Genomic DNA, 57,671 nt, shown 5'->3' with positions numbered 1-57,671 from the left:
CTCGTTTTGATACTGCTCCCTTAATATCATTAATAACATTTTGAGCTTGTTTTAATTCCCCCAGCATCTCGAAATGAACTCCTATAATTTCCCGAAGTCTTAAATTATCCAAACTACCTAACACGAGCTCAAATTCAAAATCAGTATAAGCCTTGTAACCTTCCTTCTTACCAATACTTGGATCAATTACTGCTCTTCGTATATGTTCAACTACTCCCTTATTATCATAAGACAGTCTCATATATAGATTTTCAAACTTTAATATGCCTCTAGCTTCATTTTTAATCTTATCAAAAGAATTCACATAATCAATATTCATAGCTTGAAGATATACCTTATTAGGAATAGCGCTACCAAATACCTGTTTTAATTCCCTTAAGTAGAAGCTCTTTTGCACATCCAACCTATCTTTCAATTGCCGAATTGATTCGTCTCTATCGACACTCTCAATAACTTTTAAAGCCTCGTCTCGAGCTTTAACATTTTTTAAATGAACTGCTATAATTTTCTTAAGCCTTGAATCACCCAAGCTAACTAGCAAGTTGTAAAACTCAGAATCAGCATACGTCCTGTCAATTGAGTGTCCTACTATACCCGGATCAGTTACTACGCTTCGTATATGCTCAACTGCTGACCTTTCTTCATCCTGCAGCTTGAATGTGGACAAAAGATTATTAAGTTTAATATTATCTTTTGCATTAAATCCAAGTCCATCTTCTTTTTGGGATTTGAAATTACAACTTATCAAAGTACAGCTTATTATTAATAATAATATCAATAATGCACAATATCCCCTTACCTTTACCATTAAATGTCTCCTTTTTTAAGTTAAACTTAATACATTATTGTATTATAACATAATAATATTGGTATAATATCACTACTTATTAATTTTAATTTACGATATCTAATTAAACGCATTGATTAATATATTGCTATTACTCCTAAATTAAAAGCCTTAAATATTTAAATTTAAGGCTTAATATTATTCTTAAACACTACGTATAGGCTTATTATCATAAGGCAAGCCTGCTATAACACTTCACCCTTTATTAAGTCTCTAACTTCCTCTTGCAGCAAAGAGAGATCATCTAAATAAGGATTACCATATGTATCCATAATAATTTGACGATACACATCATCAGCAGAACCCTTGAATAAATCTTTTAATTTCGATGGATAGAAATCTTTGTAACCAGTATTAAGGTCATTTGTCAATCGTTGCTTTTCTCCCTCTTCCTTAACATTCTTAATCATTGCTTCAAGTTCTGCAATTGCTTGATGGGTATTTAAATGAAATTCAATAATTTTTTTTACCCTATCAAAAGCTAATTGACCCAACAAGAGATTAAACTCATAATCGTCAAGCATATCACCATAATCATCACTATCAACATCATTATTAGTTACTACACTTCGTATATATTCAATTACTCTAAGCTCATCTGCAGAAAGCTTCCCTGCGTATAAATCCTCAAACTCTTTAAAACCTGCAGCTTTGTCCCTAAGACTATCAAAACCAACAGAACCACCTTTATATGTAAAACTCTCATAAAACTCATAAGGCTGTTCATACGACCAGAATACCGATCTTATCCAAGATACATGATGATTATCGTACTTATTAATCTCATCTAAGAGTTCTTGTTTATATTCTTCTTTAGAAATAGTCTCAATAACTTTTAATGCTTGATCCCGTTCTATTAAATTATTTAAGTGAGCTTTTATGATTTCCTTAACCTCAGAAGTATCTAAACTACTTAACAAGTAATAAAATTTACCCTCGGCTTTGGTAATATACGCTTGATCACTTGGATTCTCAAAAACAATTGAATTGTGCATATGCTCAATTGCTTTTTTATCTTCACCAGAAAGACCTGCTAAGAGATTTTCAAGATCTAAAACACCTTTACTACTCTTTTTAATCTCAGTAAAAGTATACAAAAAGTCCCTGGAAAAAAATTTAACGTTAAGAGAGATAGAATTGGGAAACGCATAATGGAATAAATTTTTTAAATCCTTTATATATTTTAGCCTTTTAGGCTCAAACTCATCTTGCAAGTTCTGTTTTGCTATCTCGTTCTTAACGCCCTTAATATTTGCAATAACCTCTGTTTGTACTGCAAGAACCACATTAATATCGCCTAGCACTTGTTTTAGCTTAACAACATCAAAGCCATTTATCAAATTATAAAATCCATCATCAGTATATGTCCTGTTAAATACTGATCCTGCTGCAGGATCAGTTAATACGCTTCGTATATGATTAACTACTGACCTTTCTTCATCCTGCAACTTGAATGTACTTAAAAGCTCATCAAGCTTAACTTCTATGCTCTTATCCGCAACTACCTTAGAAGCACCATCCACATCTTCCTTTACTGCTTCTCCGGAATCTGCTTTTACTTGTTCTCCAACTGCTGGTGCTGCGTCCACGGGAGCTGCCGCACCCAAAGGAACTGCCGCGCCTACAGGGATTGCTGCACCCACAGGTGTTTTAAACACAAATCCCTTATTAATCGGTTTATTTCCAGTAAAGTCCACTTTAAATGGTTTGCCTTTAATCAAATGAGTCCCAAGCAGGTCATCTTCTTTTGATTTTAAATTACAACTTATTATCAGCAATAATAATAGTAATAACAAATTATGATGTCTCATCTTTACCACTAAATATCTCCTTTTTAAAATTAATCTATAATTTAATCTATTATTATAGAAAATCTATTACTAATCTATTACTAATTAATATTAGTATAATACCACAATATATTCCCCTATAATAAACATTGCTATTTACATAACACTTTACATAACATATCAATATCAACTTTAAGCCCCAGATGTTTAATCTAGGGCTTAACTTTTAAATATTTTCTTAAGGATTAACTGTGATACTAACCCCCGATACTAGCTGCTTCGTTTGCTTTAATGCGGGAAGCTTTTTCTTGAACGGGAATAAAAAAGTTAGAATTATCAATTTTTATAACTGAGTCATAAGCATTCACAGGAGAAACTATATTAAATAGCATTTTTTTAAAAATTCTATACTCTTTCTTTGCAATACTAAACTCATGATTCAAATCTTTCCTTGATTCCTCATTATTGATAGAATCAATAACCGCTTGAATTCTATCTTGCAATGTAAGAATCTTTTGAAGATCTACTGCCATTTCTTGAACCTGAGTATAATTCAAACCACCTAATAAAAGCTTCAACTCATTATCACTATACGTTTGTAAAGGTGCATTCCCTGGATAGGCCTCAATCCCAGGATCAGTTAATATATCGCGTAAATACTTAATTACTGCCCGTTCATCATCAGACAGCCTTGCCGATATTTCTTCATAATTTATAAAGGTCCTAGCCTTCATTGTAATCTTTATAAAACCACTCACTCCTTCACTATTATTATCCATAATCTTATCATCAAAAGCATAAGGACTGCCCCGACCTAGTGCTTTTCGTAGATAATACATAGAACTATTATTCCAAGCACCAAGTTCACGTCTCAATTTTTGTTTTAATTCATCGTCATTAATACCCTCAATAGTGTCTTCAGCTTCTTTTTGCACTCTAAAAAATTCATTTAAATTAACTTCTATAACTTTTCTAAACTGATCAACACCCAAAACTCCTAACACAAAATAAAACTCAAAATCATTATAATCATAATCATAAATTCCATCACTAACATCAGAACTAATTATCATATTTCGCATAGACTCAATTACAATCTTATCATCACCAGACAGGCCTGCGTACAGCACTTCACCATCTATAATGCCTCTAATATCATTTAACATCACATTAAGCTCTTGTAAATAATCATTATGCATAATTCTATTATATATAATATCAGCACTATCCACTCTAGCAAAGCAATCTCTTAAACTGGACGGATATGAATCTTTGTAGTTATCATTAAAATCTCTTAAAATTTGTTGTTTTGATCTCTCTCTCTTAATATTCTTAACCATTAAGTTAATATCTGCAATTGCTTGCTGCGTATTTAAATGAAATTCAATAATTTTTTTTACCCTATCAAAAGCTAATCTACCCAACAAGAGATTAAACCTAGCATCGTCAAGAACATCACCATAACTATAAACAATATTATTAGTTACTACACTTCGTATATATTCAATTACTACAAGCTCATCTGCAGAAAGCTTCCCTGCGTATAAATCCTCAAACTCTTTAAAACTCTCAGCTTCCTCTTTTATGTCATCAAAATCATATTCATCCTCAGCACATATAGCTTTTTGATACACATCATTAGGGGTAAATTTACTGAATGCCGATTTTACCCAAGATGGATAAGAATTACTCTCCTTATTAAACCAATCTTGCAACTCATTCTTTTTTTCCTCTTTATTAATATTTTCAATAGCTACTTGAGCCTCTCTTTGTACCCTTAGAACCTTTGATTGAACCTTCATAATTTTTGTAACCTTAGTAGCATCTAATGTCTTTAACAAATCATAAAATTCAAAATCGGTATACGTTTTAGCGCCCGGAATGTCAGGATTAGTTACTATGCTTCGTATATAATTAACTGCTGGTCTTTCTTCATCCTGCAACTTGAATGTACTTAAAAGCTCATCAAGCTTAACTTCTATGCTCTTATCCGCAACTACAGGTGTTTTAAATACAACTCCCTTATCAATCGATTTATTTCCAGTAAAGTGCGCTCTAAATGGTTTGCCTTTTTTAATCAAATGCGCCCCAAGCAGGCCATCTTCTTTTGATTTTAAATTACAACTTATTATCAGCAATAATGGAAAGAGCAATAACAAGTTATAATATTTTACCTTTACCACTAAATATCTCCTTTTTAAAATTAATCTATAATTTAATCTATTATTATAGAAAATCTATTACTAATCTATTACTAATTAATAATATCATAATACCGCAATATACTGCCCTATAATAAACATTTCTATTTACATAACATATCAATATTTATTGGTATGTTATGTATAAATAAAAAGCCTTAGATTAATTATTACCTAAGGCTTAACCAATATTCTTAATTACTGCTTTTAATTGCTTATCTTAACACTACTTTTAAAGATTAATCCTAAGGATTACTCTTAGCATCAGCTTCATTTTTAATGTTTAAAAAATGATCCGTATAAATACTCTTTCTAATTCCGCTATTATACACAGCATCAAGAGTAGATTCATTAAAGATCTTTTTTATTTCCAATAAATACCTAGAATTGAAATTGGTCAACTTTTCTGATAAGTCCTTTTTTTCTCTCGCGTTTTTAACACCCTTAATAGCTTCTAAAGCCTCGTCTAGAATTTGCGAAGTCTCTGAGCGAGTCTCCATAATTTCCTCAACCTTATCCTTACCCAAATTACCTAACAATGTATAAAACTCAGTATTAGTATAAGTCTTGTAACCTTCAGCAAGGCCAATATCAGGATCAATTACTACTTTTCGCATATTCTCAATTACTTCATAATAATTAGGCATCGATCCATATACCTCTTTACCCTTTAGAGCGCTTTCGGCATCAGCTTTAAGCTTAATAAAATCAAATTCATTGGCTTCCATAAACCCAGCATACTGCTGCTCAGCACTATACAAATCATTACAGAATAAGTCTTTTACATACAGTTGATACTTATCCTCGATATCATAAAAATCATCATCAAGTTCTAGTGTTGCCACAGTCGCATCAAATCCTAGTCCTACTATAAGTGTATATGCTTTTAAAGACCCAATAACATTTAAAGCTGCAGGCATTTCTTCTTTAATCCGCTTTGAATGAACTTGTATCATTTCCCTCAACTTAATATCCTTTAAAACATCTCTTAACCAGAGAAAAGAGCGATCAAATTCAGTATGACTATGCGTTATGCTGGTCATTGGGTCTCCTATATTTGGATTGGTTGCCACATCTCGTATATAATCAATTCCTTCTTGCTCATCAGCAGAAAAACTTGCATATAGCCTTTCAAACTCCATAACGCCTTCAGCACTAGCTTTAATATTAGGAAACTGCCCCGAATAATTGCTATTTATAGCTTTATCATGCACAGAATCAGGAGTAGTTCCATTAAATACCCGTCTCAGTTCACTTAAGTAGAAGTCCTCCTCTGATTTTAACCAATCTTGCAATTCTTGCAATTCTCGTTTTAATGTTGCTCCATTAAGATTATCAATTGCTAGCTGGGCTTCCTTTCGTTCTTTAAAGGGACCTAAATAAGCTGCTATAATTCCTTTAAGCCTAGCATCACCCAAGTTAACTAACAAGTTGTAAAACTCAAGATCAGTATAAGTCTTGTCACCTGAAGTTCCTACATCCGAATCAGTTACTGCACTGCGTATATACTTAACTAATTCCACCTCTTCACCCTGTAGCTTAAATGTGCTTAAAAGCTGATCAAATTTAACATCTATGGTCTCTTGCTTATCATCCCTTTTAGCCCTTGACAAATCTTTATCTACAGTTGCCACGCTAACAGAAGCACCTCCAGCTGCACCTTCTTTCGACTTCAAATTGCAGCTTATTACTAGCAGTATTAATATAAACAATAAATTATAATACCTGCTCTTCTTCATTAAATATCTCCTTCTAAATTAGAATTAATTCATATTAAAATTAATCTATAATCCAATCTATTATCATATCAAACCTATTATTGCATTATGGCAATAATACAATAATACTACCATATTATCACTAATTATTACTTCTAATTATTAAAATCCTTAAATTAAATTTTTAAATCAAAAGCCTTAGACATCTAATCTAAGGCTTAACTAATATTCTTAATTACTGCTTTTAATCGCTTCTCTTAACACTACTTTTAAAGATTAGTCCTAAGGATTACGCCTAGCATCAGCTTCATTTTTAATGTTTACAAAACTAACAATATAATCAAGACTATTTACAGCCTGATTATAAATCAGATCCGGAGTAGGGCCACTAAATACCAATTTTAAACGAGATGGATAGCCGTCCTCTAACACATTTAACCGATTTAGCAAGTCTTGTCTTGCTTGACTGTCTTTAACACGATTAATAACATGTAAAGCTTCATTCTTTGCAGTAACATTATTGGCATGCAATCTTATAAGCTCCTTAACCCTAGCAATACCTAACTTACTCAATAGCTCATAAAACTCAATCCTATTCTTATAAGTCTTATATCCATGACCCCTACCAATCTTAGGATTAGTTACTATCTTTATCATATAATTAACCACTAATCTCTCTTTTGCAACCAGTTCTAGGTATAGTTCTCCAACCTCTGTAACGCCTTTTGCATCGTCTCTAATCTCAATAAAATAACCCTCAGACTCACCATTATAATCCATCAGATTATCATAAACATTCTTAACATGATAGTCACTAAACGCATTCTTTAAAACCAAATTATATGCTCTCACCCTCAATCTAAACCTATCTGAAAGTTCCCCCTTCATTTTCCCTTCTCTAACAACTGCAAGGGCTGCTTTAGCCTCTTTTAGCCTTTCCAAGGTCCTGAAATGAACTCCTATTATCATCTTAATCTTAAAACCACCTAAACCATACAAAAGATTATAAAACTCATTACTATTATACGTTCTATAATCCTGATCAAAATCAACACTAGGATCCATTGCTACACTTCGCATATACATGACTACTTCCCTTTCTTCATTATGTAGCCTAAATTTATCTAAAAGCTTATTAAGCTTAATATCAGCTACAATTAATTTAGGATCGTCCTTTCTTCCAAATCCTAAATCACAACCTATTATTAGCAACAATAACAATATTAATACTAATAACAAATTATTACTATATCTTGTCTTCATCATAAATATCTCCTTCTAAGTTAAAAATTAATCCATTATCATACCTAACCTACCATTATAAAATTAATCATTGTCTTAACAATTATATTATCATATAAAATCCATAATTATCATATAATAATATTATTATATGATAATATATCAATCATTTATTTACTTTAATTTACAATACTTAAGTTAAAGACATTAATTATTTCTAATTATTAAAAGCCTTAGATTTAAATTTAGATTTAAATATCTAAGGCTTTTACTTTACTTAAAACTTACTGCTCTTGAAGAGATTGCTCTTAAGGATTGCCCTGCTCAGCTGCTATAATGTCTAGAGCATCATTCTTAATCTTAGTAAACTCAGCAGCAGAATTGGTATTGCTATTGGCATTGCTATCTATAGCTTTATTATATATCTGATCAAAAGAAAATGGACTAAATATCCGTTTTAATTCCGAGGAATAGCCATACTTTTGCACACCCAACCTACCTTTCAATGCAAGTCTTAATCCCTCTTTCTTAATATCTTTAATAACCGCTTCAGCTTCATATAACGCTTTAACATGTACAATATGAAATCCTATAATTTCCTTCAATCTAGCATCATTCAGGTTGTTCTTAAATAAACTATAAAAACTATCATTAGAATACGTTGAATAACCGTACCCACGAGCAATATTAGAATTAGTTAATGCGCTTCGCATATACCAAACTACTCTACTCTCATCATCAGACAGACTGGCACATAGTTCTTCAAGCTCACTAATTTGTCTAATAGAGGCTTTAACAGTAGCAAACTTATTCAAATTCCTCATATCTATAGCTTTATTATATACCTCACCAGGGGTAGATTCATTAAATACCTGTTTTAGCTCTCTTAAATAAAAGCTCTCCTCCGCTTCTAACCCATATTTTAATTGCTGTTTTAATGCATCTTCCTTAACACCTTCAATATCTGTTTCAACTGTTTTTTTTGCTTTATATATGTCTAAATAAACTTTTATAATTTCCCTAAGCCTAACATCGCCCAAGCCAACTAACAAATCATAAAACTCAGAATCAGAATACGTCCTGTCACCTGAGAGCCCTGCATTAGAATCAGTTACTACTCCTTGTATATACCTAAATGCTTTCCTCTCTTCACTCTGCAACCTGAATGTATCCAAAAGATTATTAATTTTAGCTTTTATACCCTCAACTGCTGTCTTTACTCTAATCGGATTTCCTCCAGATGCAATACCATCTTGGGCATCTGATTTACAACTTATTACTAGCAATAATAGAAACATTAATACCATCAAAGAATTATAATATTTTATTTGCACTATAAATACCTCCTTTTTTAAGTTTAAATAAATTTAAATAAATCTATTATTATACAGAATTCATTAATCCAAACCCATTAGTATGGACCTACTATTTGCATAATAATTATTTGTTGATTTTAATTTACGATACTTAAATAAATATATTGCCACTACTTCTTTATTTAAAAGTCTTAAATTTAAACACCCAAAGCTTAATTTGACTGTTCTTAAAACTTACTGCTCTTGAAGAGATCCCTCTTAAGGCTTGTCTAGCTGCTTACATGCCTAGAGCATCATTCTTAATGGCTATAAAACGATTTGAACTATCATTCTTTGTAGCTGCTTTATACACTTGATCAGCAGCAGAACTATTGAAGAACTCCTTAAGCTGAATCAAATAGAACTGTTTTTCCGATAAAAATTTATGTTTAAGTTCTTCTTTTAATTGATCTTTCTTAACACTCTCAACAGCTCTTAAAGCTTTTTCTTGCATTTCTAAAACCACTTGCATATTTTCTATAATTTTCCTAAGCCTAGAAGAACCCAACTTACCTAACATTTCATAAAATCCAACATCAGAATACGTCTTGTAACCTTTATCACGACCAATACCTGGATCAGTTAATGCATTTTGCAAATACTCAACTGCTTTTTGATCATCATCAGAAAGACCTGCATATAGATTTTCATATTCCATAAATCGTGTAGCTCGCTTTTGAATCATCAAAACCTTACCCATATGCCAATTACCATGTATAACATCATCATGTATATATTCAACAGGATATTGATTGAATGCTCTCTTTATACTCAATTTAAAGATAGCCTCGTAATTATTACAAGCAAGTTCCAATTCGTCTCTTGCGGGTTTTAAATTAATACCCTTAATAACGCCTCTAACATCTACTAGTTCTCTAAAGCGCACCTTAAGCTTTTCTATCATTTCTTTAACCCTAAAAGGACCCAACGTACCTAATATAGAGTAAAACCTAACATTAGAATGCGTCTTATACCCTTCAGTACTACCAATATCAGAATTAGTTACTACACTTCGTACAAACTCAATTACTTTTAATTCTTCCTCAGAGAGCTCTTTATTTTGAGCTTCAATTTCTATAAGTTTCAAAGCTTTAAGTCCAAGATAATCAAAATTATCCGCCCATTCTTTCATACTGTCATTCTTAAGGCTTATCATTGAACTAATCTTATTAGGCTCATAACTTTGAAATGCATCTTTTAGATAAAACTTATATTGCTCACTGAAATCATCAAACTCACCCTTAAAGCTTTGTCTTACTTCTGCTATAGCAATCTTATCAATAGCAGTCCCAACTTCTTTTTGTAATTTCAAAGACTTTAAATGAAACTCTATAATTTCCTTAAGTCTAAGCTCGCCTAAATCAACTAATATAGAATAAAACTCATCATTAGTATAAGTCTTAAAACCAGACTTCTTACCAATAGAATAATTAGTTAATACACTTTGTATATACTTAATTCCTTCTTTTATCTCATCGCTTTGTAGCTTAAATGTGCCTAAAAGCTTATCAAGTTTAACTTCTACGTTCTCCTCTGCATCAACCCCAACATCAACTTCAGAAGTACTTCTAACATTACGCTTTTTAGATTTTGGCAAATCTTCACCCACACGTGCTCCAAGCGCAGGTTTTTTAAACTGGCCCTTTCCAATCAAACTTCCCCCAGATGAGCTTCTTCCATATGAACTATTACTAAATGAGTCACGTCCATATGAACTGCTGCTAAAGGAGCTTCTTCCATATGAACTACTACTAAATGAGTCACGTCCATATGAACTGCTACTAAAAGAACTTCCTCCATATGGACTACTGCTTCCATATGAACTACTGCTAAAGGAGTCACGTCCATATGAACTACTGCTAAAGGAACTTCTTCTGGGTGAGCTTTTTCCAAGTAAACTCCCTCCAGATAAATTATCTTTAAGTAAGCTATCTTCCTTGGATTTCAAATTACAACTTATTACTAGCAATAATAATAGTAATAACAAATTATGATGTCTCATCTTTACCACTAAATATCTCCTTTTTAAAATCAACCTATTATCTATTTGATCTATTAATTACATAATACCATATTATTACACAATGCTTATAAAAGCCTTAGACTTAAACCCAAGGCTTAAACTTATTATTCTTCAGACTTACTGCTCTTAGAAGGATCACTCTATTAATTACTCTGTTGATTTTCTATTCTGCGCTGACATTCCTTCGAAAATAACATCACACGATCTAAGAAATCATCCCCTGTAATTGCTTTATAAATCTCATCAACAGTAGACTTATTGAAACACTCTTTAACCTTCAAGAGATAATGAATATTCCTTTCCAAGAGAACCTTACGATGCAATTCTACTTTTAATTGCCCTTCCTTAGCAGTTGCAATCAATCTTAAGATTATGTTTAACATGTCCAAAAATTCGCTAATGTTTTCTATCATTTCTCTAACCTTAGCAGGGCCCAACTTACCTAATACTTCACGAAACTCAAGCTCAGTATAAGTCCTGTAACCTTCACTCTTACCAATATCAGAATTAGTTGCTGCTTTTTGTAGATACTTAATTATAAAGCCCTCTTTACCAATAAGCTTTGCATATGTATTCTCATAATCTATAAAGTATAAAATTCGATTTTTAATCTTAGCAAACTCAGTATCATACCAACTACTATCCATAATCTCATCATACACCTCTGTAGCAGTAGAATTATTGAATACTCTCTTTATATCCAATTCAAAAAGCCCCCTGTAATTATTACAAGTTTCTCTCAATTTGTATCCTACTAAGCCTAAACGCATACTCTCAATAACTTCCTTAAGGGCCTCTAAGTCTGCTACAGAACCCATCTTAAACCTTTCTATCATCTCTTTAACCCTAAAAGGACCCAACTCACCTAATACTTCACGAAACTCAAGCTCAGTATAAGTCCTGTAACCTTCATCCCTGCCAATATCAGAATTAGTTACTATCCTTTGTACATCATTAATAACTTCATTCTCTCTCTCAGACAACTCTGAACGTAAAAATTCAATAGCTATAAAATTCATAGCTTTAAGTTTAATATCATTAAATCTATTCATACAGTCTTTCATATTCTCATTCTTAAGACTTATCATCAAATTAATCTTGTCAGGATCAGACTCTTGAAATGCAGCTTTTAGATACAATTTATATTGCTCATCGCAACCATAAAGCTCAGCTTTCACGTTTCGTCTTACTTCTGCTGTAGCAATCCCATCAATAACATTCCCAACTTCTTCTAGTAATTCCAAAAACTCTAAATGCAATTTAATAATTTCCTTCAGCCTAAGTTCGCCTAAATCAATTAATATGGAGTAAAATTCAAGCTCAGTATATGTCTTGTAACCTTTAGCATTGTCAATATCAGGATCAGTTACTGCACTTCGTATATACTGAATTACAAATCCCTCTTCGCCTGGAAGCTCTGAATATAGCTTGTAATAATCCATAAAGTGTATAGCTTGTCCTTTAATCTTAGCAAACTCAGTATCATACCAATTGCTATCCATAATCTCATCATACACCTCTGTAGCAGTAGGATAATTGAATACTCTCTTTACATCCAATTCAAAAAGCCCCCTGTAATCATTACAAGCACGTCTCAATTCGTCTCTTAATGAACTTAAACTAACTCTATCAATAACTTCTATAACCTCATCAATTCCTACTTCAGAACCTATCTTAAACCTTTCTATCATTTCTCTAACTCTAGAAGGACCCAACTCACTTAACATGAAGTAAAACTCCACATCAATATATGTCTTGTAACCTTCAGCACTACCAATATCAGAATTAGTTACTATCCTTTGTACATCATTAATAACTTCATTCTCTCTCTCAGACAACTCTGCGCGTAGAGATTCAATAGCTATAAAATTCATAGCTTTAAGTTTAATATCATTAAAATTATTCATACAGTCTTTCATATTCTCATTTTTAAGACTTATCATTAAATTAATCTTGTCAGGATCAGACTCTTGAAATGCAGCTTTTAGGCACAATTTATATTGCTCATTGCAATCATAAAACTCATCCCTCAAGTTTAGAATTACTTCCTCTGTAGCAATCCTATTAATAGAATCCACGACTTCTTTTAGTAATTCCAAAAACTTTAAATGAAATTCTATAATTTCCTTAAGTCTAAGTTCGCCTAAATCAATTAATATGGAGTAAAATTCAAACCTAGTATATGTCTTGTAACCTTCAGCACTACCAATATCAGGATCAGTTACTATGCTTTGTATACTATCAATTCCTTCTCTTATCTTGCCACTTTGTGGTCCAAATGTGCCTAAAAGCTTATTAAGCTTAACTTCTATGTTCTCCTCTGCATCAGCAGCAGCTCTAGGAGTACCTCTCATATCACTTTTTTGATCCTTACTCAAATTCAGACTTAAATGCTCTTCAAACACAGGCATTTCAAGCCTTTCGAAACCCTCATCTACATGTCCTCCAAGCGCAAGTTTTTCAAGTTTTTCCAAACCCTCACCTACAGGTCCTTCAAACACAAGTTTTTCAAGTTTTTCCAAACCCTCACCTACAGGTCCTTCAAACACAGGACTTTTAACCTTTAAGAAATCTGTACCTACAGGACCTCCAGGTACAGAGCTTGCAACTTTTGGAGAATCTACACCTACAGGTCTTTTAAACCCAGAATTTCGAAACAAACCCTTTCCAATCAAGCTTCCTCCAGGTGAGTTACTTCCAAGAAAACTCCCTTTAAACAGGCTGTATTTAAGAATTTTATCTTCCTCAGGTTTCAAACTACAACTTATCACTAGCAATAATAACAACAAACTGTAATGTTTTTCCCCCACCACTAAATATCTCCTTTTAAGTTAAAAATTAATTAAAATTAAATCTATTATCATATCAATTACTTAACATCATATTATCACACAATGATCATTTATTGATTTTAAACCAAAAATAAATCCTCTATTGCTTATCACATATTGTTTATCGCAAAACATTAAAACACCATAACAATATTAATTGATGTATATCTTACATTATTATATGCTATTAACTAACTGTAATTAACCCTTAAGATTAAAGAGAATATTTTGAAAACTAATTTAAATATTAATTTATCATTAATAGATATTTAACTGCCAAAATTATAAAAAAACAAGGCTATCAACACAACAAAAAAAACAATAAATAACACTCAAATAACTGCAAGAATTTCGTTCTCGTAATTTAATCTAATAAAAAAATTTGACAAAAATAAGCGCTCTAAAAGACCCACAGGCAATTTATGCAAAAATTAAAATAAAAAGTTTAAACTACAAACCCTAGACTTTCACAATATATTTTGATAGTATTAATTTATACTAAGTATCAAAATATATTTGATACAATTTCAAGATAAAGGATAAAAGATGAAAAAATATGTATTTCTATTATTACTATTAATGACAATGCTTTCGTGCCAGTCTGTAGATGAAGATACTGAGACAGATAATAAGTATGGAGATGGGTATAAGAGCGAACACAAATGGTAAAATTTGTACAGGAAAGCAAAAATAAAGTTAAAATTACATAAAAATATAATTTACAAGCTTTAACAACTCTCAAGAAAAAAGAGATTATATTAATCCTTTTTAAAGTGAGTGTTGTCTTTAAAAGCTTACACATCAATATGCGCCATCAGTTATTTACTGGTGGCCTATATTTTCTTTACAAAATTAATATTAAAAATAGTGCTTAGATTGCAACTAATAATTTGCAAATGTCCAATACCTTGCAAATTATTACACAAAAATATCAAGTAACTAACCCATATTTATCTGTCATTTAATCAGATAAAATGAATACTTAAAATAAACATATTATTCCCTTAAAGATTTTATGCCGCAAATACCCACGAATGTTAAAAAATTTAAACAATAAGCCCTTATACAAAGATAAGACCTTAGGTTCAACAAATGAAAACCCTTGGTATTATTTTATATATTTATCTTATTTGTAAGTAAGAATTAAAAACCCATAAAATTAACAACTTATAATACAAAATTTTTAAATTTTAACGTGCATAATACCTGAAAATTTAAATTATTAAAAAACTATTGAATTTTTATACTTTTATTATTGCAGATCATTAATTAAAAATGTATAATACAAATACATAATAGAAATACGACTGTAAGGTTGAAGTATCGTAAAGTGTATAAAACAATATTATCTTCATTTATTCTCTTAAGGTTCCCATGTGGTGCTTTTGTAAAAAAAGGGTACCACGGGGAATCTGAATTTAAAAACATAATAAAAGCTAAGGCTGGGTCTATATTGAAAGAAAAATAACTTCATATCTAAAAAATAACCTACTTTAAATTAAAAAATTTAAAGTAATAAAAATGGAATTTTATTTAAAAAATCAACGAATCTCATTTTTATATTCTTCTCACCTTGGAGACTCTTTAATTTTAAAGAGTCTCTTTTTTAAAGAAAAAATAATTTATATGCAGCACAAACCAATTTACTCTTTACAAATTGTCTTATTCCAAACATCATATTTTAAGAAAATACCCAGTAAATGCCTTAAATAAGTACTTTGATTAATTTACTTAAGAAAAATCAAACTAAAGTCAAACTAATTTAATAATAAAAATTATATTATAATAATTTAATAATAAAGTATTGATTTTAAATCAACTTTGAGTTAGAATAGTATTCAGACAAGTAAATATTTCCAAACTACAAGGAACTATGATATTAAATTCGATGTTTAACATCGAATTTTTTAATTTAACTTTAAATCTAATCCTTAGTTCTAGATCAAATCTAAAAATATATTATTTTAAATATTTAGCAAAAAATATATTATTTTTTGCTAAATATGCTATAATTAATTTCTAAGGCAATTAAAAATGGATATTAAAATAGATAATCAATTTAATATAATTTTTGATAACGATTTAAAAATAGTAGATGGACTTGATGAACAAAAACAAAGATTATTTTTATATCTAAAAACACCCGTTGGTAGTCTTCATAACAAAAACTATGGACTTAACTTTAAGTTTTTCCTAAAACTCTTAAAGATGCAAAAAACAAATGATATTAAAACTTTTTTTGCAAACAATTTAAAAACCCTCAATATTGACATCTTAAATATCAAAACAAGACAAGAAAATAAAAAAATAATATTACAATTTTTTCTAGCCGGAGATACTCTAAGTATGGAATACAATTTATGAAAATACTATTTGACAAAGAAATTGGAATCCTTACAAAATCAATAGAAGAGATACAAAATGCAAAGAAAGAAATACTTAAAAAAGAATATAATCTTTCAATAAAAGATGACTCGATATTTGACATAATAAATTACCCAAGCTCTGCAATCGATATGGAAATAATTAAAGTTTTAAATGAACTATTTACAACACTTAAAGAAGGGGGAACATACTTTCAAAATTTACAAAAATCTCTAAGCATACCCAAAAGTTCAACTTACGATGCAATAAAACAAGCACTTCTAGAAATTCCACATGTAAAGTATGCAAATATCATAAGTTCAGCAGGAACAATTGAAATTTACATAATATTCACGCCTGAGTACAGTGAAACTGGAATCATTGATGAGGAAACACGAATAAATATTTGGCAAGCAATATACTATACAGCTCCAAGTGGCACAGCCTTCCAAGGGCAAATAAAACTTGAGTTTCTAAACAAAAACCAGCAAAAAAAGACATACAGATTTAGCTTAGGAATCAATAAATATGCATATTTAAAAGTATTATACAAAACCGAAACAGAAGCAATACATAAAGAAATAGATGGACAAATACGAGAAATTTACAGAAAAATTATTAAAGATAAATATAAAGACATGGGAATCTCGTTCAGGTATCAAGATTTTTTAAGTCCTGTAAGCTTAATTAAAGGAATTAAAAGCATACGAGTTGGCATTTTCATAAAAGAGAACTTAAATACTAAAATAACACAAATTAAAGAATCTGAATTTATGTTCAATACCGATGTTGAGATTAAAGAAAATGAACTGATCTCTTTTAATGAAAACTTAAGACTTATAATTGACAGAGAATAGGGCAATGGAAACAATACCAAAATTTCTACAAAATACACAGATTGCAAAAATCATACAAAGCGAACTTATCTTCAAAAAACAGCTACTAGGGGAGCTTAATGAACTACTAGAAAATTTTGATACAATCAATGTAGAAGAAAGTATCAATTCAAGACACATTGCATTGATGATGCTATCATTATTTAATGCATTTCATTTAAAAAAAGGACTTAAAAAAGATCTAATCAATTCACTTAAAGCATTAATATTTGCACTAAAATCAATAGGAACAGATGAAAGTTTTCATTTGCTCTTTAAGGCATTCTCACACGCAAGAGTTGAGGTAACAGTTAATCCGAACATACCTGGAGAGATTATTATTAAATTACTTGATAATATTAGGTCACCAATTAAATTTAAAATAGCTGGCAAAATTAATGGAAAATTAAAAATTATTATAGTTAAACACAAAGGAAAACTTAAAAAACTTGCATCTAACTATATTCCAAAGGACTTTAAAAATTCAATTTATGGATTTATTAAATCCCTAATTCCTGCTGGCAGAACCATTAAAATTTTTGACACTTACAATAAAGAAATAAAATAAATTTAGATTATTTTAAATAAGGAGATTATATGGACCATGAAGATGAAGGCGCTGAAGAAAGCATACAAATAAAAGATTTTAACAGAAAAATTAAAGTCAATGAGAATGACCTAATTCCCATTGACGATATTGTGGAGGAAACTTACGCAATTACATATAAAAACTTACTTGAACAAATTAAAAAAGATACATTCTACGAAGGACTTGAATATTTCAAAAAAGTCATAAGAGACATAATATCTAGAGAACTGCTTGAATATGAATCTCACATAGAAAAAATGTATTTAAAGATAATCTGTAAGCTAATAGGGCTTAAAACAGAACCAAGCAGTATTGATTTTAGTGCTCTATTTAACAAAATCAAGGAAACACTAATTCAAAATTTAAATCAGTCTGGACATAATGTGAAATTGAACAAGATATCAGTCTACAATCCAAACAAACGAGATTTCGAATTAGTTGAATTTCAAACCCTTATTGACAATTTAAAAGAAGTTTTTGCAGAAAGCACTACACTAGAAGAACTCAAAGAATATGCAAGAATAACTTTTGCCAGAATAGATGATTTTCAAAGAGTAAACAATTCTTTAAGTCAAATCTATGTAAAAAAGAATGAACTGCACAAAGAATTAAACCTTGCAATGAACTTTATCAGACCACGGACTGAACAAGATTTGAACTTAGAATTCATTGCATTTTACCCAAATACGAACTCATTATATAGATTAACATCGCACAAGTACTTAAAAGGAATTCCTTATGGCTTTCAACATTGGGGAGCAAAAGCAACAACTGATGTTTATTACTCTTATCATGAATTTAGCAACAAGATGTTAAGGATAGACATTAGGAGTGACAAAGTAGAATTAAGATTCCCAAGAAACCTTAAAGAACAATGCATTTACCTTAATATATTTCTTAATATCACAAGTATGACAAATACCAATGATATAATGACAAAAAAACTTAATGCCAGGTTTTCAGAAAATAGCGATGCATCACAATATGCAAGCTTATTTTTCTACAGCGGAAAGCAACACAATATAACAATGCCAATTCTTGCAGGATGGTATCAAGTAAAACACGCCATATACAACGATGATGAAAATCAAGATATCCCACATCTTCTTAAAATATAGTTTTTGTATATTTAATTTTTGCTAAATTTATGTTAATATGTAAATATAACAAAATTAAACAGTTTATCTCTCAAATACAAAATAACACATCTAATATACATTTAAAATGGAGGACAATATGAATACGCTATTTAACTTCCTATCAAATATTGCCGAGACAAAACTTATAATCATTGGGGGCATTGCATTACTTACATTAATCCCCCTAGCATTACTCTTGAAACCTGTAATAATTGATGTAATTCAAATAATTAAACGTTTACTTGACAAAGGAAACAAAAAATAAAATTTAAGGAATAAATTATGTTAAACAAAAACAATACCAACTTGGGAATAATCTTTCTTCAAAACTTAATGGAATTTTTTGGGTACAGTGACACCTCTGACGATGAAATTTTTGAAATAGGAATAAAAAAAGCCATTGATATTTACAAATACATGAATACTCTTTACTTGACTTCAATGCAAAAAATGGAAGTTAAAGAATGCAAACAAATAGTCATTGAACTTGAAACCATACTTAACAAAATTCATAATCTTATTAACGCAATTAACGCTGATGCTGATCCTGCATTAATTGAAGAATTACGCCTTGAACGCAATACCCTCATGGAAACCAAAACCAAATTACTCAAAGAAGAATTAGAAGTAAGGGGCAAAAAGGGGGGGAAAAGATGAAGACAAAATTAACTCTAGGTCTAATTACTCTATTGCAATTCATCATACTAAATTGTACTTCCATAGCTTCACTACCAGAAGAACCTGAGGCCCCTATTGAGCCTACACTTAAGAACTTAAGCATATATGAAGCAAAGCTTGCAAGTTATGCATTGTATCTAGAAACATTTTTAGTTAGAACTAAGCAAAAATTCAAAGATTCAAGCTTTCCAACCTTTACACTACTAGATTCCAATGTTCTAAGAGAAGAGCACACACTAGAGGCAGTTAAAGACAATATAGGACACCTAAAACATTACATAAATAATACAAAACCAATAGCTATTTCTGTATACAAAAAATATAGTAAATTAAAAAAGTAAATTTAAAAAACATCACCATTTACTCTTTCATAAAAAAGTCCCAAATAGGGACTTTTTATTTTAATACCTTCAAATAAAACCATATTTCAAGGCAAATTTTAACAAAACAAAGAATATTGAAAAAAACATTAAAGATTTAAAAGAATTAACACGACTTGCCCTTTAACAAGGCTCGTCCATTTCCAATTAATTTTAAATAAAAATTACTAGTACTTATTTTCTCTTAATACAAGTGTTTACTTTTATGATATAGCAAAAACATAAGTTTGTAAAGCACTTTTCAGAGAAAACAAACACAATAAAAAAATAAATCAATATTTAACCTTATAAAAAATAAATTTAATTTATTTTCATATTTGCTAAAACAAGTATTTACTTTTAAGATAAATTGTATTATTAATTAACTTAAGACTTATAAATACTTATATTAGGAGTAAACAATGGAAATCAAAAGTATAAAGGGCAAAACCAATAGATATCAATACAACTTAATTGTACTTATATCAACACTTAATTTCATGAATTTCAAACTAAAGCGATACACACAAAAGAACATTTTATATTTTTTCAATGGCAACTTAAAGAGGAACAATCAAAAGATAGTCAAGATCAAAACACTACAGAATTATTTATACGCACTTGAGAAAAAGTTTAAACTCACACTCAACTATTGCAAACACCTAGGCAAGCAATGCGGCAGTGAAATTTATTATACGCTACAATATTCAAAGAAGGAATGTCATGCCAAGATAAACTCACATTTCAAGCATCTTAAGGAAGAGAAGACAAACAAGTTTCAAGAAAGGGTAAGGATTTACGAAAAAGAAAATGGGAGTCCAAAATGGGAGTGTATTAATAGTATTAATAATAATAAAAAAGAAGAAGAGATATTAGTCAAATACATAAGCAAATGCCACTTCAAGACTGATCTACCCTTCATTTTATTAGATCTAGAAATAGACAGGACATTAAAGATAGAACTTATAAAGGAAATAAAAAGGCATGAGAAGTACATAAAATCACTCTCAGCTGAAGATCTAGCTTTAATTAAGGACCAGCTTAAAAGTGGGCAAGTAGGATGCATTGAGGGCTTTTTAAAGCAGAAGGGATACTTAAATGGAACTGTTCAGTCTAAGAGCAGCAAACAGGCACTTAAAGTAAAGAAACTTAAGGAAGTTTTAAGTCAAAGGGAATTAGAACTTAAGGAGCAAAATTATGATGAAGAGGCATTAAGAGAGGAGTTTAGTAGAATATATGAAGCTTATAAAGAGAAGCCTCATTTCATAATAGAACAAGACAAATATGAAGACCTAGATCGTCTAATAAGGAAAATAAAAAGCAACATCAAGACTTACCGAAAACAAGAAAGCGGAGGAGATGATATAAAAAACAATATTTTTAGTATATTATTAGAACAGTTAAGGCACAGAGTAGATATTAGCATATTGGTACCTGCCTTAAAGAAATTCATTAATACTAAGGATGAATTAAAGTATAGCAAAGTGGTTGATAATACATACTATTACGAATTGCTTAAGATTATAAAGTAATAAATTATTAATTATACCAAGGAAAAGGAAGGATGGTGGCTTTACTAGAATTATTGAAGCAGAAGAAAAAAGAAATAGATCCCAAGAACCAAAGGAAGGGAAAGAGTAATATTTTCTCTAAAGTAGAAGAGATTAATAAACGCAAAATATATCATACTAAGATATTTAACGACTTTTACACATTTGGAATAAGTAAGAATGAGCCAACTAAGTTTTTCATATCGCTTAGAGGGATTTTCAACATAGAAGATATAAGCATGTTTCATTTATTTTCAATAAGAGATAATGATGATTTTTTGGGTATTTATTATGGGATTAAGAAATTAGACAAGGCATTTTTAGTAAAAAATTTTAATAAGAGGGAGACTTATACTTTAAGGAAGTGTGAGTACATAGAATTTAGATTTAAGAAGGGCGGGGTTTTTTGTTATTTAAGTGGCCTGCATAATTTATTAAAAAAAGATAAGGTTGGAAGTTCCTACTATCAGACTTTACTGAGCATACTCCTAGAATTAGAGAGGGAACTTTATGCATTTTATGGGAAAAAATTACCGGAAGGGGGTATTATTCCAAAATGGATACAAAAGAGACAAAAGTAATTACAGTGGCATCAATTAAGGGTGGGGTAGGTAAGAGCACCACGAGTCTAATATTTGCGACGCTTTTATCGCAATCTTTTAAGGTATTAATTATAGATATTGACACACAAGCATCAACCACCAGTTATTATTTTAATATCATAAAGGAACAGGGAATAGATTTATTTAATCGGAATATATATGAAGTTTTAATATCAAATCTGCATATTGATAGTTCTGTTGTAAACATTAATAGTAATTTAGATTTAATACCAAGTTATTTAACTTTGCACAAATTTAATTCAGAGTCTATTCCTTATAAAGAATTTAGGTTAAAGGAACAATTAAAGTTATTGGGGTTTGAGTATGATTACATAATACTTGATACTAATCCTAGCTTAGATTTTACTTTAACTAATGCTTTAGTATGTAGCAGTTACATCATTGTGCCAATTACGGCAGAGAAATGGGCAGTTGAGAGTTTAGATTTATTTAATTTTTTCATAGAAAAGTTATCTATAAAGGCTCCTATTTATTTACTTAATACTAAGTTTAAAAAGAATAATACGCATAAAGAATTATTAAATATTTTAAAGGAAAATGACAATTTTTTAGGTACAATATCTGAAAGGGAAGATTTAAATAGAAAAATAGCTAGGAACGATGTTTTTGATTTAAGTAAAGATTATATAAGGGAGTATCAAAGTACGCTTTTAACTTTAATGAGTAAGATAGGCATTATGGCTTAAGCTTAAATAATAATTTACGTACACTTAGTGTACGTAAAAGGTAAAGGAGGGTTAGAAATGGGAATAGAGGTTAATAAGAGGAATTTAGCCAAGGAACTTTCACCTGAAGAACAGATATCTATTCACTATAATAAGCTTAAGGAGAGATTAAAAATTAATTTTCAAAAAGAAATCTTTTGTAAAATTGAGGCAATGAAGGTATTAAAAGAGATTAAGGATAATGAATATTACAAGCTTGACAATTATGCTAGTTTTGACGATTTTGCTAAAGATTATCGGCTTGCAAGGACTCAGACTTATAAGTATTTAAAGATAGCTACTGCTATTGAGGAAGGGATTGTGGAGGAGAAGTACGTCATTAACAATGGGATTAATGGGACCATGTTTTTATTAAGGAATAAAGAAGGTGTTCATATAAAGAAGTCGAAACAAAATCCGTTAAAGCCTTTGAGATTTCAGCTTAAATGTTCCGATGCATATGCATTTTATAAGCAAAATTCTAAACTTACAAGCTTTCTTTTAGAGAAAATTTTCTCAGAGGAAAAGGAATTTTTAGCAAAAATAAAAAGTCAATTCGAGTCTTCAAAGAGGGGGAAAAAATAGGATAATAGATTTGTGATGTTGGATTTATTTCTAAGAATTTTTTGAAAATAAGCTCATAATGTAGATAGGCCAAAGATCTTAGAAATAAACCTAACATGGAGAGAGTAAAAGCTTTAATATTTTTGTTTAATTTTCAAGCATTTATGTAAAAATGTTTTGGTTTTTGGTTTTTTTGTAGGTAAGTGGAATTTAAAATGAACAAAGAAACGTTAGAGTAATCAATTTTTTTAAATGTTTTTGGTATTTTTTTTGTTTTTTTAAAAAAAAATTTCAAAAAAACTTTGAAAAATATTTGCAAAATGTTTGAAATTGTTATATATTATAGTTAGTACAGATTGACATGCAATGTGTCACTCTTAATATAAGGACCTGTTACCTTAAAGGGTTTATTAGGGACTTTGAGGCCAGAGTTCCTAATAAACCCTTTAGTTTTTGAGCAGTAAGTAATAATATTTTTTCATAAATTCTCTTTATTGGGGCAATAAGCCCCTGGTCCTAAGAGTATAAAAATAGGAATTTGGAATATTTTGTTGATTTTGGGTTTTAGTGCAAAGCAAAACTTTATGTTTTTAAAAATAGCATAAATTTAAAATCAATTTTATTTCTTTATACTTTATGAAAGTTTGGATTGACATTACTCTAGTAATATTTTGGTATTACATTTTTGTATGACACTTCTTAAGTAATAGATTTTAGGGGCAATCCTTGTAGGATTGATAAGTTTTATTATTTTTTATTGCTAGTTAATTTAATTTAATCTATGTTTTATGTTAAAATTACAATTAATATTATATTATTTATTAATTTGAAGGTGATGCTTAACTTGAATTTATTTTTAATAATACTTTTCTCCTTTTTGTAGATATTGGATTACGTCCAATATCTATTTTATGTGTATTTGTTTTTTTATATGTAATAGATTTGCCAGGCAGTCAAGTTTTTGCGTTAATATTTTAGGCTTTTATTGAATTTGAAGTGATTTTGAAATGATTAAATCTTGTTTTTTTGTAAAAACTCGTTTACAATTTATTTAAATGGCATTTAAAAATAGGGAAGCAAAATATAATATTCTATTTAAATCAAATTTAAGTACAGCTGATATTGCAAATATTTTGGATGTTAGTGAATCTACTGTTTTAAAAGTCAAACTTAATATTTTAGGCGAGCTTGCAAGTAATCTGGGTAGCACTGATACTACGTCTAGGTCTTCTAGTGATGTTGATTTGGGTGAGCTTGCTAGAGATGCAACTTGTGAGGCTTATAGGCTTGAAGAGGAACGTGATAGCTTTTATAAGTCATTTTATAAAATTGCAAATTCTTACATAAATTCTCATTTTAAATACAAAGAACTTATTTTTAGGTCTGATTTTAAAAAGTTAATTGATGTTAATAGTGAAATTTTAAATTTAGAAAAGGAAATAAGTAATAGTGATGATGAGAGTTTATGTAAGAAACTTAGATTTGATTTAAAGCACAAGATTTATAAGAAGAATTTCATATCTAAAAAACTCATTTTAAATGATATGAGGGAAGATTATGAGTGTTTGATTAAACTTAAAGAAATTTTTAAGTTTAAGGGCTTAAAGTTGGGGTAATCTTGGAGTTAAATGATTTATCAGTTGCAATTAAATTGCAGAAAAGATTTAAACAAAAATTTAATATTGATATTGCCACATTTTTACAAAAAAAATTAAAGGAAATTGATTTTAAATCGTTTGAAGAGAAGTATTTAACCCTTAAACAGAGGGAAGTACTCTTGGATTTAAATAATAATTTTTGCTCTAAAATAATCTTTAATGGTGGAATATCTAGTGGTAAGACATTCTTAGCATCATATTTACTTATTAAGTTTTTGATTCAAAATAAAGATTATTACCACAAAGATACTAACAATTTTATTGTGGGAAGTTCCATTGGTGCATTGCTTACCAATACACTTAAACAGATAGAGAAGATATGTAATCTTTTAAATGTAGAGTATGTTTTAAAGATTTCTCGCAGTGTTTCATGCACCATTGCGGGCTTGACACTTAATATTTATGGTGGTAAGAATAGTGATGCTTTCTTTAGGATTAGGGGTAGTAATTCTGCTTTGGTGTATGTCAATGAGGCGACCTTAATGCATAAAGAGACTTTGCTTGAAATAATGAAAAGACTTAGACAAAAACCAGCCATTATTATTTTTGATACCAATCCTGATAATCCTGCACATTACTTTAAGAGTGATTATATTGATAAAAAAGATATATATAGGACATATAATTTTAGTATTTATGATAATCCTTTAAACTTGAAAGATTTTATTGAAACACAAGAGATGATTTACAATAATTTATCTGCTTATAAGGCCCGAGTACTCTTAGGAGAGTGGACTGCTAGTACTGATGCGTGCTTTAATGAGGTTATTCTTAATTGTGATTATACATTTAAAAGTCCAATTATGTATGTTGATCCTGCGTTTTCTGTTGGTATGGACAATACCGCAATTTGTGTGCTTGAGAGGGTGGGAGATAAGTATTATGCATATATTTATCAGGATAGAAAACCTATAAGTGATAATTCGATTCTTAATGCAATTTGTGTGCTTGCAGAGAACTTTAATATCAATACACTTTATGTTGAGGATCGAGATAATACCGATGGACATGGATTTTTAACAAAAATTATGATATCTCTCCGGCAAAGCATGAATCATTATTTTAAAATATCAGCGGTTAAACCTTTAAGCAATAAGTTTGTGCGAATATGTACTCTAATACCCTTATTTAATGCCCGTAAGATAGAGTTTTTAAAGATTATGGATAAAAAGGTTATTAATGATATTTATAGCTATAGTGGTGCTTTTAAAGGCAAAGATGACGCTCTTGATGCTTTGAGTGCTTGTTATTTACTCTTAAGTCTTGAATATAAAGATAAACATAAGCATTTTGCTACGAGCAGATATATTTAACTTGCATAGATTATTAAGTAGAAGTTTAAATTCAAAGCCACAGCCTTAAAACTGCAGCTTACGTAATTCTTCAAGTCTATTATAATGGAAGAATCATTATAAACATGACTTTTTTAAAAATATAGTTCAATTTTTAGAAATATACACATATTTTTTAAAAATTGTGTGAAATTGAGCATTTATTTTTGAACTGTTTGATTTTTTATTTATATTTTTTATTTATGTGCTATATGTTATGTGCAATATGTTTCCTCCAAAAATGCTTTAAATAATTTTTAACAGATTTTAATTTATCTTTGTTATTTCTGTTGTTTATTAGGTGCGACACTAAACTTATGGGAAATAGCAAGTTTATTATTGTGTTGGTGCTTGCATTATTACTGGTACTAAGGTTAAAGATTTTGATTAAATATTCATCTTTGTTTAGTTCTTCTATGTATTGTTCCGCAAACTGTTGAATTTCTTGTGCAATATTTTGCTTATCTATAGCTAAGGTCTGGTTTTGTTTTATGCCTTTGCTAAAGGATTCTTTAATAAATATTCGTCTTTGATTATCAAGTGCAATAATTTGTTTTTTTGAGTGTTGAACAATTCTCTCTTGTTCTTCTTGCGCAAGTTTTTCGACTTTTTCTTTTACTTGTTTTGCAATTGTTTTGATAAATTGTTTGGCTTGTTCTTGATCTTGATCCTTATTGATTTCATAATATATTTTTTCTAAACTTGCATTTTCAGAGAGTTGTTCAAGTTTAAGCTCCGATTTGTTTAAGGTTTTATTATTGTCTGCTACAAAATTAGTTAATAAAAATATTATGATTGTAAGCTTTATTTTTTTCATAATTTTCCCTAATTTAAAAATATTGCCCTTTATTAAAAAAGTATAATTTTTATTTGTGATTAAATTAACCTTAATTTAGAAATAATTTATAATTACCTTAATTTTTTTAGGAATTTAGTAATATCCATTTACTTTGGAAAAGTATGACTTAAAGTAAGTGGGTATTACTATAATGAGATTACTTATAAATACTTGAAATTTATTTTATAAATACTTGAAATTTATTATTGATGGTTTAAAATGTGCTGTGGTGTACATGGCTTAGTATATCGTATGTGTTTGTATGTGATACTTATCACAATAATTATTGTGTTGTTTATTATATGAGGGGAGGAGTTTAATGGTTAGAGTAATTATTGTTGTCTTGGCAGTTGTATTATTTATTCCATTATTTGTTTATAGTCAGGATTACTTTCCAAGTTTGGAAGGTATGTGGGAAAGTAAAAATCCATATTTACAAAATGTTAAGGAAGAGAAGGCAGATGTTTTTAAGGATGAATTTGATGATATAACATTGAATAATATAACTTTATCAAAAGTAAATGATGATATTTTTTCCAACCAGAAAAATAAAGTGCCAAAAGGTATAATTGAACAATTTAAACTTCCATCTGTTACATTTGATAAGGCAAAATTGGCAAGTCCTTTTAATAATTTGGATATAAATTTAAGTTTTATTAGAGCAAATCTATCTTATGATGTTAAAGATGGACAGATAGAGTCTGGTAGTCAGCGTAATCAAGTTGTGGAAAAGGTACTAGATGCAAAGTTAAGGAGTATAAGTCTTTTAGTGACAAAACCTGTTAAGAAGATCTTAGGAACGGATTATTTTCCTGAAATTTTACATGAGATGAAAAAAAGAGGATTTAAACCCAGGCATTTATTGATGGTGCTTTTAGGATTTAGAACTGAGGCTGGTGAAGAGATTAATGTAGAGATGAATTTTGATCATTTAAGTATTGTGGAGCAAGCTTTAGAGCAAAAAGATAAAGTTATTGATATTAGTGATAAGACCGCATATGCAGTAAAACTAAATTTTCCTGTTAAATCTGAAAACCATGATAGATTATTATTACCAGGGGAAGTTAAGTATGATAGTTCAACTTCTAAAATAATATTTAGGAGTGAGGGTGAGCTGAATTTTAGTCAAAATGCTTCAATTATGATGCAGAAGCTTGAAATTGTTAAGATCTCTTTAGGTTATGTTGATATGCTAAGGAATTTGATGACTGTAAATCAGTTAAGAGATTTCCTTGATGAGAATACGGATGCTATTTTATGATGCAAATAGTAGTTTAAGAATATGTGTGCCAGGCAAAGATTTAAGTTTACACTTTTTTGTACTTAGCTTTAAGGTATTACTAATTTTCTTTTAAGATATTACTAATTTTAAGTTGAAATGATAAAGATATAAAACAAAATGCACTCTTTAAGAAGTGCATTTTTATTAATCTGTCTGAAGTCTGTATGACGACAGTTTTGTCGATTGCAAAGTTTAAAATAACTTACAATTCCTAAAAGGGTTTATCCTTCTAGAGCATCTGTAAATTTTTTAAGAACATGATTGTAACTACCGACTTGTGCTGCATCGCCATCTGTAAATCCTATAGCTTTAATTACTGCTATAAATTCTTTGTCAATCTCAGCAACATTGGCACCTGCATTTTTTTTAGCAGCTTCAAGTGCTTGTTTAGCAGCTAATGCTTTTGAGAATTTATCTAGATCAGCACCAGTAGCTGTAAATGCAGCATCTAACTTGGCGTCTTGATAAACTTTACCTGCTGTTGCTGGAGGTATAATAGCCTTAATGTCCTCAAAATTTCTGGCAACTACCGTTAGTTTTGCGGGGTCTTTAATAACTTTGATGTAGGCATTGCCTTCTCCTGTTCCAAGCTTTGTTGGATCTACTTTGGAGTCTTGACCACAGCTTAATAAAGCAAATAATGCTACGATAGCACCTAAAATAATTTTTTTCATTAAACATTCTCCTTTTTACCGTATTATTTAACACGATAAGATAATTTGTTTTATAGTTATACTATCATTTTTACTTGAGAAGTACAAGAGTGTTACATGTTAATAAAGGGTATTAATAAAGAATTTTTTTAATTAAAGGTTTAATAGTGTTTCGTATGCAATTTGTGAAAGGTGTTCTAAATTTTTATACTTTTCTTAAGTTTTTTAAGTAAGATACAAGTAAAGAGGAAGTATTATGAAGAGACGTTGAAGGGGTTTGGAGTGGTATTTGCCATAAAATTATAGCTACTTCAAGGCCATAGCAGCCGCAGTTCACATTCTGTGAAGGTGCATTAATTGGACATTTTATTTAAAAAGAATCGGTTTTGGAAGTTATAATTAATTATTTTATTTAAAAAACTTGATTTATTTAGATATTGGTGTATGTTTATTATTAACAATAAATAAGGCAAGCAATACATGCTTGATTAAAGTGTTGGGGGATGTGGATTTATTTAGCTATTTTAGCTTTGTTGCTGTTTCCTTCTTTCACATATTGTGAACAAAAAACCTAAGTACTAAAGAAGGTGGTGGCTTGAGTTATAATATTGGCAGTTTAAGCAAACTTAATGCTTAAACTGCACCAATTTAAATACATATTTTGTTTAGCTGTTTTTATTTGTTATCTGTATTTATTTTAATTTTGATTTAATTTTGATGGTTGGGTGGTAGATTATTAGGATATATGTTATTTTTAAGATATTGTTGCAAAAGCACTTGAATTGTTTAATTATACATAAGTAATTAAGTGGCAGCTTTGCTTAATGCTAAGCTAGCGTTGTTATGATACAAGATCCTACACTATAGTCTATAAAGCTATGGTGTAGAATCTTTATTTTTATGTTTTTAATATTAATTAACACTAATTTTAACATCAAAGTTTAAAATTAGGCGCAGTCTTTGTAATATCAGGGTGTCGGTTTAATATGTCTTGTATTAACTTAACCAGATAGCTGGTATCAAGTAATATATGATACTCCTTAATGGTATTGCTTGCCTTATACTTAACCTTGATTTTGGCTTTTATGTATTGAGCTTGTGTAAGTGCTGGTATTACTTCTTTATTGTTATATGGTATCCAAAATGGGTTTGCATGAAAATATCCAGATTCTCCTGAGGGTTCTGTTGTTGCTGGTTTATATATTCCCTCAATTCCTGGATATCTTCTTGTATTGAAATCTAAGTGAGGTGTATCTGTTAAATTGAAGCTTATAACTTCAAGATCCTCACCACCATTTTTAGTGGTCTCGAATAATACAATAGGCATAATTTTGGTGTTAAAATAGCCGTTCAGTTTAACAGGGGATATTGAATAAGAATATTTAAGCTTATTTTCAAGAGTACTCATAATCTTTCCGTCCAGCCCTTTAATACTTATAGCTTTGTTTTTAATCCATGTTGCATATTTTGTTGTAATAATTAATGAAATTTTTTTGGTGCCTTCTAGCATTACATATGGTTCTTGCGTATTTTGTTTTAAAGTGTTAGAGGGAGATTCAAATCCCTTAGGTTTTGTGTGATTGAATTTACTTAGGTAATTATTACGTTTAATGGTGCGTCGTTTGCTTTCATCTTGATTGTAATTTAAATTTTGAGCTCCTTTATTATTGCATTGCATGCAAAATATTGCAGTGGGTACTAATAATAAAATCTTCATATCCATAAAATATTTCTCCTTAAACTTATCCATGAATTGCTCCATGCTGTTTTTCCTTAAGTTTATCCTTAAGTAACTTAGGGATAATTATTTATTAAATTTATTATATTCTTACATGGATTTCTATTATCGCATAAGTTTAGAACTTTATCATCTTGATTAAGTATCATATACATAATGTATATTAACATGTATTTGTCATTACAAGTAATTTGGTTCTTAAGATTTGTTATTTTGTTGTTATTTGTAAGTATAAATATTGTAAAAGTTTGAATAATATTTTATAATAAGGCTTAAGAATTATGTTGTTAAATGTTATTTTAATATCAACATTTTTAATTTTTAGCTGTTCACGTTCATCCTCAGAAGAGATTGAGGTTTTGCATGATGTTAATCATGGGAATCTTAGCACTAAGATGATTTTAAGAAATGATGTAGGTTCGATTCATATGAGTTATCCTGATAGGGTTAATGAGGATAATGATGATTACAATAATGATTACCTTGTTTTGGATTTTAATATTTCAGCTAATAAGCCTCTTAATCTTTTAAAGGTTTCCTTTAATGGTATTGAAGTGGAGCATAAATATTTACGGTCGTCTGATAGCCGACAGTTGGAACTTGCTGATGAGCAGTATATTTTGCCTTTTGATGATGCAATTGGACTTACAGGATTTTGGATTTACCTAAAGCCTGAGCTTAATGAATATTTAAAACTTGTAGAATTTGCAAAAAATGAAGGTCTTAAATTTGATGTTGAGTGTGTTGAGCGCAAGAGTGGTGTTAAGAGAAATATTTCTTTTAGCTTCAGTGTAAATGGTGCGCAGAAATTTTTTGACCTTGTTGATAAATTTAAAGCTATTTGAAGTTTTTGCTTAATTTTTTTAGTAAATATGTTTGGTGGATAAATATATGAATAAGATTAGGGCACTTGCATTGAAGATATATATTTTTTTGCTTATATGTTTTTCTATATTTTTCATATTCTTTTTTGTTATATACTTGAAGGATAAGGTATTAAGTAACTTATTCTCGAAAGAGCGTTATAGTTCAACTCCGCATATTAATATGATAAGGCGGAGTACTTATTTTAAAGAATTTGATTCAAGCGGTATAAAGAGTATTTTCTTTAAAGCGTTGTATGTTAGTGTCGAATCTGAAGATTTTAAGGCTTTAAAGGATTCCGAGAGAGAAGAGCTTGTTGCTTCTCATCCATCTTTTACTCTACGTTTGGAAATAGTTGATAAAGGCCGCTTAATGAAGTTTAAAAATGTAATTTTTGATGGAGTTGATGCTAGGCTTTATAATTATAAAATAACTAAACCAGAGTTTAACTCATCAGATGTGCCATATTTTCAAATTGTTGGTACTAATGATTTGGATCGGAAGTATTTAAAAGAGTATTCAGTTAAAGTAGTTAATGATTTGACTATTACACTTAATGAAGCCCTATTTAGAGCTTTGCGCGAGCAAGTAGGATTTAAAATTACTTTAGTCTCTCATGATGATGTTGAATATAGTATTGAGACTGTTAATTTCTTGTCCGAAGAAAGGTATTTTGATATTTTACATTAAAATTTAAAATTTATTTAATTTATCGTTGTATATACGCCTTATTTTTATAATAAAAATTTTGAAATTTTATTTGAATTTAAAATTTATTGTTGTATATTTTTTTTGTTCATAATTTGAGTTTTAAAGGTCGATTATGAATAAGAATTTATAATTAGGAGGGGAAATAAGAGAATATTATGAAAAAGTTACATATTATTTTTATATTTTTCAGTGTATTTATGTTTAGTTGTGACCTTTATGAAGGTTTAATGGCAGATGCTCAGTTGGGAGATTTGCGAGATAAGCTTATGTCTTCAAAGCAAGTGTCTTCAAAGCAAGTGTCTTCTGAGCCAGGGGCAGAAGATTTAATTGTTTCTGGGCTTGCATCTATTCTTGAAGGCGTTGGCGATGTTGGTGTTAAGGTGTTAGAAGCTGTTGCTGATGCTGTTCAAGGCGCAGAAGCTTCTGAGGAAGATGAAGCTGAGCAAGTTGAAGAGCAAGAGCAAGCTCAGGAAGAAAAGAAAGCTGAGGAAGTTGTTGAAGAAGTAGTTGATAGTCAAAGAGTAGAAGTTGCTGGTGCTGGTACTGGATCAGAAATTACTACTGATTTGAAAGTTGAAACTGGTAGTACTGATTCTGTAGCTGTTAAGACTGAAAGTGAGACTTCTAGCCAAGTAGAGGCAACCCCAAATGTTGTTCCAGAAGTAAAGGCTCCAGAAACATCATCCCCAAAGGTTGCTAAAGTAACAGAAAGTGGTAGCAAGGGTAAAACTGTTAATGCTGCTCCAAAAAAGAATGTTAAGTCTGCTGCTCCAAAACCTTCAACTAAGAATAATCAAAGAAGAAATTCTGGCTGGTCATGGTCATGGTCATGGTTCTCTTCTATGGGAGAATGGTAGTAGGGAAGTTATTGCTTTTGATCTACGAAGCAGGAGGTGTGCTAAACCAGGGATATTGATCTAGAAATGCAGGTACAGAAGTGTATTGAGTTGATAGATATGCAAATCCTGGAGAGGAAAATACGTTTAATGTGTGTTTTAAAAATTTAGAATATCTTGAGTTTACTTTGTAAGTTAATGTCTTAATTGATAAACCCTAGAGTTTGTGAGAACTTTAGGGTATTTTTTGTTTATTTAATTTAAGTTTGTTTACTTGCTTTTATTTCCAATAGTTTTCAAGGTTTATGTCAGTAATGATAAAGATTTTTAGGGTATTTTTTTAAAAAAAACTTTGAAATTTTATTTGAATTTGAAATTTTATTTGAATTTAAAATTTATTGTTGTATATTTTTTTTGTTCATAATTTGAGTTTTAAAGGTCGATTATGAATAAGAATTTATAATTAGGAGGGGAAATAAGAGAATATTATGAAAAAGTTACATATTATTTTTATATTTTTCAGTGTATTTATGTTTAGTTGTGACCTTTATGAAGGTTTAATGGCAGATGCTCAGTTGGGAGATTTGCGAGATAAGCTTATGTCTTCAAAGCAAGTGTCTTCAAAGCAAGTGTCTTCAAAGCAAGTGTCTTCAAAGCAAGTGTCTTCTGAGCCAGGGGCAGAAGATTTAATTGTTTCTGGGCTTGCATCTATTCTTGAAGGCGTTGGTGATGTTGGTGTTAAGGTGTTAGAAGCTGTTGCTGATGCTGTTCAAGGCGCAGAAGCTGCTGATGGTAATCAAGGCGTAGAAGCTTCTGAGGAAGAGCAAGGGGCAGCTAAGGAAGCTGAAGAGGAAAAGGAAGCTCAGAAAGAGGAAAGTTCTGGTGAGCAAAAAGAGGAAGTTGTTTCTGAGCAAGGAAAAGTTGCTGCAGAAGAAGTTGCTGCTCCAAAAGCAGAGGAAGCTGGTAGTCAAGGAATAGAAGTTGTTAGTGCTGGTACTGGATTAACATCTCCTGCTGGTTTGAGTGTTGAAAATGAAAGTGTTGGGACTGCAGAAGTTGTTGAGCCAAAAGTAAAGACCCCAGAGGTTTCTGAGAAATCAGAAAGCACTAAGACTGTTACCCAAACATCAAAAGGTACTGTTTCTTCAACACCAGCTAAAGCCCCATCTGCTGCTAAACCAAAAGCTGCTGCTAAGCCACGCTCTTCATCTGGTTGGAGTGGAATAAAAGGTTTATTTAGTTCATTCTTTGGTGTTTCTTCTACATCATATCATGGGATTTAAAGTGTAGGAGTTATTTAGATTAACTATGAAGCAAAAAGTGCTCTTTTTTAAAGGGCACTTTCTTAAGTATAGTAGAGGGTACAGAGGCAGCATTGTTCAGGTAATGGTAGAACAAGTGATGTTAATAAGTAAATTTAAAATAGAAAAGTACATTTAATGTGTACATTCATGTGTATTTAAGTCTATAAGATTTAGCAGTTTTTTGTACATTAATGTTGTTAATTGATATACCCCAAATTTACGTTAACTTTGGGGTATATTTTTTTCTTTCATTTTCAATAATTCCCAAGGTCTATGCTAGTAATGAGTAAGGTTTTAAGGGTATTTTTTTTAAATAAAAATTCAAAAAATTACTTTAAATTTAAGTTTATTGCTGTAAATTGTTATTCTAATACTTATGGAATTTGTATAGGAGGATGGATATGAGAAATCTTGGTATTGTTATTATGTTTTTAAGTGCATTTATCTTGAGTTGCAAATTCTACCATACTACAAGTGAGAGTAACTGGGGGATTGATGAGCGTGGATCTGTTCAAGATATAAGAAATTCTATTGCTTTTGAGCTTCAAAATCTAGATAATATTGGCCAAAGAGGTATAATTGGTGGTGCTGTTGGGAATGGAGTTATTGGTGACCAAAAGGGCAAATCTGGTGGTCAAGAAATAAAGAAAGATACTGCTGCTAGTGGTGAGGGGGTTGATGCTGAATCTAAGCAAAATGCTTCCCAAAAACCAGGGGATTCTCCTCAAGAAGAAGGAGCTGATGGTGCTTCCCCAAGATCAGGGGATTCTCCTCAAGAAGGCGCTGCTTCCCAAGAAGGAATTGGTAGTGCTCCCCAAGAAGGAGCTGGTGATGCTTCTCAAGAAGGAACCGGTAGTGCTTCACAAAAAGGGGATAAGAGTAATCTTCAAGGAGTTATAGCTGCTGGTGGAGTTTCAATTGGTGGTTCTGGAGCAGGAACTGCTGTTTCTGATGGAAATTCATCTGGTAGTCAAGAAGCAGAATCTGTTGATGGGAAAAATGTTTTAGCTGATAGTAAGAGTGTGGGTACTTCTAATTTAGATATTAAAGCTCCTAATTTAAATGTTAAAGTTGAGGGTGATATTTCTACTAGCCATGAAACAGAAGGAGTTATTGCTAGTGGAGATTTAACTAATACAACTAATACTATTATTACTAGTGAAGTTGCTACTGCTGCAAGTCAGGCAATAGTGTCTGGAGCAGAGAGAGGAATTACTGCTATTAAAGATGCGATTGCTGTTGTTTCAGGAACACAAAAAGGAACAGAAAAAGAAACACAAAAAAATTCACAAAAAGGAACACAAACAAAGACACAAAAAGAAGCAGGAAAAGGAATAGAAAATATTGCAGCACAAAATGTTAAGTTTGCTGTTTTGGGTACAGTAAATAAAATTGTAAATGGTGTTGCTGATGGGATTGCTAATGTAATTGAGCATGGACTTGAGAATGGGACTAATAATAAAGTTAAGGATGGAATTAAGGCCGCTAGTAGGGGAGCAGGGACTTTTGTTACAGCCGCTATGCAAGGAGCAGGGGTTGTTCTTGATTCTCTTCAAGATGTAGGGAATTTTGTGATGGATGCTACCCGCAGCATGGGAGATGTGTTTGCTGGTATGGGTTCTGGTGTTTCAAGTGTAAACAGCGGTATGACTGTTAGTTTAAGTTCTAATGAGACTCAAACAATTGAGCGTTTAGCAGAATATCTTCAAAGTGCAATTAAGGTTAATGGTGATGAAGCTTCTAGGCAGAGTAAATTAGAGAATGGACGTCAAAAATTCTTTGCATGGTTGAAAGAAAAGGATATTGATTTTTCCAAGAGAAAAGAATTAGTTCAAGGGATGCAGAGAGTGTATGATTTCATCAAAGAAAAGAGTTCCAACTCAAGAGAGCTTCAGGCTTGGGTTTTAGGTGTTGTTGGAGATGATGATACTGTTGTTGACGTTGATAAAGATGATGAGTTAAATAGTGATGTGGAGATAGACTTTTTAATAAAGAAAACCCTTAGCTCTAGAGATTATAGTGGGTTTGCTGTTAGTTTATTGTTTCAAGCATTAGCAGATACTTTTTATGATGATAGTGGTCGTGATAAGCCTGAGGAGCAAATATTTAATGCTTTAAAAGCGGCATTTTCTGATAATTCTAGTGAAGATGGGGGATTTGGAGAGTTTAAATCCATAATTGAAGCTAAAAATCAAGCTGAAGCTGAAGCTCTAAATTAATGTAATTAATGTAGTTTTAAGGATTTATCCTAGAGCTTACAAGCTTTAGGGTAAATCCTTATTTAATTTTACTCAGATTTAAGTGTATATGCGTGTATGTACATTAATACTGTCTATTATCTTATGATATTTTTAATAATAACTTGAATTATTACTTTAAATCTAAATTTGTTGATGTATATTATTAATTTAATATTTAAAAATTGGTGATATTTAGAATTTGATAAGGAGGAAAAGTTTGAAACTTTCAAAAATTTTTGTTGTGCTCTTAAGTGTTTTGGCATTTAGTTGTAATCTGTCTGACTTGCTTGATAGAGATGGTCAGGGCAGAGGAATAGGAGAGCTTTTTAAAGGTAGTCTGATGGCTGCTAAGCAAGGAGCAGATTATCTTGTAGATGCTCTTGAGGATGAAGATGAGTATGAATATATTTATGTTGATGAGGATGGCAACGTTGTTTATGTAGATTATGAGGGTGTTGCTGGTTATTATCCAGGAGCTGTTAATGAGCTTGAGGATAAAGATGGAGTTGATGTGTCTGCTGGTGGAGTAGTTGTTGCTAAGCCTGGTGAGTTAGCTGGTAGTGGGGACGTAAAAGTTGCTAGTATGCCTGCTGAGAGTCAAGAAGCTGTAACTGTTCAAGCAACAGAAGTTAAGCAGAATGAGCCAAGCGAAAAGGCAGCAGAAAAGGCAGAAGGAAAAGCAGAAGAGAAAGCAGATAAAAAAGAAGAAAGAAAATCAAGAAAACAAAAGTGCCGAAGAAATAGAAATAGAACTACTACTAGTCAAACTAGAGCACACTTAAGAGTTCCTGTATCTTCTACTTCCCAAAAAAAAGTTTTTTATTCTTCTTTGACTTCTAGTCCTGGGGCTGTTAGGTGTAAGTCATATTATGGCAGTGGTGGTATGGTTGTAGTTATTCCTGATGAAGAGAAAAAATTATTTGGGTATTTAGAGAAGTATCTTGAAGATGCTATTAAAGTTAATGGTAAATCAGAGTCTGAACAAAGAAAATATGAGACTGTGCGCGAGAAATTCTTTAATTGGTTAAAAAGAAATGATACTACTTCTTCTTTTAGAAGAGTAGAATTGGCACGAGCTATGAAGGGAGTATTTGATTTAATAAAATCAAATGCTAGAAGTTCACAAGAGATTCAGAATTGGATTAGTCAGGGTAAAGATAAGGAGATTTTAAGTCAAGCTGGAATTAGTTCTGTTAGTGATCTAAATAGTGATGCTGCGGTAGACGCTTTAATTAAAAGTTCAGTTAGTTCTAGATACTATAGTGGGACTTCTTTAAGTCTATTTTTCCAAAGCTTAGCAGATATTTTTGCAAATGGTAATGATTACAGTGATGATTCTTTTGATTGGATATTTAGACAGATGAAATCAGCGTTTAAGGGTAATTCTAATCTTAGTGATGATTTTCGTGCATTAAGTTCCAAAGTTAAGGGATAGATTTAGTTAAATATTAGTATGTTTTACCCTAGAGCTTATAAGCTTTAGGGTAAATTTATTTTTGCCCGTTTAATTTAATTAGTTAATTAGTTTATTAGTTTATTTTTTTGTTTTCCAAGTAATTTTTGAAGTTTGATCTATTGATCTATTTAGAATCTAGATTGATGGTTAGTGGTATATAAGATTAATGTCTATTTAGGCATGGACTTGAATATTCATTTATTTTCATTTATGTTATTATCAATGTTATTATAGATGAAAATTTAATCTTTTAGGGGAGTATTTAATTATGATAGTAGAGAAATTCTTTTTAAAATTATTATTTACAGTCAGTTTCCTTGTATTTTGTTTTTATAATACTTTCGCTAAAGAATCCGAACAGTTTACAGCATCTTATTTCAGCAACAAAAGTGGTACAGGTGGTTTTGCATTGGATTTGATTAATGATGATGGTAGCATGCTTGTAATTAGTTATAATTCTTATTTGGGTGGTTCTGTAAAGGTATATCTTGATCTTAAAAGTGATCGTGAAATTTACCTAAAGAGGATCAAATTAAATGAAAATGATGTCTGTATGTACGATATTTTTACCTTGGATAGGTTAATGAAGGTGTCTAATCGGGATAAAAGGTGGGGTAATGGTTTTGATCTTAATTTTCATAGTTGTAAGTCAGAGTGGAGAGAACTGATTAAAAAAGCCAAGGGTGACTTAAAATTTAATGTTGAGTGTATTGAAGAGATGGGTAAACTTGAGAGGAAGTATACTTTTAAAGTTAGTGCAGCAAATTTGAGTAAATTGATTGATCTAATAGAACAGGTGCATGGTTTTGAATTATTACCGTAGTCATTTATCTTAAGGTTATCTTAAAATTGTTATTTGAAGTTGTTATCTTTAAGGAGGCATATATGTTTACTCAAGTGATTGCTAGAGTATTAATGTATTTTCAATTTTATGTGTTGGGTGTATTTTTGCTTGGGGCTGAGCTTGAATCATCTTGTGAGAGTAAATATTTTTGTAGTAAGCGATATTCTGAAGAATTTAAGTCTGGTAGCATAAGGCGTATTTCTTTTAGGAGAGGGGATCTCTCAAAGTCTTATAGGGAAGAGATAAAGACAATGCATAATGAAGAGTATAGAAAAGCAATTGAAGAGGGTTACCCATCTTATTATTTAGAGCTTGAAATAGTTGGTGAGCCGAGAGCAATTAATTTTAAAAGGGTCGTTTTTGATGGTGTAGAAGCAGAAGTATCAATATTTGATCTTTATGAGCCTAGTGTGCAACTTGCTGAGATTAAAGATTTTCAGATGGGAGAGCCTGATGTTAATAAAAGATTTTTAAACCTTATCTTTCCAATACCAGTGCATAATACTTTTACTATTGTTCTTAAAAAGAGATTTATTGATAAACTTAAAAAGAGAGACAAAATTAAAATTACTCTGACTTCTCATTATGATAAGGAGTTTGTTTTAGAGACTTATAATTTTATCAAAAAATATGGCTTTTAAAGTTAAATATTCATTATTGTAGGCATTATTGTAGGAATTTCATAAATTTAGATTAATATTTAAAGGTTTTAAGCAAGGTTGATTAATACCGTCTTTAGGTATAGACTTGAGGCATATGTATATTTTTGATGAAAAATTTAATTTTAGGAGAGTCTTTAATTATGGTAGGAGAAAAACTTTTTTTGAAATTATTATTTATAGTCAGTTTATTTGTATTTTGTGATTTGTTTGCAAAAGAGTCTGAGGAGCTTAAAGCACATTATGCAGGCAATAACGATAGATCAGGCGAAATTTACTTGGGTTTAACTAATGATGATAATTTTCTTTCAATGAATTATTCTAATTATACTGGATATGTGCATGTAAATTTTGGGCTTAAGAGTGATCGTGAGATTAAGTTAAAGACAATTGACTTAATGGGAAGTATTGTTCATATTGATAGGTCTGCCGATGAGGGGGTGATTGATATGAACAATCGGGATGGAAAATGGGTTTTGGAGAGAGGGCTATTTTATTTCGGTAAATTCACGTCAGAGTGGAGAAAACTTATAAGGCAAGCTAAGGGTGACTTAAAGTTTTGTGTTACTTGCGTTGAATCTGAGAATAGGCTTTTAAGGAAATATTACTTTAAAGTTAGTGCAGTAAATTTAAGTAGATTTGTTGATCTGCTAGAACAAGTAGATAGTTTTGAAGCATCATAGTAGTTATTTATCTTAAGTTTATCTTTAAAAATTGTTATCTTAAAGTTGTTATCTTAAAAATTGTTATCTTTAAGGAGGCAGATATGTTTATTAATGCTACTAAGGTAATTTGCCGTTTATGTTTATTGTGCTTAATAGGTGTATTTTTGCTTGGGGTTAAGCTTGAATCATCTTGTAGAGATGATTCTTATTGTAACAGGGAATATTCAAAAGAGTTTAACTTTGGTAGCATAAGGCGTATTGTTTTTACTGAAGAGGACCTTGCAGGGTCTTTTAGGGAAAAGATAAAGAGAATGAGTGATGGGGGGTATAAAAGTGCAATGCTAAAGGGTTACCCATCTTATTATTTAAAGTTTGAAATAGTTGATGGGCCGCGGGCAGTTAATTTTAAGAAGGTTATTTTTGATGGCGTAGAAGCAGAAGTATCCATATTTCATCTTTATGAACCTAATTCTGAATTTGCTATGATTAAAGATTTTCAGATGGGACGTCCTGATGAGAATCCGAAATTTTTAAAAGTTATCTTTCCAACACCAGTGTATAATACTTTTATTATTACTCTTAGCAGGCGATTTGTTGATAAGCTTAAAGCTAGAGATAGACTTAAAATTACTCTAACAACACATTATGATAAGGAGTTTGTTTTAGAGACTGATAATTTCATTAGAAAATATGAATTTTAAGTTTACTTACTTAACATTGATATTAATGCTAAGATTATTCCTATATTAAGTGTAATAATAGTTCCAAACATCCAAGTATGTAATCTTGATGTACTTTTAGATTCCATTTTATTAATATCTATTTTATTGTCAAGTTCATTGAATTTAGTATCAATCTTAGTGTTAAGATTATTCTCAACAGTATCTATTTTATTGTCAAGTTCATTGAATTTAGTATCAATCTTAGTGTTAAGATTATTCTCAACAGTATCTATTTTATTGTCAAGTTCATTGAATTTAGTATCAATCTTAGTGTTAAGATTATTCTCAACAGTATCTATTTTATTGTCAAGTTCATTGAATTTAGTATCAATCTTAGTGTTAAGATTATTCTCAACAGTATCTATTTTATTGTCAAGTTCATTAAATTTAGTATCAATCCTGGTGTTAAGATTATTCTCAACAGTATCTATTTTATTGTCAAGTTCATTAAATTTAGTATCAATCCTGGTGTTAAGATTATTCTCAACAGTATCTACTTTATTGTCAAGTTCATTGAATTTAGTATCAATCTTAGTGTTAAGATTATTCTCAACAGTATCTATTTTATTGTCAAGTTCATTAAATTTAGTATCAATCCTGGTGTTAAGATTATTCTCAACAGTATCTACTTTATTGTCGAGTTCATTGAATTTAATATCTACTTTGTTATTAAGTTCAGTTTTAACGGATATAATCTCAGATTTTAAGCTACGTTCTAACATTTCAAGTTTTAAGTTAAAATTACTCTCTAAATACTCAATATCTTTGTAAGTAAGCTCATTACGGTAATACCTGAAAGAGAGGTCAGCAGCAATATCTCTATTTATACCAGCTTTAATAAGTTCAGCTATAACCATTTGCTGTGTAATTACTGGTTGCGCGTGTCCCATAAGAATCTCCTTATATAATTATTATATAGTATTTTAAATGTTATAGGAACTTTACCTTAGTAAAATGTGCTTTAATCGCACCTAGAATTAAGAGTAAAGATACTGTTATGCATTTAGTTAATCGATGGGTCTTACCATTTCTTTGTACTGATAAGTGATATAGCAGACTTACTGCTAAAATTCAGGATACTTAAGAGCTTGTAATAAGGAACCTATTAAGGGAAGCAATTCTAGTAAATTTATTACTTACAAGTTTAATTGGGCAATCCTAATTATGCTGTATTTTTGTTTTAAGTTTAAGACTTAATTTTATTAAAAAATATGACTTTTAAAGTTAAATATTCATTATTGTAGGAATTATTGTAGGAATTTCATAAATTCAGATTAATATTTAAAGCTTTTGAGTAAGGTTGATTAATACCTGTTTTAGGTATAGACTTGAGCATATATATATTATTGATGAATAAGTGATGAAAAGTTTAATTTTAGGGGAGTATTTAATTATGAAGGTATATAAACTCTTTTTAAAATTACTATTTATAGTCAACTTACTTGTATTTTGTGATGTTTTTGCAAAAGAATCCTTTAAAATACGTCATTCAAGCAATAGTAATGGCTTAGGTAGCGTTAGATTATATTTGTTTAGTGATTATAATTTGTTTTCAATTTATGTTGGTGGTGATAATATACGTATAATGCTTGAACTTATGAGTGATCGTGCAATTAAACTAAAGTCGATTGATTTAATGGGAAGTGTTTTCCATGTGGGCTACAAATCTACCATGGATGAGTTAGTTGCTATGTATAATCGGGATGGAAGATGGACTGCTTGGGGGATTGATGTTTATTTGGCTAGCTACAAGTCAGAGTGGAGAGAATTTATAAAGCAAGCTAATGGAGAAGACTTACAATTTTGTGTTGTTTGCATTGAAGTTGAGCGTATGATTGAGCGGGAGTATTACTTTAAAATTAGTGCAGAAAGTTTGAGTAATATGCTTTATATCTCAGACTTATTACAATAATTAATTGCCCCTTAAATATATTGATAATATATTGTCGTGGAGGTATATGTGGTTACTAAGGTAATTTGTCGTTTATGTTTGTTGTGCTTGATAGGTGTATTTTTGCTTGGAGCAAAGGCGGGGTCATCTTGTGAGAGTGAAGGTTATTGTCGCAGGGAATATTCTAAAGAGTTTAACTTTGGTAGCATAAGGCGTATTATTTTTATGGAAGAGAGCCTTTCAGAGGCTTATAAAGCAGAAATAACTGTAATGAGTGATGAGAGATTTAAAAGTGTAATGCTAAAGGGTTACCCAGCTTATTATTTATCATTTGAAATAGTGGGTGAACCGCGAGCAATTAATTTTAAGAAGGTTATTTTTGATGGTGTAGAAGCCGAAGTATCCATATTTCATCTTGATGAGCCTAATTTTGAACTTGCTAGAATTAAAGATTTTCAGATGGGAAGACCTGATGTTAATCCGAAATTTTTAAACCTTATCTTTCCAGTTCCAGTGCGTAATACATTCACTATCGTCCTTAAGAAGAGGTTTATTGATAAACTTAAAGCTAGAGACAGACTTAAAATTACTCTAATAACTCATTATGATAAAGAGTTTGTTTTAGAGACAGATAATTTTATTAAAGAGTATGTAAGTTAAGGCTTTAAACTTAAACTTGGAAATTAATGTTGGCATATATAATTCATATATTAATGTTAAAAAAACATTAATGTTATATTGATATTTTTTAATTAAATTTTAATGAAAATTTAATTTTAGGGGAGTATTTAATTATGAAAGTATATAAACTCTTTTTAAAATTATTACTAGCAGTCAATTTATTTGTATTTTATGATGTTTGTGCTGTTGAGTCTGAAGAATTTAAAGTAGTGTATGGAAGCAATCAGCATAGATTAGGCGTTATTACATTGAATTTGACTGATAATGATGGGAATGTGTTTGCAATCAGTTATGATGCTTATTTTAATGATATAAACGTATCTCTTGATCTTAAAAGTGATCGTGCAATGCGATTAAAGAAGATTGACTTAAATGGAAAGTTTCTCTATTTTTACATGAAGAGCGCTGTCATTAATGAATCCCTTGGTAATGGGAAATGGAGTAGTAGTGTTGATCAGTTTGATTTTAAGCATTGCAAGCCAGAGTGGAGAGAGCTTATAAAGCAAGCTAATGGAGGAGACTTAAAATTTAATGTTGAGTGTATTGAAGAGATGGGTAAACTTGAGCGGAAGTATTGCTTTAAAGTCAGTGCAGCAAATTTGAGTCGCTTACTTGATATTTTTGAAGTAGTATATTATTAATATTTTTAAATCATTACAGTAGTCATTTATCTTAAGTTTATCTTTAAGATTGTCATCTTAAAAGTTGTTATTTTAAAAATTGTTATCTTTAAGGAGGCATATATGTTTACTCAAGTGATTATTCGAATGTTAATGTTTGTTCAATTTTGCGTGCTAGGTGTATTTTTGCTTGGAGCTAAGATTGAACAATCTTGTGAGAATAAATATTTTTGTTACAGGCGATATTCTAAGGAGTTTAACTTTGGTAGCATAAAGAGTATTTATTTTGTAGAAATGGATCTCTTGAAGTCTCGTAGGGAAGAGCTAAAGACAATGCGTGATGAAGAGTATAGAAAGATAGACTTAAAATTACTCTAATAACTCATTATGATAAGGAATTTGTTGTAGAGACAGATAATTTTCTTAAAGAGTATGAATTTTAAGGCTTTAAACTTAAACTTGGAAATTAATGTTGGCATATATAATTCATATATTAATGTTTAAAAAACATTAATGTTATATTGATAATTTTTTAATTAAATTTTAATGAAAATTTAATTTTAGGGGAGTATTTAATTATGAAAGTATATAAACTCTTTTTAAAATTATTACTAGCAGTCAATTTATTTGTATTTTATGATGTTTGTGCTGTTGAGTCTGAAGAATTTAAAGTAGTGTATGGAAGCAATAAGCCTAGATTAGGCTTTATTACATTAAATTTGACTGATAATGATGGTAATGTATTTGCAGTCAGTTATGATGGTTATTTTGATAAGATAAACATATCTCTTGATCTTAAAAGTGATCGTGCAATGGAACTAAAGAAGATTGACTTAAATGGAAAGTTTCTCTATTTTTACAGGGAGAGTGGCGTCATTGATGAAGCTCTTGATAATGGGAAATGGAGTAGTGATGTTGATCAGTTTAATTTTAAGCATTGCAAGCCAGAGTGGAGAGAACTTATAAGGCAAGCTAATGGAGGAGACTTAAAATTTAATGTTGAGTGTATTGAAGAGATGGGTAAACTTGAGCGGAAGTATACTTTTAAAGTTAGTGCAGCAAATTTGAGTCGCTTACTTGATATTTTTGAAGTAGTATATTATTAATATTTTTAAATCATTACAGTAGTCATTTATCTTAAGTTTATCTTTAAGATTGTCATCTTAAAAGTTGTTATTTTAAAAATTGTTATCTTTAAGGAGGCATATATGTTTACTCAAGTGATTATTCGAATGTTAATGTTTGTTCAATTTTGCGTGCTAGGTGTATTTTTGCTTGGAGCTAAGATTGAACAATCTTGTGAGAATAAATATTTTTGTTACAGGCGATATTCTAAGGAGTTTAACTTTGGTAGCATAAAGAGTATTTCTTTTGTAGAAATGGATCTCTTGAAGTCTCGTAGGGAAGAGCTAAAGACAATGCGTAATGAAGAGTATAGAAAAGCAATTGAAGAGGGTTATCCAGATTATTCTTTATCGTTTGAAATAGTTGGTGAACCTCGGGCAGTTAATTTTAAAAGTGTTATTTTTGATGGTGTAGAAGCAGAGGTATCTATATTTAATCTTTATGAGCCTAGTGCGCAACTTGCTGGAATTAAAGATTTTCAGATGGGATCGCCTGATGTTAATAAAAGTTTTTTAAACCTTATTTTTCCAATACCAGTGCGTAATACTTTTACTATTCATCTTAGAAAGAGGCTTATTGATAAGCTTAAATCTAGAGACAAAATTAAAATTACTCTAATAACTCATTATGATAAGGAATTTGTTGTAGAGACTGATAATTTTCTTAAAGAGTATGAATTTTAAGTTTTAAACTTTAAATTGGGAATTAATATTGGCATATATAATTCATATATTAATGCATATATTAATATGTATTTTAGTAAAACATTAATGTTATATTAATGTAACATTAATGAAAATTTAATTTTAGGGGAGAGTATTTAATTATGAAAGCATATAAACTCTTTTTAAAATTATTAATAGCAGTCAATTTACTTGTATTTTATGATGTTTGTGCTCTTGAGTCTGAGGAGTTTAAGATATATTATTTCAGCAATCAGAATAGATCAGGCGGCATTACATTGAATTTAACTAATGATGATGGTAGTGCGTTTGTAATTGGTTATAACTCTTATGTTGGTGTTGTAAATGTATATCTTGAGCTTAATAATGATCGTGAAATTGAGTTAAAGACAATTGATTTAAATGGAGAGTCGCATTGTATTTACGGGAGGACTTTCAGCTTGTCTGGGATGACTGGTAATCATAAGAATGAAAGATGGTATAGTACTATTGGGATTGATTTTGAGAATTGCAAGTTAGAGTGGAGAGAACTGATTAAAAAAGCCAAGGGTGACTTAAAATTTAATGTTGAGTGTATTGAAGTTGAGAATAAACTTGAGCGGAAGTATACTTTTAAAGTTAGTGCAGCAAATTTGAGTCGCATGATTGATATTTTCGAAGTAGTATATTGATATTTTAGGACCTACAGTAGTTATTTATCTTAAGTTTATCTTTAAAAGTTGTTATCTTTAAGGAGGCATATATGTTTACTCAAGTGATTATTCGAATGTTAATGTTTGTTCAATTTTGCGTGCTAGGTGTATTTTTGCTTGGAGCTAAGATTGAACAATTTTGTGAGAATAAATATTTTTGTTACAGGGAATATTCAAAAGAGTTTGACTTTGGTAGCATAAAGAGTATTTCTTTTGCGGAAGAGGATCTTGCAGAGTCTTTTAGGGAAGAAATAAAGAGAATGAGTGACAGGGAGGATACAAGTGGGATGCTAAAGGGTTATCCAGCTTATTTTTTATCATTTGAAATAGTGGGTGAACCGCGAGCAGTTAATTTTAAAAGTGTTGTTTTTGATGGTGTAGAAGCCGAAGTATCAATATTTAATCTTTATGAGCCTAGTGTGCAACTTGTTAGAATTAAAGATTTTCAGATGGGATCGCCTGATGCTAATAAAAGATTTTTAGAAATTATTTTTCCATCTCCAGTGCATAATACATTCACTATCAGCCTTAGAAGGGGGTTTATTGATAAGCTTAAATCTAGAGACAAAATTAAAATTACTCTAATAACTCATTATGATAAGGAGTTTGTGTTAGAGACTGAGAATTTTCTTAAAGAGTATGAATTTTAAGTTTTAAACTTAAATTTGGGAATTAATATTGGCATATATAATGCATGTATTAATATGTATTTTAGTGTTATATTAATGTAACATTAATGAAAAATTAATTTTAGGGGAGTATTTAATTATGAAAGTATATAAACTCTTTTTAAAATTATTAATAGCAGTCAGTTTATTTGTATTTTATGATTTGTTTGCAAAAGAGTCTGAAGAGCTTAGGGTATCTTATTTAAGTAATAAGATACTCTCAGGCAACATTAATCTAAGTTTAACTAATGAGGATAATTTGTTTGAAATTAATTATGATTATTATAAGAGCTATATGAGCATATTTGTTGCGCTTAAGAATGATCATGAGATTAAGTTAAAGACAATCGACTTAATGGGAAGTGTTGTTCATATTGATAGGTTTCCCGATGAAGAGGAAGTTGATATGTATAATCGGGATGGAAAATGGACTAGAATTGATGGGATTTATTTTGAGGCTTACAGATTAAAGTGGAAAGAATTAGTTAAGGAAGCTAAGGGTGACTTAAAATTTAATGTTATTTGCATTGAGCCTATGAGTGGGCTTTCGAGGGAATATAATTTTAAAGTCAGTGCGGCAAATTTGAGTCGATTTCTTGAGATTTTCGAACCATTACCGTAGTTATTTATCTTAAGTTTATCTTTAAAAGTTGTTATCTTTAAGATTGTTATCTTAAGAATTGTTGTCTTTAAAGGAGGCATATATGTTTACTCAAGTGATTGTGAGAATGTTAATGTATGTTCAATTTTGCATGTTGAGTGTGTTTTTGCTTGGAGCTGAGATTGAATCATTTTGTGAGGGTGGATATTTTTGTTACAGGCGGTATTCTAAAGAGTTTGACTCTGGTAGCATAAAAAGTATTTCTTTTTTAGAATCGGACATGACTGAGTCTTATAGGAAAGAGATAAAGACAAGAGCATACAGCAAGGAGTACATAAAATCAGTTGAAGAGGGTTACCCAGCTTATTATTTAAAGTTTGAAATAGTTGATGGGCCGCGAGCAATTAATTTTAAAAGTGTTGTTTTTGATGGTGTAGAAGCCGAAGTATCAATATTTAATCTTTCTGATCCTAGTGTTCAACTTGTTAAAATTAAGGATTTTCAGATGGGAGACTTTAAGATGGGAGACTTTAAGATGGGAGACTTTGATGTTAATGTAGGATTTTTACAACATACATTTCCAGTTCCAGTGCATAATACATTCACTATCAGCCTTAGAAGGAGGTTTATTGATAAGCTTAAAGCTAGAGACAGACTTAAAATTACTCTAACTTCTCATTATGATAAGGAATTTGTTTTAGAGACTGAGAATTTTCTTAAAAAATATGGGTTTTAAGGTTTATTATTGTTTGTTAAATATAAAGCAAAGATGATAAACTTATAATTAGATTAACTTATAATTAAGCCTATTTAAATATATTTGGGAGAATGTTTATGGATATTTATAATAATAAATTAAAGAAATTAAAAATAATAATGGTAATAATAATATTATTAAATAGTTGTAACTTCAAAGATGAAGCTTTGGGTAGTGAGCCTGGAAAGGGTGATGCAATGAAAAAATTAAAGGATGCCAGAACACCTATTCAAATTTTATTAGATGACTTTAATTTTTCTGATGAATACAAGGCAGCTGTTTTTTATATAAAAAAGCCATTAACTGATTCTGATATTGGGCGTGTAAGAGGCTATAAGACTTATACTGATGCTGAATTTTACGATTTATTAGTCAAATTGGGGAAATATAAGCTTAAAAATAGTGTAAGGATAATTTTACTTACCCTTAGAGAACGACGAAATGCTTTTGATGCTATTGATACTATTAAAAAAAATCAAGCTAAGAAAGATGAACTTGCGCAAAATTTTGATAATATAGATAATGCATACCGTACATTTTTAAAATCTGTTTTTAACATAGCTAATGTTGATGTGATATTTAATAATATTAAAAATCATACTGGCTCACAAGGGTTTGCTAAGATTAGAGATGACGCATGGCTTGTTTTGCGAAATGAAATGTAGCAGAGAGTGCCTTAAGATACGCAATTTAAATAAATTGTTTATTTATGATTTATTAATGAACTTTAAATAAACAATTTAAAAGATAATGTTGAATAGTCTATTTAATATATTGTTATCTTAAAGGAGGCATGTATGTTTATTTGGGTTACTCAGGTAATTTGTCGTTTATGTTTATTGTGCTTGATGGGTGTATTTCCGCTTGGAGCTGCGCTTGAATCATTTTGTGAGAATGAATATGTTTGTATTAAAGAATATTCTCAAGAGTTTAATTTTGGTGGGATAAGGCGTATTATTTTTGCGGAAAAAGTCCTCTCAGAGTCTTATAAGGAAAAATTAAAGACGCCATATTATGATAGGTCCAGAAAAGAAATTGAAGAGTCTTATCCAGATTATTCTTTATCATTTGAAATAGTGGGTGAACCGCGAGCAATTAATTTTAAAAGTGTTATTTTTGATGGTGTAGAAGCAGAAGTATCAATATTTAATCTTTATGATTATAGTGCGCAACTTGCTGGAATTAAAGATTTTCATATGGGGCATCCTGATGTTAATCCGAAATTTTTAAAAGTTATCTTTCCAATACCAGTGCATAATACTTTCACTATTCATCTTAGAAGGATGTTTGTTGATAAGCTTAAAGCTAGAGATAAAATTAAAATTACTCTAATAACTCATTATGATAAGGAATTTGTTTTAGAGACAGATAATTTTATTAGAAAATATGAGTTTTAAGTTTTATGTTTATTAAAATTTATTATCAAGATTTAAGAGACTTAAGAAATTTAAGAGACTTAAGATATTTAAAATTAACTTTTTATGCACTTTTTAGCTTAAATATTTAATATTATTTAAGAGTAGTATTAAGGGTAATTTAATTTTTTACAGATTAAAGATAAGCAAATATATTAGGTATAATTAAATATTGATGGAGGATATTTATGGATATTTATAATATTATTTTTAATAATAAATTAAATAAATTAAAAATAATAATGATAATAATAATATTATTAAATAGTTGTAAATTCAAAGATGAAGCTTTGGGTAGTGAGCATGGAAAGGGTGATGCAATGAAAAAACTAGATGGAAATGGGAAACTAGATGAAAATGGGAAACTGGATGAAGATAAAAAACTAAAGGATGCCAGAACACCTATTCAAATTTTATTAGATGGCTTTAATTTTTCTGATGAATACAAGGAAGCTGTTTTTTATATAAAAAAGCCATTAACTGATCCAAATGCAGGAGCTCCGAGTAACAAGACTTATACTGATGCTGAATTTTACGATTTATTAGTTAACTTGGGTAAAGACAGGCTTGAAAACATCGCGAAAGGGATGTCAGTGACTTTGAGGGCACGAAAAGGTATTGTTGATACTATTGAGGCTTTAAAGGATCAAACCGAGAAAGATGAACTTGATTTCTATCTTGTTGTTGTTGACAAACAGTATTTTAGTTTTTTAAAATCTTTGGGTAGTGAGAATACTGTTGATCTGGTATATGGTGGGCTAATAAGTCATACTGGTAGTACCTTATTTGAGAGTATTAAGACCAAATTCCCTGATATTTTTCAAAATGGGGCACAGCAGAGAGTACCTTAAGATACGCAATTAAAGATACGCAATTTAAATAAATTATTTATTTATTGTGTATTAATGAACTTTAAATAAACAACTTTAAATAGACTATTAAAAGGTAATGTTGAATAGTCTATTTAATATATTGTTATCTTAAAGGAGGCATGTATGTTTATTTGGGTTACTCAGGTAATGTGTCGTTTATGTTTATTGTGCTTGATGGGTGTATTTTTACTTGGAGCTGAGGCGGGGTCATTTTGCGAGAATGCATTTTCTTGTTACAAGGAATATTCTCAAGAGTTTAATTTTGGTAGCATAAAGAGTATTTCTTTCTTTAAAAAGTACATGACTGAGCCTTATAGAGAAAGGCTAAAGGCAGGCGAAGAGGATTACAAAAAAATGATGGAAGAGATTTATCCGATGTATACTCTGAGGTTTGTTATGGTTGAGCCTAGGCTAATAGATATTAAAAGTGTTATTTTTGATGGTGTAGAAGCAGAAGTATCCATATTTGAGTATGATGGATTTGATGAGCGACTTGCTAAAGTTAAAGATTTTCAGATGGAAGCGCCTGGAATGGATAATAAATTTGCAGAATTTATATTTCCAATACCAGTGCATAATACTTTCACTATTCATCTTAAGAAGAGGTTTATTGATAAACTTAAAGCTAGAGACAAAATTAAAATTACTCTAATAACTCATTATGATAAGGAATTTGTTTTAGAGACAGATAATTTTATTAGAAAATATGAGTTTTAAGTTTTATGTTTATTAAAATTTATTACCAAGATTTAAGAGACTTAAGAAATTTAAGAGACTTAAGATATTTAAAATTAACTTTTTATGCATTTTATGCACTTTTTAGCTTAAATATGTAAATAGTATTTAAGTATTAAGGCTAGTATTTAATTTTTTACAGATTAAAGATAAGCAAATATATTAGGTATAATTAAATATTGATGGAGGATATTTATGGATATTTATAATATTATTTTTAATAATAAATTAAAGAAATTAAAAATAATAATGATAATAATATTATTAAATAGTTGTAAATTCAAAGATGAAGCTTTGGGTAGTGAGCATGGAAAGGGTGATGCAATGAAAAAATTAAAGGATACCAGAACACCTATTCAAATTTTATTAGATGACTTTAATTTTTCTGATGAATACAAGGAAGCTGTTTTTTATATAAAAAAGCCATTAACTGATCCAAATGCAGGAGCTCAGAGTAACAAGACTTATACTGATGCTGAATTTTACGATTTATTAGTTAACTTGGGTAAAGACAGGCTTGAAAACATCGTGGAAGGGATGTCAGTGACTTTGAGGACACGAAAAGGTATTGTTGATGCTATTGAGGCTTTAAAGGATCAAGCTAAGAAAGATAAACTTAATAGAAGTCTTGCTGCTGCTGACAAACGGTATTTTGGTTTTTTAAAGTCTTTGGGTAGTGAGAACACTGTTGATCTGGTATATGGTGGGCTAATAAGTCATACTGGTAATCCCTTATTTGAGCTTATTAAGACCAACGCCCCTGATGTTTTTCAAAATGGGGTACAGCAGAGAGTACCTTAAGATATGCAATTAAATAGATTCATAGTTTATTTATTGCGTGTTAATGAACTATAAATAAATAACTTTAAATAAACAACTTTAAATAGACTATTAAAAGGTAATGTTGAATAGTCTATTTAATATATTGTTATCTTAAAGGAGGCATGTATGTTTATTTGGGTTACTCAGGTAATGTGTCGTTTATGTTTATTGTGCTTGATGGGTGTATTTTTACTTGGAGCTGAGGCGGGGTCATTTTGCGAGAATGCATTTTCTTGTTACAGTGAATATTCTCAAGAGTTTGACTTTGGTGGCATAAAGCGTATTGTTTTAATTAAAGAGTACATGACTGAGTCTTATAAGGAAAGGCTAAAGGCAGGCGAAGAGGATTACAAAAAAATGATGGAAGAGATTTATCCGATGTATACTCTGATGTTTGTTATGGTTGAGCCTAGGCTAATAGATATTAAAAGTGTTATTTTTGATGGCGTAGAAGCAGAAGTAACCACATTTAAGCTTAAGGGATCTGATGAGGAACTTACTAGAATTAAAGATTTTCATATGAGAGCGCCTGGAATGGATAATAAATTTTTAAAAGTTATCTTTCCAATACCAGTGCATAATACTTTTTCTCTTATCCTTAATAAGAGGTTTATTGAAAAACTTAAAAAGAGAGACAAAATTAAAATTACTCTAACAACACATTATGATAAGGAATTTGTTGTAGAGACAGATAATTTTATTAGAAAATATGAGTTTTAAGTTTTATGTTTATTGAAATTTATTACCAAGATTTAAGAGATTTAAGAAATTTAAGAGACTTAAGATATTTAAAATTAACTTTTTATGCATTTTTTAGCTTAAATATGTAAATATTATTTAAGTATTTACATATTTAAGTATTAAGGGTAATTTAATTTTTTACAGATTAAAGATGAGCAAAATATATTAGGTATAATTAAATATATTTGGGAGAATGTTTATGTATATTTATAATATTATTTTTAATAATAAATTAAAAATAATTATGATGATAATAATATTATTAAATAGTTGTAACTTAAAAGATGAAGCTTTGTGTAAGCGTGTGCAATGTGAGCCTGGAAAGGGTGATGCAATAAAAAAACCAAAGGATTCCAGAACACCTGTTCTAGTTTTATTAGATGGCTTTAATTTTTCTGATGAATACAAGGAAGCTGTTTTGTATGTTCAAAAAGCATTAACTAATCCAAATGTAGGAGCTCAGAGTAACAAGACTTATACTGATGCTGAATTTTACGATTTATTAGTTAACTTGGGTAAAGACAGGCTTGAAAACTGCGTGAAAGTAATTTTCTTGACTTTTAGGGTACGAAAATGTGCTGTTGATGCTATTGAGTCTTTAAAGGATCAAGCTAATAAAGATAAATTTAATACAGATCTTGCTGCTGCTGATGCAGATTATTCAGGTTTTTTAAAATTGGTTGGTAGTGGAGCTACTGTTGATCAGATATATGACATGATGATAAATCATGATGATGGTTACAAATTTAAAGATGTTAAGGACACAGCCCATAATGCTTTTCTAGGTGAAATGCGACAGAAAGTGTCTTAATAGGCGTAATTCAAATAAACTATTTTAAGTATGTGCTTTAGGTATGTACTTTGAGCATCAATTTTTTTAATATTTATTTGAAAATTCCAAAATCGGGATTAAAAATAATGCTTATATTTTGATTTTCATATCTAGATTACCTTTCATATCTAGATTACATATCTAGATTATTGTCCTGAAAGCAAGGTACATGTTTAGTATGCGAGAGTTAAGGATCCGGGGTCTTTAGGACACATAAACATTATGTTTTTGTGTCCTAGTACCAAACAATGACAATTTTTATTGAATGTGAGATTAAATTATTAAATTCAATTTTCATTTAAATTTTTATTAATCTTTAAGTCCAATTGATCCCTTTAATCTAATTAATTTTTAAGCTACTTAATGTTAATTATTATTTTTTTTATTTGCTGTAATTTTTTTATTATGTGTTTTTTCCTGTCTTAAGAGTACTTTTTCATAAGCTTTTAGGAAAGGCAAATAAAGCAATACGGAGAGCGCTAATGAGCACAAAGATAATATAAGAGCCTTAGGATCAAGTCCAGTAGAAATAAAAGCTGCTAGTGCTGCTGGGGTTGTCCAGGGCATTAAAGTGCTAACTCTTTCAATTACTCCAAAATTTGTTAGTGAATACGCAATAGTTGTATTTATTAATGGAACTAATATAAAAGGAATACCTAAGATAGGATTTAAAACAATTGGAGCACCAAAGATTATAGGTTCATTGATATTAAAAATACCAGGAGCTAGTGCAATTTTACCAATATTCCTTAGGTGTGGAACCTTGCTCATTATCATGGCAATAGTAAGTCCAAGAGTTGTTCCACTTCCACCGATATGTACAAACACATCAAGAAATCCTCCAGATAAAATATGAGGAAGTGGGAGATTATTTGACAAAGCTCTTGCATTAATTTCAAGATTGGTCAAACTTATTGGACTTAAAAAGACCGAAACCAGAGCACCCCCATGAATACCACAAAACCAAAATATGTGAATTATGAAGACAATCATTAAAGAGCCAAATAAAGAATCACTAATATTTAGCATTGGTCTGAATATATGCATCATTATTTCTGGAAGTAGAGTACCAGTTGTGCTTTGAACTGCAATATTTATAGTTTGAGCAATAATTGTAAGTAAAATGACAGGAATTAAAGCTTCAAATGATCTTGCAACCGCAGGAGGCACGCTTTCTGGGAGCTTAATTATTATTTTTCTGTTAACTAAAAATCTATAAAGTTCAACTGATAAAATGGCAACAATAATACCTGTAAATATTCCTTGTGCACCAAGATATCTAGCATCAATAATGGGAAACGATGCTCCAGGTAAAATGGCCCATTTAGGTACATCTCCTCCATAAGGTATCTGATCCGATTGACCGCATAAAATGAGAAATGTGAAGAGAGATAAAAGACCGCCCGTAATGCCATTTATCTTATGAGAGTTTGACAGACTATATCCAATACCAAAGGACACAAAGATAGTCATAATTCCCATACTTACATAAAATGGTTGAATAAGATTTGCTTTATATTTACTCATCAAATCAACATACCACTGTTGGTATAAAAAATTATTAGGATCAACTAACGGTAAATTAACTAAAAGGAGTACGAAAGACCCTACTATTAAAAACGGCATTGATGCTATAAATCCATCTTTGATGGCACTTAAGTATTTATTTGAAGCGGTTTTGCTTGCAATAGGCATTAATTTATTTTCAATAAATTTTTGAAAGTTCATAAAAATCTCCTCATTTAATAATATTTAATAATTTAATTTAATAAAGTTTAATTTAATTTATTAATAATAATTGTATTTATTAATCATAACATGTTAATATATGAATACTATATTTCTATAGTTTAAAGATATGAAGAGTAAAGAATATACAACCGAAGAGTTAATAGATAATGTAAGTATGCCTGTTGTAGCATATTCTGGGGAAGCTAAAAGCTTTTTAAGAGAAGCTCTAGATGCAGCTAAAGCTGGGGATTATGAAAAATCACAAGAAATGATGGAGATGAGTAGGGCGTCTCTTGCGAAAGCATATGATGCACATAAAGATGTGGTGCAATATTCAGTAACAAATCCAGAGTTTATTAAGATACCATTTATCTTAATTCATGCTGAGGATCATTTAATGTCAGCAGTTTCTGACCTAAGTATTTTTGAGGAATTAATAACTGTTTATAAAGTGATTAACGAACTTAAAAAATAAGGAGGAATTATGAATATATTACTCGTATGTGGTGCTGGTATGTCTACTAGTATGTTAATGCAAAGAATGGCAAAATATGCTAAAGAGAATAATATAGATGCAAATATCGATGCGGTAGCAGAAGCAAAATTTGTTGAAATAGTTGATAATTTCGATATTGCTTTGGTAGCGCCGCAAATAAGATTTAAAAAAGGCAAACTAGAGGAAATCACAAAACCAAAAGGGATTCCCCTTGAATTAATAAATACAATTGATTATGGAACAATGAATGGTGAGAATGTATTGAAGCTTGCTATTAATGCATTGTCTGCAAATAAAGTTTAGGAGATAGAAAATGAGAGAAATAGGAATATCGATATATCCAACTGTAAGTTCAAAAAGTAAAATTAAGGAGTATATTGAAAAAAGCGCATCTTTGGGGTTTACGAGAGTATTTACATCGCTACTTTATATTGATGGGGATGAATTTATTGCCTTTAAGGAAGTGCTTGATGTGGCAAGACAATATAATATGAAGGCAGTTGTAGATGTTACTCCTGAAATTTTTAGGAAACTTAATATTGATTTAAGGGATCTGAGAAATTGTTATAAACTTGATTATTTCAAAAAACTTGGGGTATGGGGGATTAGACTTGACGATTCATTTACAGGAATTGAAGAGGCCTTAATGACCTTTAATGATCATGACTTAAAAATTGAATTAAATATGACTAGTGTTAACAATCACATGAATACAATAATGTTTTTTAAGCCAAATAAGGATAATTTACTTGGGTGTCATAACTTTTATCCTCATAAATATACAGGTCTCTCAAGAGAGTTTTTTAGAAAAAAAACGCAAGCATTTAAGCATAATTCAATACCAACAGCTGCATTTGTAACTTCAACTGTAGCAGAAGAAGATGTAAGAGGAATTAACAAAGATGGTGTTCCAACATTAGAAGAGCATAGAAATAAAGACATTGAGATTCAAACTAAAGATCTCTTTAGAGAAGGAATGGATGCTGTATTAATTTCAAATTGCTTTCCAAGTGATTTAGAGCTAAAAAAAGTATCTAGAGTTAATAGGTATGTACT

General features: G+C 30.1%; 60 protein-coding genes (2 of these 60 running past the window's edge). 47 read left to right on the top strand and 13 right to left on the bottom strand.

What is annotated here, in order from left to right; all coding sequences use genetic code 11:
• From bhYOR_RS06120 to bhYOR_RS06085, 8 genes are all read right to left on the bottom strand, one after another.
• Nucleotides 1-808 carry the 5' portion of a BTA121 domain-containing protein surface lipoprotein gene (locus bhYOR_RS06120; protein ID WP_025400363.1) on the bottom strand. 182 nt of this gene lie to the left of the window's left edge, so 808 of the gene's 990 nt are visible here — the first part of the coding sequence; its start codon is at nucleotides 806-808; its stop codon lies off the left edge, out of view.
• Between the two features lie 224 nt (nucleotides 809-1,032).
• Nucleotides 1,033-2,658, bottom strand: coding sequence for a BTA121 domain-containing protein surface lipoprotein (locus bhYOR_RS06115; protein WP_407933131.1), 1,626 nt, complete (start codon nucleotides 2,656-2,658; stop codon nucleotides 1,033-1,035).
• 236 nt (nucleotides 2,659-2,894) lie between these two features.
• Complete coding sequence (locus bhYOR_RS06110) at nucleotides 2,895-4,820, bottom strand: BTA121 domain-containing protein surface lipoprotein (protein WP_247088484.1); 1,926 nt, start codon at nucleotides 4,818-4,820, stop codon at nucleotides 2,895-2,897.
• A 263-nt stretch (nucleotides 4,821-5,083) separates the two neighbouring features.
• Entirely contained in the window at nucleotides 5,084-6,514 is a 1,431-nt protein-coding gene (locus tag bhYOR_RS06105) for a BTA121 domain-containing protein surface lipoprotein (protein WP_247088481.1), read from the bottom strand.
• A 324-nt stretch (nucleotides 6,515-6,838) separates the two neighbouring features.
• Nucleotides 6,839-7,819 (bottom strand): BTA121 domain-containing protein surface lipoprotein, encoded by a 981-nt coding sequence (locus bhYOR_RS06100; protein WP_247088479.1) that lies wholly within the window; start codon nucleotides 7,817-7,819, stop codon nucleotides 6,839-6,841.
• Between the two features lie 287 nt (nucleotides 7,820-8,106).
• Nucleotides 8,107-9,132 (bottom strand): BTA121 domain-containing protein surface lipoprotein, encoded by a 1,026-nt coding sequence (locus tag bhYOR_RS06095; protein WP_025434252.1) that lies wholly within the window; start codon nucleotides 9,130-9,132, stop codon nucleotides 8,107-8,109.
• A gap of 259 nt (nucleotides 9,133-9,391) precedes the next feature.
• On the bottom strand, nucleotides 9,392-11,155 hold the full coding sequence (locus tag bhYOR_RS06090; RefSeq protein ID WP_407933130.1) for a BTA121 domain-containing protein surface lipoprotein: 1,764 nt from the start codon (nucleotides 11,153-11,155) through the stop codon (nucleotides 9,392-9,394).
• Nucleotides 11,156-11,319: 164 nt separating this feature from the next.
• Nucleotides 11,320-13,989 carry a BTA121 domain-containing protein surface lipoprotein gene (locus bhYOR_RS06085; RefSeq protein ID WP_025434250.1) on the bottom strand — a complete coding sequence of 890 codons (2,670 nt, stop codon included), beginning with the start codon at nucleotides 13,987-13,989 and terminating at the stop codon, nucleotides 11,320-11,322.
• A gap of 564 nt (nucleotides 13,990-14,553) precedes the next feature.
• Here bhYOR_RS06085 and bhYOR_RS08160 point away from each other — a divergent pair.
• From bhYOR_RS08160 to bhYOR_RS06020, 14 genes are all read left to right on the top strand, one after another.
• A complete protein-coding gene (locus bhYOR_RS08160; protein WP_257722530.1) occupies nucleotides 14,554-14,676 on the top strand; it encodes a hypothetical protein in 123 nt (40 codons plus the stop codon).
• Between the two features lie 1,365 nt (nucleotides 14,677-16,041).
• Complete coding sequence (locus bhYOR_RS06080; protein ID WP_025400356.1) at nucleotides 16,042-16,371, top strand: GPW/gp25 family protein; 330 nt, start codon at nucleotides 16,042-16,044, stop codon at nucleotides 16,369-16,371.
• Nucleotides 16,368-17,228: a DUF276 domain-containing protein gene (locus bhYOR_RS06075; protein ID WP_025434249.1), complete on the top strand. Its 861-nt coding sequence runs from the start codon at nucleotides 16,368-16,370 to the stop codon at nucleotides 17,226-17,228. Before bhYOR_RS06080 ends, bhYOR_RS06075 begins: the two co-directional genes overlap by 4 nt.
• Entirely contained in the window at nucleotides 17,215-17,814 is a 600-nt protein-coding gene (locus bhYOR_RS06070; protein WP_241763745.1) for a DUF735 family protein, read from the top strand. The genes bhYOR_RS06075 and bhYOR_RS06070 overlap by 14 nt, the downstream gene beginning before the upstream one ends.
• A 29-nt stretch (nucleotides 17,815-17,843) precedes the next feature.
• Nucleotides 17,844-18,953 (top strand): DUF685 domain-containing protein, encoded by a 1,110-nt coding sequence (locus bhYOR_RS06065; RefSeq protein ID WP_025400353.1) that lies wholly within the window; start codon nucleotides 17,844-17,846, stop codon nucleotides 18,951-18,953.
• Between the two features lie 118 nt (nucleotides 18,954-19,071).
• The gene (locus bhYOR_RS06060) at nucleotides 19,072-19,239 is read left to right on the top strand and encodes a BlyA family holin (protein ID WP_080684304.1); all 168 of its coding nucleotides are present in this window, start codon (nucleotides 19,072-19,074) and stop codon (nucleotides 19,237-19,239) included.
• Nucleotides 19,240-19,256: 17 nt separating this feature from the next.
• Nucleotides 19,257-19,631, top strand: a complete 375-nt coding sequence (locus bhYOR_RS06055; protein WP_025400352.1) for a BlyB family putative holin accessory protein — start codon at nucleotides 19,257-19,259, stop codon at nucleotides 19,629-19,631.
• Entirely contained in the window at nucleotides 19,628-19,993 is a 366-nt protein-coding gene (locus bhYOR_RS06050) for a BBA14 family lipoprotein (protein ID WP_025400351.1), read from the top strand. Before bhYOR_RS06055 ends, bhYOR_RS06050 begins: the two co-directional genes overlap by 4 nt.
• A gap of 440 nt (nucleotides 19,994-20,433) precedes the next feature.
• Nucleotides 20,434-21,543, top strand: coding sequence for a plasmid maintenance protein (locus bhYOR_RS06045; protein ID WP_025434248.1), 1,110 nt, complete (start codon nucleotides 20,434-20,436; stop codon nucleotides 21,541-21,543).
• A 32-nt stretch (nucleotides 21,544-21,575) separates the two neighbouring features.
• Complete coding sequence (locus tag bhYOR_RS06040) at nucleotides 21,576-22,142, top strand: DUF226 domain-containing protein (protein WP_025400349.1); 567 nt, start codon at nucleotides 21,576-21,578, stop codon at nucleotides 22,140-22,142.
• Nucleotides 22,118-22,870: a ParA family protein gene (locus bhYOR_RS06035; protein WP_025400348.1), complete on the top strand. Its 753-nt coding sequence runs from the start codon at nucleotides 22,118-22,120 to the stop codon at nucleotides 22,868-22,870. The genes bhYOR_RS06040 and bhYOR_RS06035 overlap by 25 nt, the downstream gene beginning before the upstream one ends.
• A gap of 57 nt (nucleotides 22,871-22,927) precedes the next feature.
• On the top strand, nucleotides 22,928-23,473 hold the full coding sequence (locus bhYOR_RS06030) for a chromosome replication/partitioning protein (RefSeq protein ID WP_025434247.1): 546 nt from the start codon (nucleotides 22,928-22,930) through the stop codon (nucleotides 23,471-23,473).
• 1,034 nt (nucleotides 23,474-24,507) lie between these two features.
• Nucleotides 24,508-25,068, top strand: a complete 561-nt coding sequence (locus tag bhYOR_RS06025; protein ID WP_025400346.1) for a hypothetical protein — start codon at nucleotides 24,508-24,510, stop codon at nucleotides 25,066-25,068.
• A 2-nt stretch (nucleotides 25,069-25,070) separates the two neighbouring features.
• Entirely contained in the window at nucleotides 25,071-26,423 is a 1,353-nt protein-coding gene (locus bhYOR_RS06020; protein WP_025434246.1) for a PBSX family phage terminase large subunit, read from the top strand.
• A gap of 226 nt (nucleotides 26,424-26,649) precedes the next feature.
• Here the strand turns inward: bhYOR_RS06020 and bhYOR_RS06015 are convergent, their stop codons facing one another.
• Nucleotides 26,650-27,258 (bottom strand): hypothetical protein, encoded by a 609-nt coding sequence (locus tag bhYOR_RS06015; RefSeq protein WP_025400344.1) that lies wholly within the window; start codon nucleotides 27,256-27,258, stop codon nucleotides 26,650-26,652.
• 340 nt (nucleotides 27,259-27,598) lie between these two features.
• Here bhYOR_RS06015 and bhYOR_RS06010 point away from each other — a divergent pair, with 340 nt between their 5' ends.
• Nucleotides 27,599-28,540, top strand: coding sequence for a hypothetical protein (locus bhYOR_RS06010; protein WP_025400343.1), 942 nt, complete (start codon nucleotides 27,599-27,601; stop codon nucleotides 28,538-28,540).
• A 242-nt stretch (nucleotides 28,541-28,782) separates the two neighbouring features.
• Here the strand turns inward: bhYOR_RS06010 and bhYOR_RS06005 are convergent, their stop codons facing one another.
• On the bottom strand, nucleotides 28,783-29,235 hold the full coding sequence (locus bhYOR_RS06005) for a hypothetical protein (RefSeq protein ID WP_025434245.1): 453 nt from the start codon (nucleotides 29,233-29,235) through the stop codon (nucleotides 28,783-28,785).
• Nucleotides 29,236-30,148: 913 nt separating this feature from the next.
• Nucleotides 30,149-30,964 (bottom strand): BB0158 famile outer surface lipoprotein, encoded by an 816-nt coding sequence (locus bhYOR_RS06000; RefSeq protein WP_051480155.1) that lies wholly within the window; start codon nucleotides 30,962-30,964, stop codon nucleotides 30,149-30,151.
• A 269-nt stretch (nucleotides 30,965-31,233) separates the two neighbouring features.
• On the opposite strand from bhYOR_RS06000, the gene bhYOR_RS05995 reads away from it, so the two are divergent.
• The 11 genes from bhYOR_RS05995 (at nucleotide 31,234) to bhYOR_RS05950 (ending at nucleotide 41,232) form a co-directional block, all read left to right on the top strand.
• On the top strand, nucleotides 31,234-31,797 hold the full coding sequence (locus bhYOR_RS05995; RefSeq protein ID WP_040126267.1) for a hypothetical protein: 564 nt from the start codon (nucleotides 31,234-31,236) through the stop codon (nucleotides 31,795-31,797).
• Nucleotides 31,798-31,843: 46 nt separating this feature from the next.
• A complete protein-coding gene (locus bhYOR_RS05990; protein ID WP_025400340.1) occupies nucleotides 31,844-32,506 on the top strand; it encodes a hypothetical protein in 663 nt (220 codons plus the stop codon).
• A gap of 176 nt (nucleotides 32,507-32,682) precedes the next feature.
• A complete protein-coding gene (locus bhYOR_RS05985; protein WP_025434243.1) occupies nucleotides 32,683-33,384 on the top strand; it encodes a hypothetical protein in 702 nt (233 codons plus the stop codon).
• Nucleotides 33,385-33,851: 467 nt separating this feature from the next.
• On the top strand, nucleotides 33,852-34,646 hold the full coding sequence (locus bhYOR_RS05980) for a hypothetical protein (RefSeq protein WP_025434242.1): 795 nt from the start codon (nucleotides 33,852-33,854) through the stop codon (nucleotides 34,644-34,646).
• A 25-nt stretch (nucleotides 34,647-34,671) separates the two neighbouring features.
• Nucleotides 34,672-34,803, top strand: coding sequence for a hypothetical protein (locus bhYOR_RS08155; RefSeq protein WP_281506149.1), 132 nt, complete (start codon nucleotides 34,672-34,674; stop codon nucleotides 34,801-34,803).
• A 265-nt stretch (nucleotides 34,804-35,068) separates the two neighbouring features.
• The gene (locus tag bhYOR_RS05975) at nucleotides 35,069-36,886 is read left to right on the top strand and encodes an Mlp family lipoprotein (RefSeq protein ID WP_025434241.1); all 1,818 of its coding nucleotides are present in this window, start codon (nucleotides 35,069-35,071) and stop codon (nucleotides 36,884-36,886) included.
• A gap of 238 nt (nucleotides 36,887-37,124) precedes the next feature.
• Entirely contained in the window at nucleotides 37,125-38,342 is a 1,218-nt protein-coding gene (locus bhYOR_RS05970; RefSeq protein WP_025434240.1) for a hypothetical protein, read from the top strand.
• Nucleotides 38,343-38,631: 289 nt separating this feature from the next.
• Entirely contained in the window at nucleotides 38,632-39,186 is a 555-nt protein-coding gene (locus bhYOR_RS05965; RefSeq protein WP_025400337.1) for a hypothetical protein, read from the top strand.
• 62 nt (nucleotides 39,187-39,248) lie between these two features.
• Nucleotides 39,249-39,848 carry a hypothetical protein gene (locus tag bhYOR_RS05960; RefSeq protein WP_025400336.1) on the top strand — a complete coding sequence of 200 codons (600 nt, stop codon included), beginning with the start codon at nucleotides 39,249-39,251 and terminating at the stop codon, nucleotides 39,846-39,848.
• Nucleotides 39,849-40,030: 182 nt separating this feature from the next.
• Nucleotides 40,031-40,549 (top strand): hypothetical protein, encoded by a 519-nt coding sequence (locus tag bhYOR_RS05955; protein WP_247088477.1) that lies wholly within the window; start codon nucleotides 40,031-40,033, stop codon nucleotides 40,547-40,549.
• Between the two features lie 83 nt (nucleotides 40,550-40,632).
• The gene (locus tag bhYOR_RS05950; protein WP_025434238.1) at nucleotides 40,633-41,232 is read left to right on the top strand and encodes a hypothetical protein; all 600 of its coding nucleotides are present in this window, start codon (nucleotides 40,633-40,635) and stop codon (nucleotides 41,230-41,232) included.
• Nucleotides 41,233-41,234: 2 nt separating this feature from the next.
• Here the strand turns inward: bhYOR_RS05950 and bdr are convergent, their stop codons facing one another.
• A complete protein-coding gene (gene bdr, locus bhYOR_RS05945) occupies nucleotides 41,235-42,143 on the bottom strand; it encodes a Bdr family repetitive protein (RefSeq protein WP_025434237.1) in 909 nt (302 codons plus the stop codon).
• A gap of 470 nt (nucleotides 42,144-42,613) precedes the next feature.
• Here bdr and bhYOR_RS05940 point away from each other — a divergent pair, with 470 nt between their 5' ends.
• The 18 genes from bhYOR_RS05940 (at nucleotide 42,614) to bhYOR_RS05860 (ending at nucleotide 54,367) form a co-directional block, all read left to right on the top strand.
• Nucleotides 42,614-43,165 carry a hypothetical protein gene (locus bhYOR_RS05940; RefSeq protein ID WP_247088475.1) on the top strand — a complete coding sequence of 184 codons (552 nt, stop codon included), beginning with the start codon at nucleotides 42,614-42,616 and terminating at the stop codon, nucleotides 43,163-43,165.
• A 48-nt stretch (nucleotides 43,166-43,213) separates the two neighbouring features.
• Nucleotides 43,214-43,804, top strand: coding sequence for a hypothetical protein (locus bhYOR_RS05935; protein ID WP_025434236.1), 591 nt, complete (start codon nucleotides 43,214-43,216; stop codon nucleotides 43,802-43,804).
• Between the two features lie 134 nt (nucleotides 43,805-43,938).
• On the top strand, nucleotides 43,939-44,466 hold the full coding sequence (locus tag bhYOR_RS05930) for a hypothetical protein (protein ID WP_025434235.1): 528 nt from the start codon (nucleotides 43,939-43,941) through the stop codon (nucleotides 44,464-44,466).
• 102 nt (nucleotides 44,467-44,568) lie between these two features.
• Entirely contained in the window at nucleotides 44,569-44,823 is a 255-nt protein-coding gene (locus bhYOR_RS05925; protein WP_025434234.1) for a hypothetical protein, read from the top strand.
• Nucleotides 44,814-44,888, top strand: a complete 75-nt coding sequence (locus bhYOR_RS08370) for a hypothetical protein (RefSeq protein ID WP_155265607.1) — start codon at nucleotides 44,814-44,816, stop codon at nucleotides 44,886-44,888. The genes bhYOR_RS05925 and bhYOR_RS08370 overlap by 10 nt, the downstream gene beginning before the upstream one ends.
• Nucleotides 44,889-45,023: 135 nt before the next feature.
• Nucleotides 45,024-45,551 carry a hypothetical protein gene (locus bhYOR_RS05920; RefSeq protein ID WP_025434233.1) on the top strand — a complete coding sequence of 176 codons (528 nt, stop codon included), beginning with the start codon at nucleotides 45,024-45,026 and terminating at the stop codon, nucleotides 45,549-45,551.
• Between the two features lie 102 nt (nucleotides 45,552-45,653).
• Nucleotides 45,654-46,253, top strand: coding sequence for a hypothetical protein (locus tag bhYOR_RS05915; RefSeq protein WP_025434232.1), 600 nt, complete (start codon nucleotides 45,654-45,656; stop codon nucleotides 46,251-46,253).
• A gap of 143 nt (nucleotides 46,254-46,396) precedes the next feature.
• The gene (locus bhYOR_RS05910; protein ID WP_025434231.1) at nucleotides 46,397-46,924 is read left to right on the top strand and encodes a hypothetical protein; all 528 of its coding nucleotides are present in this window, start codon (nucleotides 46,397-46,399) and stop codon (nucleotides 46,922-46,924) included.
• Between the two features lie 71 nt (nucleotides 46,925-46,995).
• Nucleotides 46,996-47,595 carry a hypothetical protein gene (locus bhYOR_RS05905; protein ID WP_025434230.1) on the top strand — a complete coding sequence of 200 codons (600 nt, stop codon included), beginning with the start codon at nucleotides 46,996-46,998 and terminating at the stop codon, nucleotides 47,593-47,595.
• A gap of 118 nt (nucleotides 47,596-47,713) precedes the next feature.
• The gene (locus tag bhYOR_RS05900) at nucleotides 47,714-48,235 is read left to right on the top strand and encodes a hypothetical protein (RefSeq protein ID WP_025400329.1); all 522 of its coding nucleotides are present in this window, start codon (nucleotides 47,714-47,716) and stop codon (nucleotides 48,233-48,235) included.
• A gap of 82 nt (nucleotides 48,236-48,317) precedes the next feature.
• Nucleotides 48,318-48,950, top strand: a complete 633-nt coding sequence (locus bhYOR_RS05895; RefSeq protein ID WP_025434229.1) for a hypothetical protein — start codon at nucleotides 48,318-48,320, stop codon at nucleotides 48,948-48,950.
• Between the two features lie 98 nt (nucleotides 48,951-49,048).
• Nucleotides 49,049-49,636 (top strand): BTA121 domain-containing protein surface lipoprotein, encoded by a 588-nt coding sequence (locus tag bhYOR_RS05890; RefSeq protein ID WP_025400327.1) that lies wholly within the window; start codon nucleotides 49,049-49,051, stop codon nucleotides 49,634-49,636.
• Nucleotides 49,637-49,768: 132 nt separating this feature from the next.
• Nucleotides 49,769-50,368 (top strand): hypothetical protein, encoded by a 600-nt coding sequence (locus tag bhYOR_RS05885; protein WP_025434228.1) that lies wholly within the window; start codon nucleotides 49,769-49,771, stop codon nucleotides 50,366-50,368.
• Nucleotides 50,369-50,574: 206 nt separating this feature from the next.
• Nucleotides 50,575-51,237, top strand: coding sequence for a BTA121 domain-containing protein surface lipoprotein (locus tag bhYOR_RS05880; RefSeq protein WP_025434227.1), 663 nt, complete (start codon nucleotides 50,575-50,577; stop codon nucleotides 51,235-51,237).
• Between the two features lie 144 nt (nucleotides 51,238-51,381).
• The gene (locus bhYOR_RS05875) at nucleotides 51,382-51,975 is read left to right on the top strand and encodes a hypothetical protein (RefSeq protein ID WP_025434226.1); all 594 of its coding nucleotides are present in this window, start codon (nucleotides 51,382-51,384) and stop codon (nucleotides 51,973-51,975) included.
• Between the two features lie 213 nt (nucleotides 51,976-52,188).
• Entirely contained in the window at nucleotides 52,189-52,794 is a 606-nt protein-coding gene (locus tag bhYOR_RS05870) for a BTA121 domain-containing protein surface lipoprotein (RefSeq protein ID WP_025434225.1), read from the top strand.
• A gap of 147 nt (nucleotides 52,795-52,941) precedes the next feature.
• On the top strand, nucleotides 52,942-53,535 hold the full coding sequence (locus bhYOR_RS05865) for a hypothetical protein (RefSeq protein ID WP_025434224.1): 594 nt from the start codon (nucleotides 52,942-52,944) through the stop codon (nucleotides 53,533-53,535).
• A 220-nt stretch (nucleotides 53,536-53,755) separates the two neighbouring features.
• Nucleotides 53,756-54,367, top strand: coding sequence for a BTA121 domain-containing protein surface lipoprotein (locus bhYOR_RS05860; RefSeq protein ID WP_025434223.1), 612 nt, complete (start codon nucleotides 53,756-53,758; stop codon nucleotides 54,365-54,367).
• Between the two features lie 387 nt (nucleotides 54,368-54,754).
• Here bhYOR_RS05860 and celB read toward each other — a convergent pair whose 3' ends face one another.
• Complete coding sequence (celB, locus tag bhYOR_RS05855) at nucleotides 54,755-56,116, bottom strand: PTS cellobiose transporter subunit IIC (protein ID WP_247088473.1); 1,362 nt, start codon at nucleotides 56,114-56,116, stop codon at nucleotides 54,755-54,757.
• A 130-nt stretch (nucleotides 56,117-56,246) separates the two neighbouring features.
• Here celB and bhYOR_RS05850 point away from each other — a divergent pair, with 130 nt between their 5' ends.
• The 3 genes in view from bhYOR_RS05850 to bhYOR_RS05840 are tightly spaced (at most 10 nt apart) and all read left to right on the top strand, a layout consistent with a single transcriptional unit that may run on beyond the window.
• Nucleotides 56,247-56,594: a PTS lactose/cellobiose transporter subunit IIA gene (locus tag bhYOR_RS05850; RefSeq protein WP_025434222.1), complete on the top strand. Its 348-nt coding sequence runs from the start codon at nucleotides 56,247-56,249 to the stop codon at nucleotides 56,592-56,594.
• A 9-nt stretch (nucleotides 56,595-56,603) separates the two neighbouring features.
• Nucleotides 56,604-56,918 (top strand): PTS sugar transporter subunit IIB, encoded by a 315-nt coding sequence (locus bhYOR_RS05845; protein ID WP_025434221.1) that lies wholly within the window; start codon nucleotides 56,604-56,606, stop codon nucleotides 56,916-56,918.
• 10 nt (nucleotides 56,919-56,928) lie between these two features.
• Nucleotides 56,929-57,671 carry the 5' portion of a DUF871 domain-containing protein gene (locus tag bhYOR_RS05840; RefSeq protein WP_025434220.1) on the top strand. 355 nt of this gene lie beyond the right edge of the window, so 743 of the gene's 1,098 nt are visible here — the first part of the coding sequence; the start codon lies at nucleotides 56,929-56,931; its stop codon lies off the right edge, out of view.

It is taken from the genome of Borrelia nietonii YOR, from assembly GCF_023035795.1.
Classification (GTDB): Bacteria; Spirochaetota; Spirochaetia; order Borreliales; family Borreliaceae; genus Borrelia; species Borrelia hermsii.
Note: the sequence above shows the minus strand (reverse complement) of the source record. Positions and strands in the feature narration are given on the sequence as shown.

Excerpts from the sequence above, each read along its gene's own strand:
- bhYOR_RS06115 (WP_407933131.1), bottom strand. The coding sequence starts at position 2,658 with ATGAGACATCATAATTTGTTATTACTATTATTATTGCTGATAATAAGT.
- bhYOR_RS06100 (WP_247088479.1), bottom strand. The coding sequence starts at position 7,819 with ATGAAGACAAGATATAGTAATAATTTGTTATTAGTATTAATATTGTTA.
- bhYOR_RS06090 (WP_407933130.1), bottom strand. The coding sequence starts at position 11,155 with ATGAGACATCATAATTTGTTATTACTATTATTATTGCTAGTAATAAGT.
- bhYOR_RS08160 (WP_257722530.1), top strand. The coding sequence starts at position 14,554 with ATGAAAAAATATGTATTTCTATTATTACTATTAATGACAATGCTTTCG.
- bhYOR_RS06080 (WP_025400356.1), top strand. The coding sequence starts at position 16,042 with ATGGATATTAAAATAGATAATCAATTTAATATAATTTTTGATAACGAT.
- bhYOR_RS06075 (WP_025434249.1), top strand. The coding sequence starts at position 16,368 with ATGAAAATACTATTTGACAAAGAAATTGGAATCCTTACAAAATCAATA.
- bhYOR_RS06065 (WP_025400353.1), top strand. The coding sequence starts at position 17,844 with ATGGACCATGAAGATGAAGGCGCTGAAGAAAGCATACAAATAAAAGAT.
- bhYOR_RS06060 (WP_080684304.1), top strand. The coding sequence starts at position 19,072 with ATGAATACGCTATTTAACTTCCTATCAAATATTGCCGAGACAAAACTT.
- bhYOR_RS06055 (WP_025400352.1), top strand. The coding sequence starts at position 19,257 with ATGTTAAACAAAAACAATACCAACTTGGGAATAATCTTTCTTCAAAAC.
- bhYOR_RS06050 (WP_025400351.1), top strand. The coding sequence starts at position 19,628 with ATGAAGACAAAATTAACTCTAGGTCTAATTACTCTATTGCAATTCATC.
- bhYOR_RS06045 (WP_025434248.1), top strand. The coding sequence starts at position 20,434 with ATGGAAATCAAAAGTATAAAGGGCAAAACCAATAGATATCAATACAAC.
- bhYOR_RS06040 (WP_025400349.1), top strand. The coding sequence starts at position 21,576 with ATGGTGGCTTTACTAGAATTATTGAAGCAGAAGAAAAAAGAAATAGAT.
- bhYOR_RS06035 (WP_025400348.1), top strand. The coding sequence starts at position 22,118 with ATGGATACAAAAGAGACAAAAGTAATTACAGTGGCATCAATTAAGGGT.
- bhYOR_RS06030 (WP_025434247.1), top strand. The coding sequence starts at position 22,928 with ATGGGAATAGAGGTTAATAAGAGGAATTTAGCCAAGGAACTTTCACCT.
- bhYOR_RS06025 (WP_025400346.1), top strand. The coding sequence starts at position 24,508 with ATGGCATTTAAAAATAGGGAAGCAAAATATAATATTCTATTTAAATCA.
- bhYOR_RS06015 (WP_025400344.1), bottom strand. The coding sequence starts at position 27,258 with ATGAAAAAAATAAAGCTTACAATCATAATATTTTTATTAACTAATTTT.
- bhYOR_RS06010 (WP_025400343.1), top strand. The coding sequence starts at position 27,599 with ATGGTTAGAGTAATTATTGTTGTCTTGGCAGTTGTATTATTTATTCCA.
- bhYOR_RS06005 (WP_025434245.1), bottom strand. The coding sequence starts at position 29,235 with ATGAAAAAAATTATTTTAGGTGCTATCGTAGCATTATTTGCTTTATTA.
- bhYOR_RS06000 (WP_051480155.1), bottom strand. The coding sequence starts at position 30,964 with ATGGATAAGTTTAAGGAGAAATATTTTATGGATATGAAGATTTTATTA.
- bhYOR_RS05995 (WP_040126267.1), top strand. The coding sequence starts at position 31,234 with ATGTTGTTAAATGTTATTTTAATATCAACATTTTTAATTTTTAGCTGT.
- bhYOR_RS05990 (WP_025400340.1), top strand. The coding sequence starts at position 31,844 with ATGAATAAGATTAGGGCACTTGCATTGAAGATATATATTTTTTTGCTT.
- bhYOR_RS05985 (WP_025434243.1), top strand. The coding sequence starts at position 32,683 with ATGAAAAAGTTACATATTATTTTTATATTTTTCAGTGTATTTATGTTT.
- bhYOR_RS05980 (WP_025434242.1), top strand. The coding sequence starts at position 33,852 with ATGAAAAAGTTACATATTATTTTTATATTTTTCAGTGTATTTATGTTT.
- bhYOR_RS08155 (WP_281506149.1), top strand. The coding sequence starts at position 34,672 with ATGAAGCAAAAAGTGCTCTTTTTTAAAGGGCACTTTCTTAAGTATAGT.
- bhYOR_RS05975 (WP_025434241.1), top strand. The coding sequence starts at position 35,069 with ATGAGAAATCTTGGTATTGTTATTATGTTTTTAAGTGCATTTATCTTG.
- bhYOR_RS05965 (WP_025400337.1), top strand. The coding sequence starts at position 38,632 with ATGATAGTAGAGAAATTCTTTTTAAAATTATTATTTACAGTCAGTTTC.
- bhYOR_RS05960 (WP_025400336.1), top strand. The coding sequence starts at position 39,249 with ATGTTTACTCAAGTGATTGCTAGAGTATTAATGTATTTTCAATTTTAT.
- bhYOR_RS05950 (WP_025434238.1), top strand. The coding sequence starts at position 40,633 with ATGTTTATTAATGCTACTAAGGTAATTTGCCGTTTATGTTTATTGTGC.
- bdr (WP_025434237.1), bottom strand. The coding sequence starts at position 42,143 with ATGGGACACGCGCAACCAGTAATTACACAGCAAATGGTTATAGCTGAA.
- bhYOR_RS05940 (WP_247088475.1), top strand. The coding sequence starts at position 42,614 with ATGAAAAGTTTAATTTTAGGGGAGTATTTAATTATGAAGGTATATAAA.
- bhYOR_RS05930 (WP_025434235.1), top strand. The coding sequence starts at position 43,939 with ATGAAAGTATATAAACTCTTTTTAAAATTATTACTAGCAGTCAATTTA.
- bhYOR_RS05925 (WP_025434234.1), top strand. The coding sequence starts at position 44,569 with ATGTTTACTCAAGTGATTATTCGAATGTTAATGTTTGTTCAATTTTGC.
- bhYOR_RS05920 (WP_025434233.1), top strand. The coding sequence starts at position 45,024 with ATGAAAGTATATAAACTCTTTTTAAAATTATTACTAGCAGTCAATTTA.
- bhYOR_RS05915 (WP_025434232.1), top strand. The coding sequence starts at position 45,654 with ATGTTTACTCAAGTGATTATTCGAATGTTAATGTTTGTTCAATTTTGC.
- bhYOR_RS05910 (WP_025434231.1), top strand. The coding sequence starts at position 46,397 with ATGAAAGCATATAAACTCTTTTTAAAATTATTAATAGCAGTCAATTTA.
- bhYOR_RS05905 (WP_025434230.1), top strand. The coding sequence starts at position 46,996 with ATGTTTACTCAAGTGATTATTCGAATGTTAATGTTTGTTCAATTTTGC.
- bhYOR_RS05900 (WP_025400329.1), top strand. The coding sequence starts at position 47,714 with ATGAAAGTATATAAACTCTTTTTAAAATTATTAATAGCAGTCAGTTTA.
- bhYOR_RS05895 (WP_025434229.1), top strand. The coding sequence starts at position 48,318 with ATGTTTACTCAAGTGATTGTGAGAATGTTAATGTATGTTCAATTTTGC.
- bhYOR_RS05890 (WP_025400327.1), top strand. The coding sequence starts at position 49,049 with ATGGATATTTATAATAATAAATTAAAGAAATTAAAAATAATAATGGTA.
- bhYOR_RS05885 (WP_025434228.1), top strand. The coding sequence starts at position 49,769 with ATGTTTATTTGGGTTACTCAGGTAATTTGTCGTTTATGTTTATTGTGC.
- bhYOR_RS05880 (WP_025434227.1), top strand. The coding sequence starts at position 50,575 with ATGGATATTTATAATATTATTTTTAATAATAAATTAAATAAATTAAAA.
- bhYOR_RS05875 (WP_025434226.1), top strand. The coding sequence starts at position 51,382 with ATGTTTATTTGGGTTACTCAGGTAATGTGTCGTTTATGTTTATTGTGC.
- bhYOR_RS05870 (WP_025434225.1), top strand. The coding sequence starts at position 52,189 with ATGGATATTTATAATATTATTTTTAATAATAAATTAAAGAAATTAAAA.
- bhYOR_RS05865 (WP_025434224.1), top strand. The coding sequence starts at position 52,942 with ATGTTTATTTGGGTTACTCAGGTAATGTGTCGTTTATGTTTATTGTGC.
- bhYOR_RS05860 (WP_025434223.1), top strand. The coding sequence starts at position 53,756 with ATGTATATTTATAATATTATTTTTAATAATAAATTAAAAATAATTATG.
- celB (WP_247088473.1), bottom strand. The coding sequence starts at position 56,116 with ATGAACTTTCAAAAATTTATTGAAAATAAATTAATGCCTATTGCAAGC.
- bhYOR_RS05850 (WP_025434222.1), top strand. The coding sequence starts at position 56,247 with ATGAAGAGTAAAGAATATACAACCGAAGAGTTAATAGATAATGTAAGT.
- bhYOR_RS05845 (WP_025434221.1), top strand. The coding sequence starts at position 56,604 with ATGAATATATTACTCGTATGTGGTGCTGGTATGTCTACTAGTATGTTA.